51 protein-coding genes and 4 tRNA genes (1 of these 55 running past the window's edge) are annotated in these 57,671 nt (G+C 65.4%); 42 read left to right on the forward strand and 13 right to left on the reverse strand.

Annotation, left to right across the window (positions count from 1 at the left end; genetic code table 11):
- Nucleotides 1-134: 134 nt before the first annotated feature.
- The 4 genes from HMI58_RS08910 to HMI58_RS08925 all read right to left on the reverse strand — a co-directional run bounded on the left by HMI58_RS08910 (nt 135) and on the right by HMI58_RS08925 (nt 561).
- A tRNA-Gly gene (locus HMI58_RS08910) sits at nt 135-211 on the reverse strand.
- Between the two features lie 49 nt (nt 212-260).
- Nucleotides 261-332 (reverse strand) — tRNA-Val (locus tag HMI58_RS08915).
- A gap of 25 nt (nt 333-357) precedes the next feature.
- Nucleotides 358-431 (reverse strand) — tRNA-Cys (locus tag HMI58_RS08920).
- A gap of 56 nt (nt 432-487) precedes the next feature.
- Nucleotides 488-561 (reverse strand) — tRNA-Gly (locus tag HMI58_RS08925).
- 173 nt (nt 562-734) lie between these two features.
- Between HMI58_RS08925 and HMI58_RS08930 the strand changes: the two genes are divergently transcribed.
- The 5 genes from HMI58_RS08930 (at nt 735) to rpe (ending at nt 5,571) form a co-directional block, all read left to right on the forward strand.
- Entirely contained in the window at nt 735-1,613 is an 879-nt protein-coding gene (locus tag HMI58_RS08930) for a cytochrome (protein WP_171587107.1), read from the forward strand.
- 85 nt (nt 1,614-1,698) lie between these two features.
- Entirely contained in the window at nt 1,699-2,304 is a 606-nt protein-coding gene (gene def, locus HMI58_RS08935; protein ID WP_216607627.1) for a peptide deformylase, read from the forward strand.
- Nucleotides 2,301-3,245, forward strand: a complete 945-nt coding sequence (fmt, locus tag HMI58_RS08940) for a methionyl-tRNA formyltransferase (protein ID WP_171619139.1) — start codon at nt 2,301-2,303, stop codon at nt 3,243-3,245. Before def ends, fmt begins: the two co-directional genes overlap by 4 nt.
- A gap of 13 nt (nt 3,246-3,258) precedes the next feature.
- Nucleotides 3,259-4,830, forward strand: coding sequence for a transcription antitermination factor NusB (locus HMI58_RS08945; RefSeq protein WP_171619141.1), 1,572 nt, complete (start codon nt 3,259-3,261; stop codon nt 4,828-4,830).
- A 69-nt stretch (nt 4,831-4,899) separates the two neighbouring features.
- Complete coding sequence (gene rpe / locus HMI58_RS08950) at nt 4,900-5,571, forward strand: ribulose-phosphate 3-epimerase (RefSeq protein ID WP_171619143.1); 672 nt, start codon at nt 4,900-4,902, stop codon at nt 5,569-5,571.
- A gap of 42 nt (nt 5,572-5,613) precedes the next feature.
- Here rpe and HMI58_RS08955 read toward each other — a convergent pair whose 3' ends face one another.
- The gene (locus tag HMI58_RS08955) at nt 5,614-6,282 is read right to left on the reverse strand and encodes an acVLRF1 family peptidyl-tRNA hydrolase (RefSeq protein ID WP_171619145.1); all 669 of its coding nucleotides are present in this window, start codon (nt 6,280-6,282) and stop codon (nt 5,614-5,616) included.
- A gap of 109 nt (nt 6,283-6,391) precedes the next feature.
- Between HMI58_RS08955 and HMI58_RS08960 the strand changes: the two genes are divergently transcribed.
- The 14 genes from HMI58_RS08960 (at nt 6,392) to HMI58_RS09025 (ending at nt 19,616) form a co-directional block, all read left to right on the forward strand.
- A complete protein-coding gene (locus HMI58_RS08960) occupies nt 6,392-7,789 on the forward strand; it encodes a replication-associated recombination protein A (protein ID WP_171619147.1) in 1,398 nt (465 codons plus the stop codon).
- Nucleotides 7,790-8,086: 297 nt separating this feature from the next.
- Complete coding sequence (gene rpsD / locus HMI58_RS08965) at nt 8,087-8,713, forward strand: 30S ribosomal protein S4 (RefSeq protein WP_019482828.1); 627 nt, start codon at nt 8,087-8,089, stop codon at nt 8,711-8,713.
- Nucleotides 8,714-8,860: 147 nt separating this feature from the next.
- Complete coding sequence (locus HMI58_RS08970) at nt 8,861-9,235, forward strand: DUF948 domain-containing protein (protein ID WP_171587114.1); 375 nt, start codon at nt 8,861-8,863, stop codon at nt 9,233-9,235.
- Between the two features lie 19 nt (nt 9,236-9,254).
- Entirely contained in the window at nt 9,255-9,500 is a 246-nt protein-coding gene (locus tag HMI58_RS08975; protein WP_171587115.1) for a DUF6167 family protein, read from the forward strand.
- Between the two features lie 165 nt (nt 9,501-9,665).
- Nucleotides 9,666-12,344, forward strand: coding sequence for an alanine--tRNA ligase (gene alaS, locus HMI58_RS08980; protein WP_171619149.1), 2,679 nt, complete (start codon nt 9,666-9,668; stop codon nt 12,342-12,344).
- Between the two features lie 33 nt (nt 12,345-12,377).
- Nucleotides 12,378-12,968, forward strand: coding sequence for a Holliday junction resolvase RuvX (gene ruvX, locus HMI58_RS08985; protein WP_171619151.1), 591 nt, complete (start codon nt 12,378-12,380; stop codon nt 12,966-12,968).
- On the forward strand, nt 12,965-14,197 hold the full coding sequence (gene mltG, locus HMI58_RS08990; protein WP_171619153.1) for an endolytic transglycosylase MltG: 1,233 nt from the start codon (nt 12,965-12,967) through the stop codon (nt 14,195-14,197). Before ruvX ends, mltG begins: the two co-directional genes overlap by 4 nt.
- Nucleotides 14,198-15,112 (forward strand): shikimate dehydrogenase, encoded by a 915-nt coding sequence (locus HMI58_RS08995; RefSeq protein ID WP_171619155.1) that lies wholly within the window; start codon nt 14,198-14,200, stop codon nt 15,110-15,112.
- Between the two features lie 32 nt (nt 15,113-15,144).
- The gene (aroC, locus tag HMI58_RS09000; RefSeq protein ID WP_171619157.1) at nt 15,145-16,344 is read left to right on the forward strand and encodes a chorismate synthase; all 1,200 of its coding nucleotides are present in this window, start codon (nt 15,145-15,147) and stop codon (nt 16,342-16,344) included.
- Nucleotides 16,344-16,952, forward strand: coding sequence for a shikimate kinase (locus HMI58_RS09005; protein WP_171619159.1), 609 nt, complete (start codon nt 16,344-16,346; stop codon nt 16,950-16,952). Before aroC ends, HMI58_RS09005 begins: the two co-directional genes overlap by 1 nt.
- Nucleotides 16,942-18,033: a 3-dehydroquinate synthase gene (aroB, locus tag HMI58_RS09010; protein WP_171587122.1), complete on the forward strand. Its 1,092-nt coding sequence runs from the start codon at nt 16,942-16,944 to the stop codon at nt 18,031-18,033. The genes HMI58_RS09005 and aroB overlap by 11 nt, the downstream gene beginning before the upstream one ends.
- Nucleotides 18,034-18,168: 135 nt before the next feature.
- Entirely contained in the window at nt 18,169-18,732 is a 564-nt protein-coding gene (efp, locus tag HMI58_RS09015) for an elongation factor P (RefSeq protein ID WP_019482818.1), read from the forward strand.
- Nucleotides 18,729-19,139: a transcription antitermination factor NusB gene (nusB, locus tag HMI58_RS09020; protein ID WP_171587123.1), complete on the forward strand. Its 411-nt coding sequence runs from the start codon at nt 18,729-18,731 to the stop codon at nt 19,137-19,139. The genes efp and nusB overlap by 4 nt, the downstream gene beginning before the upstream one ends.
- Before the next feature lie 114 nt (nt 19,140-19,253).
- Nucleotides 19,254-19,616, forward strand: coding sequence for a nuclear transport factor 2 family protein (locus HMI58_RS09025; protein WP_171619161.1), 363 nt, complete (start codon nt 19,254-19,256; stop codon nt 19,614-19,616).
- A gap of 55 nt (nt 19,617-19,671) precedes the next feature.
- Here HMI58_RS09025 and HMI58_RS09030 read toward each other — a convergent pair whose 3' ends face one another.
- Nucleotides 19,672-20,844, reverse strand: a complete 1,173-nt coding sequence (locus HMI58_RS09030; RefSeq protein WP_171619163.1) for a PrsW family intramembrane metalloprotease — start codon at nt 20,842-20,844, stop codon at nt 19,672-19,674.
- A 144-nt stretch (nt 20,845-20,988) separates the two neighbouring features.
- Between HMI58_RS09030 and pyrR the strand changes: the two genes are divergently transcribed.
- The 13 genes from pyrR (at nt 20,989) to HMI58_RS09095 (ending at nt 36,141) form a co-directional block, all read left to right on the forward strand.
- On the forward strand, nt 20,989-21,588 hold the full coding sequence (gene pyrR, locus HMI58_RS09035) for a bifunctional pyr operon transcriptional regulator/uracil phosphoribosyltransferase PyrR (protein ID WP_171619232.1): 600 nt from the start codon (nt 20,989-20,991) through the stop codon (nt 21,586-21,588).
- Nucleotides 21,585-22,598, forward strand: coding sequence for an aspartate carbamoyltransferase catalytic subunit (locus HMI58_RS09040; protein ID WP_171587126.1), 1,014 nt, complete (start codon nt 21,585-21,587; stop codon nt 22,596-22,598). Before pyrR ends, HMI58_RS09040 begins: the two co-directional genes overlap by 4 nt.
- Complete coding sequence (locus HMI58_RS09045) at nt 22,595-23,932, forward strand: dihydroorotase (protein ID WP_171619165.1); 1,338 nt, start codon at nt 22,595-22,597, stop codon at nt 23,930-23,932. The genes HMI58_RS09040 and HMI58_RS09045 overlap by 4 nt, the downstream gene beginning before the upstream one ends.
- Complete coding sequence (locus HMI58_RS09050; protein ID WP_225668003.1) at nt 23,920-24,477, forward strand: hypothetical protein; 558 nt, start codon at nt 23,920-23,922, stop codon at nt 24,475-24,477. The genes HMI58_RS09045 and HMI58_RS09050 overlap by 13 nt, the downstream gene beginning before the upstream one ends.
- On the forward strand, nt 24,474-25,685 hold the full coding sequence (gene carA / locus HMI58_RS09055; RefSeq protein WP_171619167.1) for a glutamine-hydrolyzing carbamoyl-phosphate synthase small subunit: 1,212 nt from the start codon (nt 24,474-24,476) through the stop codon (nt 25,683-25,685). Before HMI58_RS09050 ends, carA begins: the two co-directional genes overlap by 4 nt.
- Entirely contained in the window at nt 25,686-29,000 is a 3,315-nt protein-coding gene (carB, locus tag HMI58_RS09060; protein WP_171619169.1) for a carbamoyl-phosphate synthase large subunit, read from the forward strand.
- Nucleotides 28,987-29,880 (forward strand): orotidine-5'-phosphate decarboxylase, encoded by an 894-nt coding sequence (gene pyrF / locus HMI58_RS09065; RefSeq protein ID WP_171619171.1) that lies wholly within the window; start codon nt 28,987-28,989, stop codon nt 29,878-29,880. Before carB ends, pyrF begins: the two co-directional genes overlap by 14 nt.
- Before the next feature lie 104 nt (nt 29,881-29,984).
- Nucleotides 29,985-30,314, forward strand: coding sequence for an integration host factor, actinobacterial type (gene mihF / locus HMI58_RS09070; RefSeq protein WP_171587131.1), 330 nt, complete (start codon nt 29,985-29,987; stop codon nt 30,312-30,314).
- A 37-nt stretch (nt 30,315-30,351) separates the two neighbouring features.
- On the forward strand, nt 30,352-30,921 hold the full coding sequence (gene gmk, locus HMI58_RS09075; RefSeq protein WP_171587132.1) for a guanylate kinase: 570 nt from the start codon (nt 30,352-30,354) through the stop codon (nt 30,919-30,921).
- Nucleotides 30,922-30,977: 56 nt separating this feature from the next.
- Nucleotides 30,978-31,241 carry a DNA-directed RNA polymerase subunit omega gene (gene rpoZ / locus HMI58_RS09080; RefSeq protein ID WP_019482806.1) on the forward strand — a complete coding sequence of 88 codons (264 nt, stop codon included), beginning with the start codon at nt 30,978-30,980 and terminating at the stop codon, nt 31,239-31,241.
- 49 nt (nt 31,242-31,290) lie between these two features.
- Complete coding sequence (gene coaBC, locus HMI58_RS09085) at nt 31,291-32,535, forward strand: bifunctional phosphopantothenoylcysteine decarboxylase/phosphopantothenate--cysteine ligase CoaBC (RefSeq protein ID WP_171619173.1); 1,245 nt, start codon at nt 31,291-31,293, stop codon at nt 32,533-32,535.
- 128 nt (nt 32,536-32,663) lie between these two features.
- On the forward strand, nt 32,664-33,878 hold the full coding sequence (metK, locus tag HMI58_RS09090; protein WP_171587134.1) for a methionine adenosyltransferase: 1,215 nt from the start codon (nt 32,664-32,666) through the stop codon (nt 33,876-33,878).
- Between the two features lie 115 nt (nt 33,879-33,993).
- A complete protein-coding gene (locus HMI58_RS09095; RefSeq protein WP_345890618.1) occupies nt 33,994-36,141 on the forward strand; it encodes a primosomal protein N' in 2,148 nt (715 codons plus the stop codon).
- A 31-nt stretch (nt 36,142-36,172) separates the two neighbouring features.
- On the opposite strand, the gene HMI58_RS09100 is transcribed toward HMI58_RS09095, so the two are convergent.
- The 4 genes from HMI58_RS09100 to HMI58_RS09115 are packed head-to-tail and all read right to left on the reverse strand — an operon-like array spanning nt 36,173 to nt 39,955.
- Nucleotides 36,173-37,282 (reverse strand): glycosyltransferase family 1 protein, encoded by a 1,110-nt coding sequence (locus HMI58_RS09100; RefSeq protein WP_171619175.1) that lies wholly within the window; start codon nt 37,280-37,282, stop codon nt 36,173-36,175.
- Nucleotides 37,279-38,151 carry an alpha/beta hydrolase gene (locus HMI58_RS09105; protein ID WP_318779174.1) on the reverse strand — a complete coding sequence of 291 codons (873 nt, stop codon included), beginning with the start codon at nt 38,149-38,151 and terminating at the stop codon, nt 37,279-37,281. The genes HMI58_RS09100 and HMI58_RS09105 overlap by 4 nt, the downstream gene beginning before the upstream one ends.
- A 21-nt stretch (nt 38,152-38,172) precedes the next feature.
- Nucleotides 38,173-39,009, reverse strand: a complete 837-nt coding sequence (locus HMI58_RS09110) for an aldo/keto reductase (protein ID WP_171619177.1) — start codon at nt 39,007-39,009, stop codon at nt 38,173-38,175.
- Nucleotides 39,010-39,037: 28 nt separating this feature from the next.
- Nucleotides 39,038-39,955 (reverse strand): sugar-binding domain-containing protein, encoded by a 918-nt coding sequence (locus HMI58_RS09115; RefSeq protein ID WP_171587148.1) that lies wholly within the window; start codon nt 39,953-39,955, stop codon nt 39,038-39,040.
- 282 nt (nt 39,956-40,237) lie between these two features.
- On the opposite strand from HMI58_RS09115, the gene HMI58_RS09120 reads away from it, so the two are divergent.
- From HMI58_RS09120 to HMI58_RS09135, 4 genes are all read left to right on the forward strand, one after another.
- Nucleotides 40,238-41,926 (forward strand): glycerol-3-phosphate dehydrogenase/oxidase, encoded by a 1,689-nt coding sequence (locus HMI58_RS09120; protein WP_171619238.1) that lies wholly within the window; start codon nt 40,238-40,240, stop codon nt 41,924-41,926.
- 132 nt (nt 41,927-42,058) lie between these two features.
- Nucleotides 42,059-42,805, forward strand: a complete 747-nt coding sequence (locus HMI58_RS09125) for an MIP/aquaporin family protein (protein WP_171619179.1) — start codon at nt 42,059-42,061, stop codon at nt 42,803-42,805.
- Between the two features lie 85 nt (nt 42,806-42,890).
- Nucleotides 42,891-44,405, forward strand: coding sequence for a glycerol kinase GlpK (glpK, locus tag HMI58_RS09130; protein ID WP_171619181.1), 1,515 nt, complete (start codon nt 42,891-42,893; stop codon nt 44,403-44,405).
- Nucleotides 44,406-44,579: 174 nt separating this feature from the next.
- Nucleotides 44,580-45,533, forward strand: coding sequence for a MerR family transcriptional regulator (locus HMI58_RS09135; RefSeq protein WP_171619183.1), 954 nt, complete (start codon nt 44,580-44,582; stop codon nt 45,531-45,533).
- Nucleotides 45,534-45,735: 202 nt separating this feature from the next.
- Here HMI58_RS09135 and HMI58_RS09140 read toward each other — a convergent pair whose 3' ends face one another.
- Nucleotides 45,736-47,154 carry an HNH endonuclease signature motif containing protein gene (locus HMI58_RS09140; RefSeq protein ID WP_225668005.1) on the reverse strand — a complete coding sequence of 473 codons (1,419 nt, stop codon included), beginning with the start codon at nt 47,152-47,154 and terminating at the stop codon, nt 45,736-45,738.
- 519 nt (nt 47,155-47,673) lie between these two features.
- Nucleotides 47,674-48,342: a lipoprotein gene (locus HMI58_RS09145; RefSeq protein ID WP_171619185.1), complete on the reverse strand. Its 669-nt coding sequence runs from the start codon at nt 48,340-48,342 to the stop codon at nt 47,674-47,676.
- Between the two features lie 550 nt (nt 48,343-48,892).
- Here HMI58_RS09145 and HMI58_RS09155 point away from each other — a divergent pair.
- From HMI58_RS09155 to HMI58_RS09165, 3 genes are read left to right on the forward strand one after another with little or no spacing between them, the layout of a single operon-like run.
- A complete protein-coding gene (locus HMI58_RS09155) occupies nt 48,893-50,944 on the forward strand; it encodes a hypothetical protein (protein WP_171619189.1) in 2,052 nt (683 codons plus the stop codon).
- Nucleotides 50,944-52,551, forward strand: coding sequence for a class I SAM-dependent DNA methyltransferase (locus tag HMI58_RS09160; RefSeq protein ID WP_171619191.1), 1,608 nt, complete (start codon nt 50,944-50,946; stop codon nt 52,549-52,551). Before HMI58_RS09155 ends, HMI58_RS09160 begins: the two co-directional genes overlap by 1 nt.
- Nucleotides 52,548-53,744, forward strand: coding sequence for a restriction endonuclease subunit S (locus HMI58_RS09165; protein WP_318779173.1), 1,197 nt, complete (start codon nt 52,548-52,550; stop codon nt 53,742-53,744). The genes HMI58_RS09160 and HMI58_RS09165 overlap by 4 nt, the downstream gene beginning before the upstream one ends.
- A 315-nt stretch (nt 53,745-54,059) precedes the next feature.
- Here HMI58_RS09165 and HMI58_RS09170 read toward each other — a convergent pair whose 3' ends face one another.
- Nucleotides 54,060-54,734, reverse strand: a complete 675-nt coding sequence (locus HMI58_RS09170) for a TetR/AcrR family transcriptional regulator (protein WP_171619195.1) — start codon at nt 54,732-54,734, stop codon at nt 54,060-54,062.
- Between the two features lie 123 nt (nt 54,735-54,857).
- Between HMI58_RS09170 and HMI58_RS09175 the strand changes: the two genes are divergently transcribed.
- From HMI58_RS09175 to HMI58_RS09185, 3 genes are all read left to right on the forward strand, one after another.
- Nucleotides 54,858-55,898 (forward strand): NAD(P)-dependent alcohol dehydrogenase, encoded by a 1,041-nt coding sequence (locus HMI58_RS09175; RefSeq protein WP_171619197.1) that lies wholly within the window; start codon nt 54,858-54,860, stop codon nt 55,896-55,898.
- Nucleotides 55,899-55,994: 96 nt separating this feature from the next.
- Nucleotides 55,995-56,492 carry a DUF6326 family protein gene (locus HMI58_RS09180; protein WP_171619199.1) on the forward strand — a complete coding sequence of 166 codons (498 nt, stop codon included), beginning with the start codon at nt 55,995-55,997 and terminating at the stop codon, nt 56,490-56,492.
- Between the two features lie 142 nt (nt 56,493-56,634).
- On the forward strand, nt 56,635-57,671 hold the 5' end (the start) of the coding sequence (locus HMI58_RS09185; RefSeq protein WP_171619201.1) for a type I restriction endonuclease subunit R. 2,152 nt of this gene lie beyond the right edge of the window; the window shows 1,037 of its 3,189 coding nt (coding positions 1-1,037); it begins with the start codon at nt 56,635-56,637; the stop codon falls past the right edge of the window.

The following is a 57,671-nucleotide window of genomic DNA, read 5'->3' on the forward strand; positions in this document are numbered from 1 at the left end:
ACACTGCAACTCCCGATTCCTCAAGGTGTTGCAACGACCACTTGAATCCGCCGATCGTCTAGACAGTCCCACTGACGAGGCGCGTTGGGTGGGATGCAGCACGCGTGCTGGCGGCGTGTGAACTGCGATGGAAGTGGAGCGGACGACGGGATTCGAACCCGCGACATCCACCTTGGCAAGGTGGTGCTCTAGCCAGCTGAGCTACGTCCGCGAAAAAGCGGTACCCGGTGATTCCGGAGAATCACGGGAACCGCTTGGAGTGGGCGATACTGGGATCGAACCAGTGACCTCTTCCGTGTCAGGGAAGCGCGCTACCGCTGCGCCAATCGCCCATCGAAATGGGTGCAAGCTCCGTACTGGAGGTGGGGACGGGATTCGAACCCGCGTATACGGCTTTGCAGGCCGCTGCCTCGCCTCTCGGCCACCCCACCGTACCTAGTAAAACCAGGACCGTCGAAAGGTGCTCCGACAGTTACAGTGACTTGCGAGCGGACGACGGGATTCGAACCCGCGACATCCACCTTGGCAAGGTGGTGCTCTAGCCAGCTGAGCTACGTCCGCATGTTGATTGTTGATTCACAACCGCGTGAAAATCCGTGGATTTACAGGGTTATTCGTCGTTTTCCAACGAGTAAAAACTCTATAGGAGGAAATGGGGTTCGTCCAATCCGGGTCCGGCGACGCCGGAATGTGGCCAAATATAGATTGTCAGTATCCGGTGTCAGACTGGATGTATGACTCAACCGCTGCTGGCTCATTCGACTGAGCACGGACGCATGTATTCCCGTTCGACCACCGACCGTCCGATCGTCCCGTCGATCACCACGGTCATCTCGCAGGCCACCACCTCTCTCGACGGCTGGATCGGCTACATGGCTGCGAACGCCGTCGCGAACGACCCGCGGGTACCCGCAGCTCTCGGCAACCCCTCGCAGCTGCGCACCGTGGTCAAGGACGCCTCCGTCGCCGCGGAACGCTACCGGGATGAGGCCGCCGACCGGGGCACCCGGGTGCACTACTACTGCGAACAGGTTGCCCTTCGGGACCTGGAGAAGCCCCACGACGTCGACGGCGCCCGGGCGGCCCTCGCGGAAAACGGCGAGGAGGCCTTCGCTGCCCGCTTCGATGAATGGTGGACCCTGTACCAGGTGCGGCCCATCGCTGCCGAACTCACCGTCTGGAACCATGAGGTCGGCTACGCCGGCACCCTTGATCTGCTCGCCGAGATCGGTGGCAGGCTATGCCTGATCGACTTCAAGACGAAGAACACCGACCGAGACGGGCAGGTGAAGCCCCTCGACGACAAGGTGGTGATGCAGCTCGTCGCCGGTATGAAGGCCCAGGAGTCACTGGTCGACGGCGAAGCCGGTACCTGGGAACCGTGGAAGTATGACCACGAACTGATCCTGCTGGGCGTAGCCATCGGCAAGACCGAGGTGCGCGCCATGCGCGCCAACCCGGAGGTTCTCAAGGAGCACTGGTTCCGCTTCTGCGCGTTGCGCCGGTCGTGGGAGGCCGGCCTGGATGCCGCCGCCGCCGGGCGGGCACTGCTCCCCATCGGTCCACCACCCGTCACGGCCGGTGGCGCCGTCGCCAGCGGATCTGCCCGCTAGGAACTCCCCGACTGGGGGTGCGGCCGGATTCCCGCCTAGAATTGCATCGCATCACACCATCCCCAACGTTAGGACCACTCACAGCATGGCCGTCTTGAGCATTCGGATCATCGGTGACCCGGTATTGAGAACCCCAGCTGCCGAGGTCACCCAGTTCGGCCCCGAGCTGGCCCGGTTGGTCGCCGACATGGTTCAGACCATGGACGACGTGCATGGTGCAGGTCTCGCGGCGCCCCAGGTGGGTGTGAGCCTGCGCGTCTTCACCTTCAGGATCGGTGACGCTTCGGGCTACGTCGTGAACCCGGTACTTGAGGTGGGCACCGAACTTGTGCCCGAAGAACCGGAAGGGTGCCTGTCCATCCCGGGACTTGGGTACCCAGTGCCACGTGTGAGTTGGGCCAGGGTCACCGGCGTCGACCTCAACGGAGAGCCGGTCGAGTATGAGGGAACCGGGATGCTCGCCCGCTGCTTCCAGCACGAGACCGATCACCTGAACGGCTCGCTGTACATTGACCGCCTGGTGGGGGAGCACCGTAAGGCAGCCATGCGCGCGATCCGGAGCTCCACTTACTCATCGGTGGCGGACCAGACCGCCCGTGAACGGGCGGAAACCATCGGCTCAAGTTTCGGGCTCGGCGCTGCCTCAACCCGGCAGGACGGCCAGCCCAGCGGCCGCGGATCCAGACGATGAGGGTCCTCTTCGCTGGGACGCCGGGTGTCGCGGTTCCGTCTCTCGACGCGCTCGTCGATGCCGGGTTCGACGTCGTCGGGGTGCTGACGCGCGAGGACGCCCCGCTGGGGCGCAAACGCATCTTGACGCCCAGCCCCGTAGCGGCGCGGGCGGCAGACCTGGGGTTACCCGTCATCCGCGCCAACCGGATCGACGACGCAGTGACCGAGCAGATCTCCGCCCTGGATACCGACGTGGCGGCAATCGTCGCGTACGGCGGACTGGTCCCGCAGCCGGCGCTGGACGTCCCGGTCCACGGCTGGATCAACCTGCATTTCTCACTGCTGCCCGCCTGGCGCGGAGCGGCCCCCGTCCAGCACGCGGTCATGGCCGGTGACGAAATCACCGGAGCCTCCACCTTCCGCCTTGAGGCGGGCCTCGACACGGGCCCCGTCTTCGGAACGATGACCGAGGCGGTCCGCCCCAGCGATACCAGTGGTGAACTCCTGGAGCGGCTCGCCCACAGCGGCGCAGTGCTGCTGGTGCAGACCCTTTCAGCTGTGGCGACCGGTCGGGCCGACGCAGTCCCGCAGCAGGGAGAGGTGAGCCTGGCGCCCAAACTCACCATTGATGACGCCCGGGTGGATTGGACCCAGCCAGCACTGGCGGTGCGGCGCCGTATCAACGGGGTCACCCCAGAACCGGGGGCCTGGACCCAGTTCGGCGACCAGCGGGTCAAGATCGGCCCGGTGTCGCCGTGGACCCCCGATCCGGAGCTGCCCCCTGCGGCGGTGGTTGACCTCGCACCCGGTGAAGTGGCGATGGACGGGACCTCGGTCCTGGTGGGAACCGGATCCTCGGCGGTAGTCCTGGGCGAGGTCCAGCCGGCGGGCAAGAAAATGATGCGAGCACAGGACTGGGCGCGCGGCGCCCTACAACAAGGAGAGCTGGTTTTTTCGTGACGAGGCACATCCCGTGAGCAATCCCGGCCAAGGCAACCCTGCAGGACAAGGCAAGAATTCAGGACAAGGCAAGAATTCCGGGCACGGCAAAGCCGGCGGGCCCGAGCGGCGCCGGAATGCGGCCGGACGGGAACGCAACCGTCCCGAACCGCGCGGATTCTCGAGCGCTGCGCCCTCGGAACGGACACGACGCGCTGACCCGGCGCGGCTGGTCGCTTTCGAGGTACTGCGCGCCGTCGAGGCCGACGACGCCTACGCCAACCTTGTGCTTCCCGTCAGCATCCGCAAGCACCGCCTCGACAAGCGCGATGCGGGTTTCGCCACCGAACTGGCCTATGGGGCGCTCCGTGGCCAGGGAACCTACGACGCCATCCTGGCGAAGTGCGTCGACCGGCCGCTGGACAAGCTTGATCCAGCCATTCTCGACGCCCTGCGGATCGGCACCCACCAGCTCCTCGCCATGCGAGTACCCGCCCACGCAGCCCTGGATCAGACAGTCGGTCTGGCCAGGGCCGTGATCGGCGCTGGCCCCTCCGCACTCATCAATGCGGTCCTGCGACGGGTATCGGCCAAGTCCCTCGAGGAATGGGTCGCTGAACTGACCGCCGGGCTGACGGACGCCACGAAGATCAGCTCCCTCACCCACAGCCACCCCGAATGGATTGTCCGCGCGCTCCGCGGTGCCCTCGTCGACCATGGCAGGGACGTTTCTGAAATCGAGACGCTCCTCGCCGCCAACAACGCTGCGCCGGTGGTCAACCTGCTCGCTCTCCCCGGACTGGGAAGCCTTGACGAAGCGTTTGACGCCGGAGCCATACCGGGCGAGCTCGCCGAAGACTCAGCGCTCTTCTCGGCAGGCGATGTGGGCCGGCTTGAAAGCATCAGGGTCGGCACCACCCGGGTACAGGACGCCGGCTCCCAGCTGGTCGCCCGGGCACTGGCTGCCGTGGCCCTCGACGCCAGCGCCCCCGTCGGCGGGCAGCGCCACGAACAGTGGCTCGACCTCTGCGCCGGGCCCGGTGGAAAGGCAGCCCTGCTCGGCGCCCTCGCGCAACAGGGCGGTCACACCCTCGTGGCGAACGAACCAGCCGAGCACCGCGCCCAGCTGGTCCGCCAGGCCCTGCGGCCGCTCGATCCATCCACCTGGACCGTGCGGGTGGGGGACGGACGGACAGTCGCCGATGACTTCCCGGACACCTTTGACCGGATCCTCGTCGACGCACCCTGCACCGGACTGGGGGCCCTCCGCCGGCGGCCGGAAGCCCGCTGGCGGCGGAAGCCGTCCGATATCGGCGGACTGGGGGCATTGCAGCGTGATCTGCTCGCGGCGGCCCTCACCGCAGTCCGGCCCGGCGGCGTGGTGGCCTACGTGACCTGCTCACCGCACCCCGCCGAGACCTCGGCAGTGGTCCAGGATTGCCTTCGGCGGCGCGACGACGTCGAATTGATCGACGCGGGGGAGGCACTCGACGGGGTCAGCCTGACCGGCTCGCTGTCTGCCGGTCACGAGAAGACCGCCCAGCTGTGGCCCCACGTCCACGGCACCGACGCGATGTTCCTCGCGCTGATCCGCCGTACCGCCTAGAACCGAGTGCCCCTGCCGATCGGGGTAGGTTGTGGGAAGACCACCGACACATCCGCTTCAAGGAGTTCCATGACCGCCTGCTGCATCAACCCGAGCATCCTGTCCGCCGACTTCGCCAACCTGCAGAGTGAGTTGGGGCGCATCGCCTCAGCGGACGCCGTGCATGTGGACGTGATGGACAACAGCTTTGTCCCCAACCTGACGCTGGGCCTGCCGGTGGTCACACGGATCCAGGAGGTCAGCACTCTCCCGCTCGACGTGCACCTGATGATTGACGACGCCGACCGCTGGGCTCCCGGTTACGCCGAACTGGGTGCCGCTTCGGTGACCTTCCACGCCGAGGCTGCAGCCGCCCCAATCCGGCTCGCCCGCGAGTTGCGCAGCATCGGCTCGAAGGCCGGGCTGGCGCTGCGCCCAGCGACGCCCGTGGAGCCGTACCTGGACCTGCTGGGCGAGGTGGACATGCTGCTGATCATGACTGTCGAACCGGGCTTTGGTGGACAGTCCTTCCTGGATGTCATGCTTCCCAAGATCCGCCGGGCAGCCGAGGCGGTCCGAGGGGCCAACCTTCCGGTCGCCATCCAGGTGGATGGGGGTATCACCGAGGACACCATTCTTCGCGCGGCCGAGGCCGGTGCAACAGTATTCGTCGCAGGGTCAGCGATCTACGGGGCGGACAACCCGGACGAGGCCGTCTCGCGGCTCCGCGAAGCGGCGCAACGCGCCTCCGACGCGCGGTAGTTCCCGGCCGCTCCGGCAGCCCCCCTCGTTGAGGGGGCTGCCTCAGGCGGAAGCCTCGGGGTCGCTGATCGTGATCCTGATGGAGCGGGCGTCCACCGCCGCCTGCTGGAGGATGTCCAGGCGTGGATCGGGGACCACCAGGAACCTCAACTGCGGCAGGGACTGGAACCGGCGCAACACGGGGTTGGCCAACGTTTCAGCCGCGAGCGTGCGGTCGCCGCCGAGCTGCAGGCTTCCGGGCGGGTGCTCACCAAACAGCCGTGCGGCGTGGGTTGCTGCAGCGTCGGCAAGCCCCGACGCCTGATTGGCCCGCCGCCGCGCGAACCGCTGTTGCGACCAACCGCCGGCAGCGGTCCGTGACTGGACGTACTTGGTACCGGTCTTCGAGACGATCAGCTTCCCCGCTTCGGCAACACCGGCCGCGTAACCACCCCGCCGGACCAGGAGCAGGCCGATGGGGTCTTCACTGGTCGCGGAGGCAATCAGCCCCGCTACCGACAGATTGACGCCGGACCCGGGGGCGGGGGCCTCCCGGGGCGGGTACAGTTCGGCCACGCAGCCGTTCGCCCCACGCAGCACCATACCCCCACGAGACAGGGTCTCGGCGTCATGCCCGGACGTGGACACCAACCCGCCGTTGCCCGCCGCGAACCGGTCCACCCAGCCGGGCAGCCGCTCCGGAGACACCAGCACCGTACGGGGTGATCCCACGTCTGACTCCGATCCGGCGTGACGCCGTTCTTCAGCTGGCTGGCTGTGGCCAGCGGTTGGCTGACGGCCGGTATCCCCGGCGTCAGTGCTTCACAGTAGCCTTGGCAGTGTGAATGATCTATTCAGTGCCGCCTACGGGTCTGACGACGACGATGACGACGCACCCGTCAGGAGCGCGACCAGCGCCGAACGTCACCGCAGCCCCCTCGCCGTGAGGATGCGCCCACGCTCCATCGATGAGGTAGTGGGCCAGCAACACCTGCTCGGTCCCGGATCCCCGTTGCGGACCCTTGCCGGCGACGCCGACCGCACGGGACCGGTCGGCCCGTCCTCAGTCATCCTGTGGGGCCCGCCGGGCACCGGCAAAACCACCCTCGCCCACGTGATCGCGCGCGGCCGCGGCAGGTCATTCGTCGAGCTGTCGGCCATCACCGCCGGGGTGAAGGATGTGCGCCGGGTGATGGATGAGGCGCTCACCGCCCGCGACCTGCACCGCACCACCACCGTCCTGTTCCTGGATGAGATCCACCGGTTCAACAAGGCGCAGCAGGACGCGTTGCTTCCTGGCGTCGAGAACCGCTGGGTGGTCCTGATTGCGGCCACCACCGAGAACCCCTCCTTCTCGGTGGTTTCCCCGCTGCTGTCCCGGTCCCTGCTCCAGACGCTCAAGCCCCTAACCGAGGCCGACATCGCCGACCTCCTGGGCCGCGCCGTTGAGGACCCCCGAGGACTCGACGGTTCGGTCAGGGTCAGCGACGGAGCGATGGAGCATTTGGTCCGACTGGCCGCTGGCGATGCCCGCCGGGGGCTGACCGCTCTGGAAGCCGCGGCAGGGGTCGCGCATTCGGCGTCGGAGGATCCGGCGGAACCAGTCATCGTGGAGCTGGAGCATGCGGAAAAGGCAGTCGATGTGGCAGCCCTGCGCTACGACCGCGCCGGGGACCAGCACTACGATGTGGCCAGCGCGTTCATCAAATCACTCAGGGGCTCCGACGTCGACGCTGCCCTCCACTACCTGGCCAAGATGCTGGAGGCGGGGGAGGACCCCCGCTTCGTCGCCCGGCGGCTGATGATCTCCGCGGCCGAGGACGTCGGCATGGCGGACCCTACGGCCCTGCAAACCGCGGTGGCGGCAGCCCAAGCGGTGGCGCTGATCGGGATGCCCGAGGGCAGGATCATCCTCGCCGAAGCGGTGGTGCACATCGCGACCGCGCCGAAATCCAATGCGTCCTACAACGGGATCAACGCAGCAGTGGCAGATGTCAGGGCCGGGCGCGGGCAGGGAATCCCCTCGCACCTGAGGGACGCCCACTATCCTGGCGCCAAACAGCTGGGGCATGGCAGCGGCTACGTCTACTCCCACGACGAGCCTCATGGCATCGCCGCCCAGCAGTATGCTCCCGATGACCTGGCGGGCCACGACTACTACCATCCCACCGACCGCGGCGCGGAGCGGGATATCGGTTCCCGGCTGGCAAGGCTTCGCCGCATCATCCGCGGCAAGTGACGGGCAGCCGTGGCGATTCAGCGGCCGGCCCGGCGCACTGCTAGGATTGACGGTTGACTGGCAAGTCGCGTTCTGCGCAACCCACCATTGAAGGTTTGATTCAATCAAGCGTGATCCGTTTCGGCGGATCCCTTCCGTGCAGGTTACGCAAACTGCGAACTGTAGTACCGGGAAGCGGCCACTCCCGGCTCTCCGCAAGTGGAGGCCAGCGACACTGAAAGTGCCAGCCGTCCAGTCGGGTGAGACCGACTGAACGACGGCTGAGCTGCTTTGCCGCAAAAATAATGGAAGGTATTCGTGGCTAACAACACACGTGCCCGCCGTAAGGTTCGCATTTCGCGTGCCCTCGGCATTGCTCTGACCCCCAAGGCTGAAAAGTATCTGGAACGCCGGCCGTACGCGCCCGGCCAGCATGGACGCGCCCGTCGCAAGCAGGACAGCGACTACGCTGTACGGTTGCGCGAAAAGCAGCGTCTGCGCGCCCAGTACGGCATCCGCGAAGCCCAGATGACCCGGGTCTTCGAAGAAGCCCGCCGCACCAAGGGGCTGACCGGTGAGAACCTGATCGAACTGCTCGAAATGCGTCTCGATGCCCTGGTGCTCCGCGCCGGCTTCGCCCGCACCAGCGCGCAGGCCCGTCAACTGGTTGTTCACCGTCACATCATGGTCGACGGTTCACGCGTTGACCGCCCGTCCTACCGCGTCGCCGAAGGACAGCTCATTCACGTACACCCACGCAGCGAGGTCCTCGACCCGCTGCAGGTTGCCGCCGCAGGCGCGCACCGCGATGTGCTGCCCGCAGTTCCCGGCTACCTGGAGGTCCAGCTGGACAAGCTCCAGGCTCGCCTGGTTCGCCGCCCCAAGCGCTCAGAGGTCCCCGTGACCTGTGAAGAGCAGCTCGTGGTGGAATACTACGCACGCTAGTTCCTTAGCTATTCCAGCAAGGACCTGAGCTCAAAGGCCCGCGGCACACGCCGCGGGCCTTTGAGTAGGTAAGGTACATAGGTAAGTTATTGCCGCCGGGCTGTCGAAGCCCAGGCGGCCTACCTGATTCTAAAGGAGACACGATCCATGTCTGGTGGAGATATCGCCGGTCTCATCGCGGCTGGAGTATTCGCCGTGCTGGTGGCATTGCTGGCTGTGCCGGTGTGGAAGCTCGGGAAAGTGTTCGATGAGCTTCGGACCACGATCCGGAGTGTGAGCAACGAAACCACGCCCCTGATCGAAGAAGTGACCAGCACGGTCACCACCACCCATCAGCAGCTGAAGAACGTCGACGGAATCACATCCAACGTCTCCGACGCGACAGCGAATCTCTCCGCCCTGTCGTCACTGGTTGCGGCAACGGTCGGCGCCCCGCTGATCAAGGTCGCCGCCTTCTCCTATGGTGTCCGTTCTGCCCTGGCATCACGCGGCAAGCCCGCGCCCCGCCGCCGAAGCCGCTGAGAAAACGATGAGGAAGTCAATGATCATGCGAGTCATCTGGATGGGTGCCGGCGTCGCGATCGGCGTCATCGCCGTCCGTAAGCTGTCCTCTGTCGCCGACAGCTACGGGCCAGCTGGCCTGAACCGGGCCATGGGCGAGGTCTCCGACAGCGTCGCCAGCTTTGCTGATGCCCTGCGGTCGGGGATGCAGGAGCGTGAGTCGGACCTCCGTGCCGCCCTCGGCATCAACCCCGCCGACGTCGCCCCGGAACGTCCCGGCCAGTAAGTTCGGCCGCGCCCGCCACAGGGCACCCCCGGAGAAGGCCGCCGACCCAGGTCACTGACCGGTCCGTCGTGCCACCCGACGAGGCACCCCGAGGAACCGGCATCCCGGGAACAAGGCTCCCTGGATCCCGCGCCCCAGAAAAGACCAAAAGGACTGATACTTTCCATGAAATCCCATGAGATTGCCCGCCGCTGGCTCGCGTACTTCGAAGGCAAGGGACACACGGTGGTGCCGTCGGCGTCGCTGGTGTCGACCGACCCGTCCCTGCTGTTCAACATTGCGGGAATGGTCCCCTTCATCCCCTACCTGACGGCGCGTGAAAAGGCGCCCTTCGACCGTGCCACCAGCATCCAGAAGTGCATCAGGACCGGCGACATCGAGGAGGTGGGCAAGACCGCCCGCCACGGGACGTTCTTCCAGATGTGCGGCAACTTCTCCTTCGGCGACTATTTCAAGGAAGGCGCCATCACGATGGCGTGGGAACTGTTGACCTCCCCGCTCGACGATGGCGGCTATGGTCTTGACCCCGACCGCCTCTGGGTCACCGTGTACAAGGACGACGACGAAGCTCTGGCCATCTGGCGGGACCAGGTTGGCGTCCCTGCAGAACGGATCCAGAAGCTCGGCGAGGCAGAGAACTACTGGAGCACCGGCCAGCCCGGACCCGGCGGTCCCTGCTCGGAAATCTTTTACGACCGGGGGCCCGAGTACGGCATCGCCGGCGGCCCGGCAACTGACTCACCGCGGTACATCGAAATCTGGAACCTCGTGTTCATGCAGTACCAGCTCTTCGCCGTGCGCAGCAAAGAGGACTTCGACATCGCCGGCGAATTGCCCGCAAAGAACATCGACACCGGTCTGGGACTGGAGCGCCTCGCGCTGGTCCTGCAGGGTGTCGAGAACATGTACGAGACCGACCAGGTCCGTCCCGTCCTGGACCGGGCGGCTGAACTCTCCGGCAAAACCTACACCAGCGCCGAGTCCGACACCGATCCGCACCACACCGACGACGTCCGGATGCGGGTTGTCGCCGACCACATCCGCTCCGCCCTGATGCTCATCTCCGACGGCGTCACCCCCTCCAACGAGGGCCGCGGCTACGTGCTCCGCCGGCTGATCCGCCGCGCCGTCCGTGCCATGCGGCTGCTCGGCGTCGAACGTGCCTGCCTGCCCGAACTCCTCCCCGCCTCCCGCGACGCCATGAAGGGCACCTACCCGGAGGTCGAGAACGACTTCGAGCGGATCAGCCGGATCGCCTACGCCGAAGAACGCGCTTTCCTACGCACCATCGCCTCCGGAACCGCCCGGCTCGAAGGCGCAGTCGAGGAGTCCAAGGCTGCAGGCCGGCCGCTCTCCGGTGAGGACGCGTTCGCCCTGCACGACACCTTCGGTTTCCCCATCGATCTGACCCTCGAAATGGCAGCAGAGGCAGGACTCGCAGTCGACGCCGACGGATTCCGTGCGCTGATGCTCGAGCAGCGGCAGCGCGCCCAGGCGGACGCCCGCGGGAAGAAAGCCGGCCAGGCCGACCTGTCGGTCTTCACCGAACTGCTGGCAGCCGGCCAGACAGTGTTCACCGGGTATGACGAGCTCACCACCGAATCGCTGATCACGGGCATCGTCAGTGACGGGGTTGCCGTGCCCGCCGCCAGCCAGGGAGCCGAGATCGACCTGATCCTGGACCAGACGCCGTTCTATGCGGAGGCCGGTGGCCAGGCCGCCGACGTCGGACTCATCACCGGCAACGGTTTCGTGGTCGAGGTCCTCGACGTCCAGCGCCCGGTCAAGGGCCTGAGCGTCCACCGTGCGGTCGTCCGGGAGGGCGAAGTCTCGGTCGGCGCCCCCGTGGTGGCGGCAGTCGACCGGCAGCGCCGGCACGCGGGGGAGCAGGCCCACTCGGGCACCCACATTGTGCATGCAGCACTGCACCAGATCCTCGGCCCAGAAGCCCTGCAGCGCGGCTCCTTCAACAAGGCAGGCTATCTGCGGTTCGACTTCTCCTGGGGCGAGGGCATCAGCGCCGCCGCCAAGTCGGAGATCGAAGAGGTTTCCAACATCGCGATCCGCAACAACCACACCGTCGAGACCAAGCTGATGAAGCTTGATGAGGCCAAAGCTCTCGGCGCGACCGCACTGTTCGGTGAAGCCTATGGCGACACCGTCCGGGTGGTCGAGATCGACGGGGACTGGTCACGGGAACTTTGTGGTGGCACCCACGTCGGGTCCACCTCGCTGATCGGGTCGCTCACGCTGCTCGGCGAACAGTCGGTCGGATCAGGCAACCGCCGGGTCGAGGCTCTGGTCGGTATGGATGCTTTCCGCCATTTGGCTGCCGAGCGCGCCCTGGTCACCGAGCTCTCCGAGATGCTCAAGGTGCCGTCGGTCCAGCTGCCCGAACGGCTCTCCGCCACCCTCGCGAAGCTCAAGACGGCCGAGAAGGAACTCGAACGGCTGCGCAAGGAGGCCCTCAGCGCCTCAGCGGCTGCCCTCGTCGGCAGCGCTGTCGACGTCGACGGCGTCCGTCTCCTCGCGCACGACGCCGGAACCATCGGAGGAGCCGATGACCTGCGGACCCTCGCGCTCGATCTCCGGAACCGGCTCGGGTCCGGTGCAGCAGTCGTCGCGACCGCAGGGGTGAGCAACGACCGTCCGCTGGTCCTGGTCGCCACCAACGAGGAGGCACGCGCCGCTGGCGTGAAGGCCGGAGCACTGGTCCGCGTCGCCGCCGGGATTCTCGGTGGCGGAGGCGGCGGCAAGGACGACGTCGCGCAGGGCGGCGGGTCCGATCCCGCCAAGGTGGCATCAGCCCTGACCGCGATCCGTGAAGCCGTCGCGGCCCGCTGAGCCAGCAGCCAAAGCGATGAGCGGGCACCGACGATGAGTGGGCACGGCACCGGCGGCGACTATCCGCGGGGCGTCAAGATCGGTGTTGACGTCGGGATGGTGCGGGTGGGGGTGGCGAGCAGCGACAGCGATTCGCTGCTCGCCACGCCGGTGAGGACCCTGAAACGGGATCTGAAGAAGAAGTCGGACCTGTTCATACTGATCCGGGAGATCATCGAGCGGGATGCCGTCCAGGTGTTTGTCGGGCTGCCGCGAAACCTCAGTGGTACCGAGTCGGCGTCGGCCGAGATGGCGCGCGGGTACGCCCAGGAGCTGGCCAACGCCATCGGCCGGGCCGGCCTGACAGCCAGTGTCCGGCTGATCGATGAACGGTTGAGCACCGTTTCGGCGCACCGGTCGCTCCGGCAAGCTGGCTTGAATACCCGCAACCACCGTAAGGTGGTAGATCAGGTGGCGGCTGTGGAAATTCTCCAGCACGCCATGGATATGCAAAGGTCACAAATGCGGGATGTGGGGGATCTGGTCGACGCACGTCGGCGAAACCATCCACAAGGGGATCCGCTGACCCCTACCAAGGAGCCAGTCATTACGGAGAACACCCGCGAAAGGAACCCGGAACTGTGAGCCACCACCACCCCCAGTTCCCGGCCGCCGACAGCGAGCCCGAGCGCCACGCCAACGACGGCGGGCATGACGACGCATACGACCACCACGACGAGCCCGTCGAACAGGTGGACCAGTTCTTCGAAGCCCCCACGGGCCACCATCGCCACCGGGCTGCCAAAGCCAAGCAGCGCCGACGTCGCCGCCGCACGGTGGTCATGCTGGTGGTCGTCCTCGGCTTCATCGGCGTGGTCGTCGCGGTCTCCCTGATGCTGCGCGACCTCCTGGGGCTAGACGACATCACCGACTATGCCGGACCCGGTGAAGGCAGCGTTGTCTTCACGGTCCCCGACGGCGCTGGCCCCCTCGCCATCGGCACGGGCCTTGAGGCCCAGGACATCGTCGCGGACGGGTCCGAGTTCGTTGCCGCCCTCCAGCAGGTGGCGGACGGGCGCGAGGTCCAGCCCGGCGAATACGAGTTGAGCTACCAGATGTCCTCCGAGGGCGCCGCGCTGGCCCTGCTCGACGTCGAAGCGAACCAGGTGCTCTACGCGGCCGTCGCGCAGGGTCTCCGACAGGGTGAGACTCTCGACATCCTCGCCGAATCGACAGGTGTCCCGCGGGAGGCCTTCGAGGAGCTGGCAGCAGACCCCACGCAGTTTGGTATCCCCGAGGTTGCTCCGAGCCTGGAAGGGTACCTGGCGCCGGGAGAATACCGGTTCGACATCGGCACCACTGCGGCGGAAATGATCCAGATCATGGTCGATAACAGCTTTGCCTTGCTCGAGGAAGCGGGCGTCACTGACCCGGCCGAGCAGTTCCGGATCCTCACCATCGCCAGCATTATCGAAGCCGAAGCCGGGGAAGCCGACTACGCAGCAGTGTCCGGATCGATCGAAAACCGCCTCCGGGAAGACAACACGGAAACCAACGGGCTGATCCAGTCCGATGCGACTGTCACCTACGGGCTGGACCGGCGGAGCTTCGACTTCACCGAAGAGGAACGCCAGGACGATTCCAACCCCTACAACACGTTCGCCAACCCGGGACTACCCATCGGACCCATCGGATCGCCCGGTGCGGAAGCCATTGATGCGGCAGTCAACCCCGCCGACGTCCCGTTCTACTACTGGGTGACCGTCGACCTGGACACCGGCGAGACCAAGTTCTCCGAGACCCTCGCCGAACACGCCGTCTACGTTGCCGAGTACCAGGCCTGGTGTGCCGACAACCCTGGCAGGTGCAGCTAGGTGACCCCGACGGCGCACTCCGCCGCCGGACCAGCCGCCCGCCCGCACAGTCTGCGGGCCGCAGTGATCGGATCACCGATTGGGCACTCCAGGTCACCAGCCCTGCACCGGGCCGCCTATGACCTGTTGGGCTTCGACTGCAGCTATGAGGCGGTCGACGTGACGCCGGAGGATCTCCCGGCATTTGTCGCCGGTGTCCGCAGTTCCGGAAACTGGCGGGGACTGTCGGTCACCATGCCCCACAAGACCGCGATGGTGGATCTGGTGGATTCAGTGACTTCCCTGGCGGGCGTGTTGGGAGTGCTGAACACGGTGACAGTTGACGCTTCGGGACCGGAGGCGGTCCTGACCGGGCATAACACTGACGTCGCGGGGATTGTTGGCGCCCTCCGGCACGGTGGGGTGCTCGAAGCACCCCGGTCAGCGGTGATCCTCGGTGGCGGCGGCACCGCTGCGGCGTCGCTGGCGGCCCTGCAGTTGCTCGGCGCCACCGGGGTCACAGTGTTCGTCAGGTCGCTCGGGCGGGCTGCTCCGCTGAGCGTCCTCGGCGAAACCCTGGGTCTTCAGGTGCAGCTGCGCGAATGGGACGGGGCTGCCGCAGGACTCCTGGCCGCCGACGTCGTCATCTCCACCCTGCCCCCGGGTGGCGCCGACGCGCTGGCTGGCAGTCTGGTCAACCTGCCCGTCCCCCGGGAGCACCACCCCCAGCCGGTCCTCCTGGACGTCGCCTACGACCCCTGGCCGAGCCCCCTTGCTGCGGCCTGGGAGGCTCGTGATGGTGCGATCGTGCCCGGACTGGAGATGCTGATCTACCAGGCGGTGGAGCAGGTCAGACTGTTCACGGGATCCGACTTTCGCGATCCAGCGCTGGTGTTAAAAGTCATGTGTGACGCAGTCGGAGCCCCCGCTCGCTGAAACAGCCACGTCACCGTGGCAGGATTGGAAGCATGTTGCGTTGGTTAACTGCCGGAGAATCCCACGGACCGGCACTGGTGGGAATTATTGAAGGAATGCCTGCAGGCGTGGAGATCACGAGCAGTGACATTCAAGCTGCGCTGGCGCGCAGGCGGCTTGGCTACGGCCGCGGCGCCAGGATGAAGTTTGAACAGGACCAGGTGAGCATCATCGGCGGCGTGCGCCATGGGCTCACCCAGGGTGGGCCAGTGGCCATCCAGGTGGGGAACACAGAGTGGCCCAAGTGGGACCAGATCATGTCCGCCGATCCGGTGGACGCAGGCGAACTCGCGGAGCTGGCCCGGAACGCGCCGCTCACCCGCCCCCGCCCCGGCCACGCCGACTTCACCGGAATGCAGAAGTACGGGTTCGACGAGGCGCGGCCCGTGCTCGAACGGGCCAGCGCCCGGGAGACAGCAGCCAGGGTCGCGCTCGGCGAGGTGGCCTCGCGCTTCCTGTCCGCGCTCGGAATCAGCCTGGTCAGCCACACGGTGGCGATCGCCTCGGTGGCCGTTCCCGAAGGCTCGCCTCTGCCCATCCCCTCCGACGTGATCGCCCTGGACCTGGATCCGCTGCGGTGCTTCGATCATGAGACCTCCCTGGCCATGGTGTCCGAGGTCGACGCCGCCCATAAGGAAGGCGAAACCCTGGGTGGCGTTGTCGAGGTGGTTGTCTACGGGCTGCCTCCGGGACTTGGCAGCTACGTGCACTGGGACCGGCGGCTCGACTCCCGGCTGGCGGCGGCGCTGATGGGCATCCAGGCGATCAAGGGTGTCGAGGTCGGCGACGGGTTCCTCACCGCGTCCCGGCGCGGGTCACGTGCCCACGACGAGATCGTCCGCGGTGACTCCGGCATGATCGAACGCGCCAGCAACCGTGCGGGCGGAATCGAGGGCGGCATGAGCATCGGTGACACCCTGCGGGTCAGGGCGGCCATGAAACCGATCGCCACCGTGCCGCGCGCCCTGCGCACCATCGACGTCAGCACCGGCGACGCCGCCCGCGCGCACCACCAGCGGTCAGACGTCTGCGCCGTGCCCGCCGCCGGCGTCGTCGCCGAAGCCATGGTGGCCCTGGTGATCGCCGAAGCAGTCACCGAAAAATTTGGTGGGGACTCGGTCGAGGAGACCGCCCGTAACCTCCAGTCGTACCTGGCGGCCATTCCCACCGCACTGAACTCGGCCGGGAACTAATGGAGCCACCAGTCCGGGGGCCGGTGGCCTTCATCGGGCTGATGGCGACCGGCAAGTCAGTGGTGGGTGCCCAGCTGGCGTCCCGCCTGGGCTGGTCGTTCATCGACACTGACCAGTTGATCGTCGCCCGTCACGGACGGATCAGCAGGATCTTCAGCCAGCAGGGTGAGCAGGCGTTCCGGCGGCTCGAGGCCAGGGTGGTCGCCGAGGTACTCGCGGAGGCCTCCGCTGAAACGGTGGTCTCCCTCGGCGGTGGCGCGGTCCTGGACGAAGGCACCCAGGCGCTGCTCGCTGGCGCACGGGTGGTTTTCCTCGACGCGGACCTGGCCACCGTCCGTCGCCGGATCACCCGGGACAGGAGCCGGCCCCTCCTTGCCGGCGACCCGGTCGAGGCGTGGACCCGGATGGACCGTGAGCGTCGACCGGTGTACGAACGCCTGGCCGACATCGTCCTGGACACCCGCGGCCACAGCATCGACCAGCTCGTCACCGAGCTCAGCACACAACTTCAGAATCCACACGACAAGCTTCACAACCGCAAGCTTCACAACCGCAAGCTTCACAACAGCGAGCTTTACAACAATGAGGGGGACAGTCATGGCGAATGAGCCGACCGTCATCAAGGTCACCGGGACCACCACCGCCGAGAACTACGACGTCGTCATTGGACACGGACTGCTGGAGCGGCTTCCAGCAGTGCTGGGTGAACGGGTTCGCCGGGTCCTGGTGATCCACCCCAGGGCGCTGCGCAGCACCGGCGACACCGTCAGGGCCGAACTTGCCGATGCCGGGTTCACCGCAGTGACCGCCGAGATCCCCGACGCCGAAGAAGGCAAGCACATTCAGGTGGCTGCCTTCTGCTGGCAGGTACTCGGCCAGAACGACTTCACCCGCTCCGACGCGGTAGTGGCAGTCGGTGGCGGCGCGGTTACTGACCTCGCCGGTTTTGTCGCCGCAACCTGGTTGCGCGGCGTCAAGGTGGTCCACCTGCCGACCAGCCTCCTCGGCATGGTCGACGCCGCCGTGGGCGGGAAAACCGGGATCAACACTGCCGAGGGCAAGAACCTGGTGGGGGCGTTCCACCCGCCCGCCGCCGTCCTAGCGGACCTCGACACGCTGCAGACCCTGCCGCGCAACGAACTTCTCACCGGCATGGCCGAGGTGGTGAAGTGCGGTTTCATCGCCGACCCGAAGATTCTCGACCTGATCGAAGCCGACCCGGCAGCGGTGTCCGACGGCGGATCCGCAACGGTCCGCGAGCTGATCGAACGGTCGGTCGCGGTGAAGGCCGACTTCGTCTCCGGGGACCTGAAAGACCACGGCCGACGCGAGTACCTCAACTACGGGCACACCCTCGGGCATTCAATCGAACTGGCCGAACGGTACTCCTGGCGGCACGGCGCCGCCGTCTCGGTGGGTCTGGTGTTCGCCGCTGAGCTCTCCCGTATGGTCGGCCGGCTCGGCGACGAGGCAGCTGACCGTCACCGCAGCGTCCTGGAGTCTTTGGAGCTTCCGGTCACCTACCGCAAGGACCGCTGGGCTGCCCTGCTCGACGGTATGCGCCGGGACAAGAAGTCGCGCGGGGACCTCCTGCGGTTCGTCGTGCTCGACGACGTCGCGCGGCCCAGCATGCTGGAGGTGCCGGACACGTCGCTCCTGTTCGCGGCCTACCAGGAGATTGCTTCCTAACCAGCCGTCGCGGCACCGCCGCAGCCGCGGGCTGTCCCACAAGGTAGAATGAGCTCTGGACTTTTCCCACCCCACTGCATGTGGCCCCGGATCCTTACTGCCCGGGGAACGATGTGTTCGAACGAAAGAGACCCTGTGGCTACCACAAACGACATCAAAAACGGCACGGTGCTGAAGCTTGAAGGCAACCTGTGGAACGTTCTCGAGTTCCAGCACGTCAAGCCCGGCAAGGGCGGCGCCTTCGTCCGCACCAAGCTGCGCAACATCCTCTCGGGCAAGGTGGTCGACAAGACCTTCAACGCCGGCCTGAAGATCGAGACCGCCACAGTGGACCGCCGCGACTACCAGTACCTGTACAAGGACGGCGAGGACTTCGTGTTCATGGACACGTCGGACTACGACCAGCTCACCGTGCCCGGAAAGACCGTCGGCCAGGCCGAAAACTTCATGCTCGAGAGCCTCATGGTCACCATCGCCATGCATGAGGGATCAGCCCTTTACGTCGAACTGCCGCCGTCGGTGGTCCTTGAGGTCACCTACACGGAGCCGGGCCTGCAGGGCGACCGCTCCACCGGTGGCACCAAGCCAGCCACAGTCGAAACCGGCTACGACATCCAGGTTCCCCTGTTCCTGGAGACCGGCACCAAGGTCAAGGTCGACACCCGCACCGGAGACTACCTGGGACGCGTCAACGAGTGAGTGCCCGCAGTAAAGCCCGCCGCAGGGCACTCGATATCCTTTTCGAAGCTGAACAGCGTGCCGTTTCACCCCTCGAAGCCTTGAAGGCCCGACGGGAAAAGACCGACACGATCGTGGCCCCCTACTCGGTGGATATCATCGAGGGAGTCATGACCCAGGGCGAGCAGATCGATGAGTTTCTCGGTACCTACTCGCAGGGCTGGACTCTTGACCGGATGCCGGCAGTGGATCGGATGATCCTCCGTATCGGTGCCTGGGAACTGCTCTACAACTCTGACGTGCCCGACGGCGTCGCGGTCAGCGAGGCTGTGGAACTGGCGAAAATGCTCTCCACCGACGAGTCGCCGGCCTTCATCAATGGCCTCCTCGGTCGCCTTCAGCAACTGAAGCCAACGCTCCTCGCCTAGACGCGTCCCTGCCTGTTTTCCGCTCCCTGCCAGGCGGGTTTCGGCATGGCCCTGCCCGGCAATGAGTAATAACATTAGTTATTATTATCGGAATCACTGGCAGGGAGTTATGTGATGAAGACGAGAAGTGGATTCGGGATGGACACCCTTCGCCAGGGTGTCGAAGGACGTGATGCGACCCTGCTGGCGTCGCTCTACGCGGAGAACGCCGAGGTCACCGAAGTGGACAACGACCATCCGCCGGCGCGGCCCCGCACCTTCATCGGCGGGGAGCAGATTGCGGAGCACCTCCGCGACGTGTGCTCCCGCGAGATGACCCACCGGCTAGAAAATCCGATGGTGAGCGGGAACCGGTTGACCTTCACTGAGGCCTGCCGCTACGACGACGGCACCGAGGTTTTGTCGATTGCCACCGCCGAGCTTGACGACCGGGGCAAGATTGTCCGCCAGCTGGCAGTCACCGCCTGGGGCAGCTGAGGAGGCTTTCCGGCGGTTGCCCCCTCAGGCCCGGGCTGCGCGCCCACCGATCCTCTCAGGCGTTGGTGTGACGGCGGGCCGCGGTGAACAGTTCGTTCCGTAGCCGGGTGACGTCGGCCAACAGCAGTTGTTCGCGGGAGAGGTTCAGTTGCCGGTCGTGGCCAGCGACAATGCGCTGGCGGGTGAACGCCAGCCGGGTGGCCGAGCGGATGAACGCCTTCATGGTCTGCTGACGGCCAAAGCGCCGCGCCCAGCCGAGCGCCTGTGAGCGCCCGCCGGGGGTAGCCAGCATCTGCACCTCCTGGCCGGTGAACCACCCGGCCGCAGCGTAACCGCCCAGCCGTTTCTCGGTCAGTCGCCGTTCGGCACGCCGGAGTGCCATGATGCTGGCGAGGGCAGCGAGGAACAGGGGCAGCTGGATCAGGAAATAGAACTCGAAGAAATCGGTGAACAGCACCAGCAGGCCACCGTTCCACAGCATGTGCCCGGCGATCGCGGGAACCAGACCTAGGAGGAACGCTGGGAAAATGTAGCGTCTGCCGCTACGGGCCACCGCCAAGCCGATTACGGCCCCGAGGGCAGCGGTGAACATCACGTGGGCGAACGGGGAGAACAGTCCCCGGATCACGAACACTGACACGAGGCCGCCCAGCCCGCCGCCATCCAGCGCGGCTGCGCCGAAGTACAGAATGTTCTCGCTGAAGGCAAAGCCCGCTCCCACCATCCCGGCGTACACAATCCCGTCGACCGGCCCGTCGAAGTGGCTGCGCCGGGAGAACACCAGAATCAGCACGCCCAGGCCCTTGGCAATCTCTTCCACGAGGGGTGCCTGCAGCACCGGACCAATCACGTCCGACGGGGTGGACGCCAGCGCCAGGGACAGCAGTTCAGTCACATAGGTGCCCAACACGAGGGCAGCCACCACCGAGATTCCGGCCCCCCACAGGAACGCGAACCAGAGCGCGCCCCGCGGTTCGGGGTCCCACCGGTCGATCCACATCAGCCCCGCCACGCAGATGGACAGCGGGATCAGCGCAAGAATCCCGCACAAGATCAGGGCGACGCCGCCGAGGGTGGTGCTCAGGAACCAGGCGAGCACCACCAGGACCAACGCGGCTACCGCTACGAGGAGGACATTGACGACGCCGGGCCCCCGACGCACCCCCTGTTCCCAGACCGGGTGGAGGGGCTGCGAGGATTCCCAGGGTGGCGGGGCGGCGATGTTCATCCTCAAACAATAGATCGTCGTGGCAGGGGCGTCACAGAAAGGATCGGCACCCAGGGCGCGGCGCCCGCTGTGATAGTTTTGACAGCGCAACCAACCTTTAAGTTCCGTCCTGTGAGGCGGGGAAGGAGGAAGCGTCAAATGAACATGCCTGCACCTCAGTCTGAGAGTGTCCTCTCGCGTGTCGTTCTCGCCGAAGCCGATATTGACCGTGCGCTCACCCGCATTGCCCACGAAATCCTCGAGGCCAACAAGGGGACCGCCGACCTGGTGCTGCTGGGCATCCCACGCCGCGGGTACCCCCTCGCCCAGCGTCTGGCCCGAAAGATCGCTGCCGCCGAGAACCAGGCCACCGGCTCGTTGCTCGATCCCGCCGGCATCGTTGGGCAGCTCGACGTGACCATGTTCCGGGACGACCTTCGCCACCACCCGACCCGCCCGCCGCTGCGGACCCAGCTGCCGCCGTCGGGCATCGACAACAAGGTTGTAGTGCTCGTCGACGACGTCCTGTACTCCGGGCGGACCATCCGTGCCGCACTCGACGCCCTCGTGGACCTGGGACGGCCACGGGCCGTCCGGTTGGCCGTCCTGGTGGACCGCGGGCACCGTGAACTTCCCATCAGGGCCGACCACGTGGGAAAGAACCTTCCCACCTCTTCCGTCGAGAAGGTCCGCGTTCACCTCGCCGAAATCGACGCGGTGAACGGCCAGCCGGTCAACGAGGTTGTCATCGAGGGCCCCGCATGAGGCACCTGCTGTCCACCCGCGACCTGTCCCGGCTGGACGCCATCCGGATCCTCGACGTCGCCGAGGAAATGGCTGCAGTAGGGGAGCGGGAGATCAAAAAACTGCCCACCCTCCGCGGACGCACGGTGGTGAACCTGTTCTTCGAGGACTCCACCCGGACCAGGATCTCTTTCGAAGCGGCAGCGAAACGCCTGTCCGCTGACGTCATCACCTTCGCGGTGAAGGGGTCGTCCGTGTCCAAGGGCGAGTCGCTGAAGGATACCGCGCAGACCCTTGAGGCCATGTCCGCCGACGCTGTGGTCATCAGGCACTGGGCCTCCGGCGCGCCCGCCCGGCTGGCGACATCGGACTGGATCGACGCTGCGGTGATCAACGCAGGGGACGGGATGCACGAACACCCCACCCAGGCACTGCTGGACGCCTTCACCCTGCGCCGCCACTGGGCGAAGATCAACGGCATCCCCTCCCACGGGTCCGACCTGTCGGGGATGGCGGTCACCATCGTCGGCGACGTGCTGCACTCCCGGGTGGCGCGGTCCAACCTGTGGCTCCTGGTGACGCTCGGCGCGACGGTGACGCTGGTGGCGCCGCCCACTCTCGTCCCGGTCGGCGCAGAACACTGGCCCTGCCGAATCACCTACGACCTGGACGAAGCCCTCGCCGCCGGCCCCGACGCGGTGATGATGCTCCGGCTCCAGGCCGAACGGATGAATGCCGCGTTCTTCCCCTCCACCCGCGAATACTCACGCCGCTGGGGATTCGACGACGCCCGGCTGGCGGCGCTCGACACCCACGGGCTCAATGACACCGTCATCATGCACCCCGGGCCAATGAACCGCGGCCTTGAGATCTCCGCGGCAGCAGCCGACTCGTCCCGCTCGACCGTACTGGCGCAGGTGCGCAACGGCGTCTCAGTCCGGATGGCCGCGCTGTACCTGCTGCTCGCGGGCGAGGACCAGACGGGTCCCGCTCCGGCACTTCCCACCCCCACCCAGGAGAACCACCGATGAACGCACCAGCACGCTACCTCATCCGCGGCGCAGCACTGCTCGGCCAGGAACGCGCCGACCTGCTGATCGCAGACGGAGTGATCGCCGGTGTCGGACCGGGCCTCACGGCTGCCGGGGCAACGGTGATCGACGCCGACGGCCTCGTCGCGCTGCCCGGCCTGGTGGACCTGCACACCCACCTCCGCGAACCCGGCCGGGAGGACGCCGAAACCGTCGAAACCGGTACCCGCGCCGCAGCGAGGGGCGGCTTCACAGCGGTCCACGCCATGGCCAACAGCACCCCCGTCGCGGATACCGCGGGCGTGGTGGAACAGGTCTACAGCCTGGGCCGCCGGGCCGGCTGGGTCGAGGTCCGCCCGGTGGGCGCCGTCACCGTAGGACTCGGCGGCACCCAGCTCGCCGAACTCGGTGCGATGGCCGACTCGCGGGCCGGTGTCCGGGTGTTTTCCGACGACGGCGTCTGCGTCAGCGACCCCGTTCTGATGCGCCGCGCGCTGGAGTACGTCAAGGCGTTCGACGGCGTGATCGCCCAGCATGCCCAGGAACCCCGGCTCACCGAGGGAGCCCAGATGAACGAGGGCGCAGTGTCGGCGGTACTCGGCCTGACCGGCTGGCCCGCCGTCGCCGAGGAAAGCATCATTGCCCGGGATGTCCTCCTGGCGCACCACGTGCAGTCCCGGCTTCACGTCTGCCACGTCTCAACCGCCGGATCAGTGGAGATCATCCGCTGGGCCAAGGCCCGCGGTATCAGGGTCACCGCCGAGGTCACCCCGCACCACCTGCTCCTCACCGATGACCTGGTGCGCACCTACAACCCTGTCTACAAGGTGAACCCGCCCCTGCGCACCGGCGAAGACGTGCAGGCCCTCAGGGAGGCGCTGGCCGACGGCACCATCGATATTGTCGGCACCGACCACGCACCGCACCCGTCCGAACACAAGGACTGCGAATGGGCGCAGGCAGCCATGGGCATGACCGGGCTGGAAACCGCCCTCTCGGTGGTCCAGCACACCATGATCAACACCGGCCTGATGGACTGGAAAGGTTTCGCCCGCGTCACCTCTCACACCCCGGCGACGATCGGGCGCCTGGACCGGCAGGGCCGACCGCTGGCCGAAGGTGAGGCAGCTAACGTAACACTCGTTGATCCGGAGGCACGCTGGGTGGTCGATCCGGATAAAATGGCCACCATGGGCCGCAACAGCCCATTTGCCGGCACTGAGCTACCCGGAGCCGTCCACGCCACGTTCTTCAGGGGTCACCCAACCGTGCTGGACGGCCGCCTGAACACCCCGCACCCAACAGCAGCTGAGGAATCCACATGGACTGGCTAATGCCCGTCGCCCTCTCCACGGGCATCATCGCCGCCGCCATCGCCCTCGGGGTCCTGGGGTGGCGCGGCCGCCTTGCACGGCAGCGGGACGTCCCCGCCCCGCCCGAGGCGCCCGAGGAGCTCAGCGACCCGGCGTATGTCGCCAACGGCCAGTACGTCGTCACGACGACGGCGGGGGATTGGCTTGACCGGATCGCCGTCCACGGCCTGGGCGTGAAGTCCAACGCGACTGCCAGCGTCCACGAGGAGGGCATCATGATGGTCCGCAGCGGTGCGCGCGACCTGTTTATCAGGCGTGCCGACCTCAGGAGCGTCAGGCTGGACCGCGGGATGGCCGGCAAGTTCGTGGAGAAGGACGGCCTGGTGGTCTTCACCTGGGCCCTCAACGGGACGCCCGTCGACACTGGCTTCCGCACCCGCCAGGCCCAGGACCGCAACGGGTTACTGGACGCCGCCGCTGCCCTCGCCCCCGCCAGCACCCAGCCCTCGCCCAACACCCACACACCCCCGGCACAGCGTCAAAACCCCATGAAGGACACACAGTGACAGAATCCAGCCAGCCAGCAACCGAGAGCGCTGCAGTACTGATCCTCGAGGACGGCCGCACCTTCCGCGGCCGCAGCTACGGGGCGCAGGGCACTGCGCTGGGCGAAGCTGTCTTCGCCACCGGCATGACCGGCTACCAGGAGACCATCACCGACCCGTCCTACGCCCGCCAACTGGTGGTCCAGACGGCACCCCATATCGGCAACACCGGGGTGAACAACGACGACGCCGAGTCCCGCCGGATCTGGGTCGCCGGCTACATCGTGCGCGACGCCGCGCGCCGCCCCTCCAACTGGCGGTCCGAGCAGAGCCTCGACGGGCAACTCCGGGACCAGGGGATCATCGGGATCCAGGGCGTCGATACCCGCGCCGTGACCCGGCACCTCCGTGAACGCGGTGCGATGAAGGCTGGAATCTTCTCTGGTCCGGCAGCCGCCGGGTCCGACGCCGAGCTGCTGGCGCAGGTCTTCGGCCAGGAATCGATGAAGGGTGCCCGGCTCGCCGAGGAGGTCAGCGCCACAGAACGCTACGTGGTGGAACCGTCCGACAACGGCTGGGAGGGTGAGCCACTGTTCACCGTCGCCGCCCTGGACCTGGGAATCAAGTCGATGACCCCCAGGCACTTCGCTCAGCGCGGGGTCCGCACGGTGGTCCTTCCCGCCAACTCCACCTTCGCGGAGGTGGCACGGGAATCACCCGATGGGGTGTTCATGTCCAACGGACCGGGCGACCCGGCAACCGCCGACCCCCAGGTCACCCTGCTGCGGGAGGTGCTCGACGCGCGGATTCCGTTCTTCGGCATCTGCTTCGGCAACCAGATCCTGGGCCGCGCGCTCGGATTTGGCACCTACAAGCTCCGTTACGGCCACCGCGGTATCAACCAGCCGGTCCTGGACCGGCGCACCGGCAAGGTGGAGATCACCTCACAGAACCACGGGTTCGCCGTCGACGCACCCCTCGACGGCCCCACCCAGGCCCCCGAAGCCCGGTTCGGGCGGGTCGAGGTCAGCCATGTCAGCCTCAACGACGACGTCGTCGAGGGCCTGGCCTGCCTTGACCTGCCCGCTTTCTCCGTCCAGTACCACCCGGAAGCGGCAGCCGGACCCCATGATTCGGCGTACCTGTTCGACCGGTTTATCCAGTTGATGACCGACACCCGGTCCGGTCACCAGCTGAGCAGCGACGCAAACGACAAGGAAGAAAACTAGATGCCACGCAGAACCGACCTCAAAAGCGTCATGGTCATCGGCTCCGGGCCGATCGTCATCGGCCAGGCCGCCGAATTCGATTACTCGGGAACGCAGGCGCTGCGCGTGCTGAAGGAGGAGGGCCTGCGGGTCATCCTGGTCAACTCCAATCCGGCCACCATCATGACCGACCCCGAGTTCGCCGACGCCACCTATGTTGAGCCGATCACCCCCGAGGTGGTCGCCAAGATCATCGAGAAGGAGCGCCCCGACGCACTCCTTCCCACCCTCGGTGGGCAGACCGCCCTGAACGCCGCCATCGCCCTGGACAAGAACGGTGTCCTGGAGAAGTACGGGGTGGAACTGATCGGTGCCAACATCGCTGCCATCGAGCTGGGGGAGGACCGCGAGAAGTTCAAGGGAGTTGTAGCCCGCTGCGGCGCCGAATCGGCCCGGTCCATGATCATCCACTCCATCGACGGTGCCCTTGAGGCGGCAGCCGACCTCGGCTACCCGATGGTGGTCCGCCCCTCCTTCACCATGGGTGGGCTCGGCTCGGGTCTTGCCTACAACGAAAAGGACCTGCGCCGTATTGTCGGCCAGGGTCTCCAGTACAGTCCCACCACCGAGGTCCTCCTCGAGGAGAGCATCCTCGGCTGGAAAGAGTACGAACTCGAGATGATGCGGGACAAGAACGACAACGTGGTGGTGGTCTGCTCCATCGAGAACCTCGACCCGGTGGGTGTGCACACTGGAGACTCGATCACGGTTGCCCCGGCCATGACCCTCACTGACCGCGAGTACCAGCGGTTGCGTGACATCTCGATCGCCATCATCCGGGAGGTGGGGGTCGACACCGGCGGTTGCAACATCCAGTTCGCCATCGAGCCCGACACCGGCCGCATCGTCGTCATCGAAATGAACCCGCGCGTCTCCCGGTCCTCGGCACTGGCCTCCAAGGCCACCGGCTTCGCGATCGCAAAGATCGCCACCAAGCTCTCCCTCGGCTACACCCTCGACGAGATCCCGAACGACATCACCCAGAAGACCCCCGCCTCGTTCGAGCCGACCCTCGACTACGTGGTGGTCAAGGTGCCCCGGTTCGCGTTCGAGAAGTTCCCCGCGGCTGACCCCACCCTGACCACCACCATGAAGTCGGTGGGCGAGGCGATGGCCATCGGCCGCAACTTCACTGAAGCCCTCCAGAAGGCACTGCGCTCCCTGGAGCAGAAGGGCTCACAGCTGTCCTTCGACACGTCGGTCGATATCGATGTGCCGGCCCTCATCACCGCTGCCAAGCGGCCCACCACCGAGCGCCTCGCCCAGGTGCAGCAGGCACTGCTGGGCGGTGGCACGATCGATGAGCTCTACCAGGCGACCGGCATCGACCCGTGGTACCTGGACCAGCTGGTGCTGCTCAACGAGGTGGCCGCGACCGTCCGGGAGGCGCCAGCGCTCACCGAGGAGATGCTGCGGCTGGCCAAACGGCACGGCTTCTCCGACGAGCAGATCGGCGCGCTGACCCACACCCCCGAAGCTGTGGTGCGGGGAGTCCGCCACGCCCTTGGCGTGCGCCCGGTCTACAAGACCGTCGACACCTGTGCCGCAGAGTTCGCCGCCTACACCCCGTACCACTACTCGTCCTACGACGAGGAGGACGAGGTGGGCCCGCACGCGAAGCCGTCGATCATCATCCTGGGCTCCGGCCCGAACCGGATCGGTCAGGGCATCGAGTTCGACTACTCGTGTGTCCACGCGTCCATGGCGTTGCGCGAGGCCGGCTACGAAACGGTGATGGTCAACTGCAACCCCGAAACGGTGTCCACCGACTACGACATCTCCACCCGCCTGTACTTCGAACCGCTCACCCTTGAGGACGTCCTTGAGGTGATCGCAGCCGAGGACCGCACCGGCGGCGTGATGGGGGTCTTCGTGCAGCTCGGTGGGCAGACTCCGCTGAAACTCGCTCAGGAACTGGCCGACGCCGGTATCCCGATCCTCGGCACATCACCCGAGGCGATCGACCTGGCCGAACACCGGGGTGCGTTCAGCCGGGTCCTCGACGCGGCAGGGCTGATCTCGCCGAAGAACGGCACCGCCGTGTCCTTCGAGGACTCCAAAAAGATCGCCGACGAGATCGGCTACCCGGTCCTCGTCCGGCCGTCCTACGTCCTGGGCGGCCGCGGAATGGAGATCGTCTACGACGAGGCCAACCTTTCCCGCTACATCGCCAACGCCACCGAAATCACCGAGGCCCACCCGGTCCTGATCGACCGGTTCCTTGAGGACGCCATCGAGATCGACGTCGACGCCCTCTACGACGGCACCGACATGTACCTCGGCGGCATCATGGAACACATTGAGGAGGCTGGCATCCACTCCGGAGACTCGGCGTGCGTCCTGCCGCCTATCACCCTGGGCGCCGACATCCTGCAGCGCGTCCGCGAGGCGACCTTGGCGATCGCCGACGGCGTAGGGGTCCGCGGGCTCATCAACATCCAGTTCGCGCTGGCTTCGGATGTGCTGTACGTACTGGAAGCCAACCCGCGTGCCTCCCGTACCGTGCCCTTCGTGTCGAAGGCGACCGGGGTGCAGCTTGCCAAGGCAGCCGCCCTGATCGGGACCGGGGTGTCCATCGCGGCCCTCCGCGCCGAGCATGGGCTCCTCCCAGCGACCGGCGACGGTGGGGACCTGCCCCTGGACGCACCGGTGTCCGTGAAGGAAGCGGTCCTGCCGTTCAGCCGGTTCCGCACCCCCGACGGCACCGTCGTCGACTCGCTGCTTGGCCCCGAAATGCGCTCAACGGGCGAGGTGATGGGAATCGACAAGTACTTCGACACCGCGTTCGCGAAAAGCCAGTCAGCGGCCAACGCTGCCCTTCCCACCGAGGGCCGGGTATTCGTGTCGGTGGCCAACCGGGACAAACGCTCGATCATCATGCCGGTCAAGCGGCTCGTCGATCTTGGCTTCGAGATCCTGTCCACCGGCGGCACCGCCGACGTGTTGCGCCGCAACGGCATCCAGGCCACCACCGTGCGCAAGATCGCCGAGGGAACCGGTGAGCACGGCGAAGGCACAGTGGTGGACCTGATCACCGACGGCACCATCGACATGATCATCAACACCCCCTCGGGCGGCCAGGCCCGTGGCGACGGTTACGAGATCCGGGCGGCCGCTACCTCGTACGGGCTCCCGGTCATCACGACCGTCCCCGAGTTCGGCGCTGCCGTCCAGGCGATTGAGGCCATGCGCTCCTACGAGTGGTCGGTGACCAGCCTCCAGGAACACGCCGCCAACCTGCAGGCGGCAACCGAAGCCCGCAATGCCGCTCGCTAGGCCCTCGTTCGGGGTCCGGCTTGCCGCCCGCATGCAGGACCGCGGCGGCCTGTGTGTGGGAATCGACCCGCACCCGGCGCTGCTGCGCGACTGGGGGCTGGCCGACGACGCCGCTGGCTGCGAACGCTTCGCCCTGACGGTGCTGGAGGCCGTCGGCGGAACAGCCGCCATCCTCAAGCCCCAGGTGGCGCTGTTCGAACGGCACGGTTCTGCCGGGATGGCGGCTCTGGAGCGGCTGCTGGCTGATGCTGCTGACCAGGGGGTGCTGACCATCGCTGACGCGAAGCGCGGCGATATCGGTTCCACCATGGCCGCCTACGCGGATGCCTGGCTTCGGGACGGGTCGGCCCTGGCGGCCGACGCTGTCACACTCAACCCCTACCTGGGGTTCGAATCCCTGCGTCCCGCACTGGATCTCGCGGCCGCGACCGGCCGCGGTGTGTTTGTGCTGGCACTGACGTCCAACCCGGAGGGCGCGTCCATCCAGCACGCTCACGTGACCGACCGGACCGGCGGGTCTGGGGCCGACGGATCAACCAGCAGCCACACCAGCGGCCAGGCGGTGGCCCGGCTGATCGCCGACGCCGCCGCCCGGGAGAACCGCGACGCCGTCGGGCTCGGATCGGTGGGCCTGGTGGTCGGAGCAACGGCTGGTGCGGCCGTGCGCACCCTGGGCCTGGACCTGGCGGAGCTGAACGGCCCCATCCTTGCTCCCGGCATCGGCGCCCAGGGCGCCGGCCGTAAGGAAATCGCCGATACGTTCGGCTCGGCACTTCCGCTCGTACTCGGGAGCGCGAGCCGCAGCATCCTGCGGGCCGGACCTGACAGCAGCAAGCTTCGGACGGCCGCGGAACAGGCGCTGGCGGAACTGCGCAATTGATTTTGTGCCGCCTCAACAGATAGGTTCAGTGGAAGCCCATTCCACAAGAAATGCATCTACCCGAGCGTCCAGCGCGGCACGGTGCCAACTGCAGGGGAGCACTTGTGAGCTTGAAGCCGCTATCGGACTCCGAACGGACTCAGGCGCGCGAGAAGGCTACTGCGGCCCGTGCGGTCAGGGCAGATCTGAAGGTGAAGCTGAAATCGGGGGAAACTACGGTCAGCGACGTCGTCAACGGTATGTCGATGGATCCCGCGGTGGGCCGGCTGAAGGTGCTGGACCTGCTGAAGGCGTTGCCGGGCGTAGGGGATGTGCGCGCGGCAGGCATCATGAACGACGTCGGCATCGCCGCGACCCGCCGTGTGCGGGGGCTGGGTGTGCACCAGCGCCAGGCATTGATCGAACATCTAGCAAAGCAGGACCCTTCGCCCTGATCGGGGCAAGGCAGCAGACCTGTAAGTAAGGAACCACGTGTCGCAGCCTCGGCTGACAGTACTCGCCGGGCCAACGGCCGTCGGTAAGGGAACCGTATCCACCTACATCCGCGACAACTACCCGCAGGTCTGGCTGTCCGTCTCAGCCACCACCAGGCCACCGCGGCCGGGCGAGGTGGATGGAGTCCACTACTTCTTCGTGAGCAACGAGGAGTTCGACGACCTGGTAGCCACCGGCCAGATGCTCGAGTGGGCGCTGGTCCATGGCCGCAACCGCTACGGCACCCTCCGGCGGACCGTCGACGCGGCGATGGCCGACGGGAAATCCGTGCTGCTCGAGATTGACCTGCAGGGAGCCCGGCAGGTCAAGGAGTCAATGCCCGAGGCTAATTTCGTGTTCCTGACACCGCCCAGCTGGGACGAGATGGTGCGCCGTTTGGTCGGCCGGGGGACCGAAACTGAGCAGGAACAGCAGCAACGGCTGGAAACCGCTAAACTAGAACTTGCCGCTGAGCCTGAATTCGACCACACGGTGGTCAATGACAGTGTTCAGCGCGCAGCGGACGAGCTTGTATCACTGATGGGACTTAGCCCTCAGGCACGTTAGCGCGTGACCTGGTAGCCGCTGTCCCACCAACAATCTGAACCATTTACGGAGTATTTGTGTCAACACAGCCTGAAGGCATCATCAACCCGCCGATCGACTCCCTGCTGGAGGCTTCGGACTCGAAGTATGCCCTGGTGATCTACGGTGCCAAGCGCGCCCGGCAGATCAACGCATACTACTCCCAGCTGCACGAGGGCCTGTTCGAGTACGTTGGCCCCCTGGTCGACACCCGCCTGAACGAGAAGCCGCTCTCGATCGCCCTGCGCGAGATCAACGAGGGCATGCTCGTCGCCACCCCGGTCGAATCAACCGAGCAGTAGTTTCTGCTGTTCTTGTGATTGCAGCCGAGCCTAACCGAACGCTGAGCAAGTGCGCGTAGTTCTGGGAGTCGGGGGAGGGATCGCCGCCTACAAGGTGGCTTCCCTCCTCCGACTCTTTACTGAGGCGGGGCACAACGTCACAGTCATTCCGACGGACGCGGCAACCCGGTTTGTCGGGACCGCCACCTGGGAGGCTCTTTCCGGGAACCCGGTCAGCAACAGCGTGTTCGACGACGTCGACAAGGTCAACCACGTGCGTCTTGGCCAGCAGGCCGACCTGGTGGTCATTGCCCCTGCCACTGCGGACCTGATTGCGCGGGCCGCCGCCGGGATGGCCAACGACCTTTTGACCGGGACCCTGCTGATGGCCCGCTGCCCGGTCCTGATGGCACCCGCCATGCACACCGAGATGTGGAACCACCCCGCGACCGTCGCCAACATTGCGACCCTCCGCAGCAGGGGCACGCTGGTGCTCGATCCCGCGTCGGGACGGTTGACCGGCACCGACTCCGGCGCTGGCAGGCTACCCGAACCCGCCGACATCTTTGCCGCCGCGATGGCGGCTTACGAGGGCGCCAATCAGGACAGGTCCTCCTCGGGTACGGCACAAGGCTCACTCGCCGGACGGCACCTGGTGATCACCGCTGGTGGCACCCGCGAACCCATCGACCCGGTCCGCTATCTCGGTAACCGCTCGTCGGGCAAGCAGGGGATGGCACTGGCCGCGGCCGCCCTCGCGGAGGGCGCGACCGTCGAATTGATCGTCGCCCATGTGGAGGTCCCCGCCCCCGACGGCGTCGAGCTGGTCACGGTCGAAACTGCCGAGCAGCTCAGGACCGCGACACTGCGCGCGGCGAAACAGGCTGACGCGCTCATCATGGCCGCTGCGGTAGCCGACTTCCGGCCAGCCGAGCAGGTCCTCACCAAGATCAAGAAACGCGCCGACGGCGTCGACCCCGTGATCACCCTGGTGCGCAATCCCGACATTCTCCGGGAAGCCGTTGAGCAGCGTGGCGCCGCGGGAACCGGGCCGGTCATTGTGGGATTCGCGGCCGAAACCGGCGACGCGACGTCGGACCCGTTGGACCACGCCCGCCAGAAGCTGGCCCGGAAGGGCTGCGACCTGCTGGTGCTCAACCAGGTGGGTGACGGCAAGGTGTTTGGGCTCGATGACACTGTCGCAACCATCCTCGATGCCCGCGGCGCCGAACCAGTTGAGGTTGCCGGTACCAAAACCGACGTCGCCGCCGCAGTGGTGGCCCGGGTGGCAGCCGCGCTGGCGGGCCGAGGCTAACCAGGCTCTGGTTCGCCGGCCTGTGCGTTTAGACCCCAGTTGTAGTTCTTTGGTAAGCCCAGCCCATCAGTCACACAGTCCGTCACACAAGCCGCAAATCTGTCGGTCGAACCAAGTAGAGTGATCAAGTGAATTCAGCCAATCCCGTTCGCAGCGATCTGCGCCTGTTTACCTCGGAATCCGTCACCGAAGGCCACCCCGACAAGATCTGCGACCAGATCAGCGACGCCATCCTCGACGCGATGCTGGAGAAGGACCCGAAGTCCCGGGTCGCCGTCGAGACCCTCGTGACCACTGGGCTGGTGCACGTCGCCGGGGAGGTCACCACCGAGGCGTACGTCGAAATCCCCGAACTGGTCCGCCAGACGCTCCTGAACATTGGCTACGACTCATCCGCCAACGGGTTCGACGGCGCACGCTGCGGCGTCTCGGTCTCCATCGGGCAGCAGTCGCCCGAAATTGCCAGCGGAGTGTTCAACTCGTTGGAGAACCGCCAGGGAACCAGCGCGGACCCTTACGACGCGCAGGGCGCCGGTGACCAGGGCATCATGTTCGGCTACGCAAGCGACGAGACAGCTGTGCTGATGCCCACCCCCATCTGGCTGGCCCACCGGCTCTCCGAGCGCCTGACCACCGTCCGGAAGGACGGCACCCTTGACTACCTCCGGCCAGACGGCAAAACCCAGGTAACCATCGGGTACGACGGCGATGTGCCAGTTTCAGTGGACTCGGTGGTGGTCTCCTCCCAGCATGCGCAGGGCGTCAACCTCGATCAGTTGCGCGCCGACCTGGCGACCCACGTGATCGATCCCGTGCTGGCGGCATCCGAGCTGGACATCAGCAATGTGCGCCACATCCTGAACCCGGGGGGCGACTTCGTCATCGGCGGCCCGGTGGGCGACGCGGGCCTGACCGGACGCAAGATCATTGTCGACACCTACGGGGGAATGGCCCGGCACGGCGGCGGCGCCTTCAGCGGCAAGGACCCGTCCAAGGTTGACCGCTCGGCGGCCTATGCCATGCGCTGGGTCGCGAAGAATGTGGTCGCGGCTGGCCTGGCCAAGCGCGCCGAGATCCAGATCGCCTACGCAATCGGGATGGCGCAGCCCGTGGGCATCTACGTGGAGACCTTCGGCACGGAGACAGTTGACCCAGCCGCGATCGGCGCCGCGATCCGCGAGGTCTTCGACCTGCGTCCGCTCGGCATCATCAACGCACTGGACCTGCTGCGGCCCATTTACCAGAAGACCGCAGCGCACGGGCACTTCGGCCGTGAAGACGTCGGCTTCAACTGGGAACTGACCGACCGTGTGGACAAGCTGCGGAGCTATTTCAACGCCTAGCACGCGCCCGCCCGGCAACGGCAACGGGGACACTTCCGGCGGACGCGCACCCCAGCAGTCTCCCGGCACCGACCCGCGCTTATCGACCGCGGGGATCTCCGGCGATCAGGGCGCGGTGCAGCTGTCCCTGCTGCAGGGATTCCCGGCGGCACCACGGGCAGCCGGCGCGCCGGTGCCCGCCGGAAAGCTGCCGGTGGCGCAGGTCCTGCTGGATTCCCCGCTGCCCCACCTGGACCGGGTGTTCGACTATGAAGTTCCCGAGGAGCTGGCTGAGTCTGCCCAGCCCGGGGTTCGGGTCAAGGTGCGTTTCAGCGGCCGGGAGTTCACCGGTTTCATCGTCGCCCGGGCGGCGACCACCGACAGCACCACCCGGCTTCTGACCCTGGGCAAGGTTCTCTCCACCCAGCCGGTCCTCACCCCTGAGGTGCTGGCCCTCAGCCGTGCCGTCGCCGCGCGGTACGCCGGGACCGTCAGCGATATCCTCAGGGTCGCCATCCCGCCGCGGATGGCGCGGGTAGACGCGGCCTTCGATGAGACAGACGAAGTGGACAGTGCCACACCGGACAGTGCCTCATCGGGCAGTGCGGCGGAAGTCGGCGCCAAGGATTCGAACGATCCAGAAAGACACCCCGCCCCGCTGCTGACCCGCTATGCCAACGGCGCCAGCTTCCTCAGACATGTGGCCGCCGGGCATAACCCCCGGGCGGTCCTGACCAGCCTGGGAGGCTACGGAGCGCGGGACTGGCCAGCGGAAATCGCTGAGGCGGTCGCCACCGTCTGGCATGCAGGCCGGGGCGCCGTCGTCGTCGTGCCCGACCAGCGGGACCTGGCCCGGGTCGAGGCCGCCCTGGCGCGGCGGCTGGGCACCGACAACCTGGTGCGCCTTACCGCCGAGGACGGGCCGACGCCGCGGTACCGCAACTTCCTGAAACTCCTGCACGGGCAGGTACGGGTGGCGGTCGGCACCCGGTCGGCGGCCTATGCTCCGGTGCAGGACCTGGGACTCGTGTGCATCTGGGATGACGGGGATGACCTGCACCAGGAACAGCGGGCGCCCTACCAGCATGCCCGCGAAGTACTGCTGCTCAGGGCGGAGCTTCAGGGCTGCGCGGCGCTGCTCGCGTCCGGATCGCAGAGCACGGAGGCGCACCGGCTGGTGGCTACCGGCTGGGCGCAATCGATTGCCGCGGACCGCGCCGAGGTCCGCCGCAGCAGCCCACGGGTGATCCACACCGGGGACGAGTTCCAGACTGCCCGCGATCCGCTGGCGGCGCGCGCCCGGATCCCGCATGCGGCGTGGAAGGCTGCCTCCGACGGGCTGGCCCGGGGGCCAGTGTTGCTGCAGGTGGCGCGGACCGGATTCTCACCGGCCCTCGCCTGTGAGGACTGCCGTGAACCGGCCCGCTGCACCGTGTGTACCGGACCACTGGCCCAGACCGGGCGGGGTGGTGCTCCCGGGTGCCGCTGGTGTGGCCGGCCTGACCCGCGGTGGACGTGCGCCAACTGCGGAAGCCACCGGTTGCGTGCCACAGTGGCTGGTGCCACCCGGACCGCCGAGGAACTGGGGAGGGCCTTTCCCGGGGCGACGGTCTACTCTTCAGCCGGAGAGCACATCCTGGACACGGTGCCCGACCGTCCCGCCGTCGTCGTCGCCACGCCGGGGGCTGAACCGCTTGCCCCGAACGGCTATGCGGCGGTAATCCTTCTGGACGGGTCGGCAATGCTGTCCCGGGAATCCCTGCGGGCGGGGGAGGACACCCTGCGGCGCTGGTTCACCGCGTCGCTGCTGGCGCGCCCCGCGAACGATGGCGGCCTGGTGGTCATCACCGCCGATGATTCAACAGCAGTGGGTCATCTGGTCCGCTGGGATCCACAGGGCGCCGCCGGGCGGGAGCTTTCCACCCGGACCGACCTGGGCTTGCCGCCGGCCGTCCGGTTCGCTGCCCTGACCGGGTCCCGTGAGGCCCTGGCTGCGTTTACTGCCGATCTCGATCCGGCCCTGTTCCTCCGCACGGTGGGCCCCATGCCGGTTGCACCCCAGTCGGGCCGCGCCCCGGGGGGACGGCAGGCCGGACCACCGGGGCGCCGCGACGCGGCCGACACCCAGATCTCCAGCGCGGACCAGCACCGGCTGCTGCTGTTCTTCAGCTACCGCAGTGCGCCGGCGGCGACCGCCTGGCTGAAATCCCGCAAGGCAGCACTCTCGGCGAAGGGGACGTCCGAACCGGTCCACATCCGCTGTGATGCAGCGGACCTGATATAGCGCAGCCGGGTCGCAGATTCGTCGCTGGCCGTCACCGGCGCCGGAGCAATCGGCCGAGGCCTCGGCGCCCGGCGTGTTCGACGGTGGCGATGGCGGCTGCCTCCAGCAGCTGGTCAGCGGAGCGGTCCCAGGAGTAGGTGCCTGCCTGCGCCTTGCCGGCGCGGGAGGCGGCATCCCACCGGTCGGGTGCGGCGAGTGATTTCACCGCTGCGGTGAACGCCGAGGGGTCGTCGGGGTCCACGTACAGCGCGGCATCGCCGCCGACCTCCCTGAAGATCGGTGTGTCGGCGGCAATCACTGGGGTTCCGGCCGCCATCGCCTCGATCACCGGCAGCCCGTACCCTTCGGCGCGGGACAGGGTCACCAGCGCCGCCGCCGAGCGGAGCAGCTCCTGGTACTGCCCGTCGGTCACACCGTTGTGGAAGACGACGCGTTGCCCCGGCGGGACAAGCCGAACGAGCTCCGCCCTCCGGTCAGCGGTGATCCGGCTGAGCAGGTGCAGCGTATACCCGTCGAGACCATTCATGCCCGCCACAATGGTCTCGACGTTCTTGTAGGGCATGAACGACCCCATGTAGAGCAAGTCTTTGCTGGGCGGGACTCCCTCGGGGCGGACCTCCGTGTCTTTCTGGGGCGCATTGCTGACGAGCCGGACCGGACGTCTGGTCAGCCGGTGCTCCTTCATCAGCTCCCGGGTGGTCTCCGAGATGGTGGCGACGACGTCGGCCCGGTTCAACAGGAGGCGTTGCGGCCAGTAGGCCAGGTGGTAGAGCCGCCACAGGGCGCGGACCGGCAGGGGCAGGAATCCGGGTGGCTGGGGGTTCTGGTAATAGATCAGGTCATGCAGGGTGAGTACCAGCGGGTACTGCCGTCCCCAGCTCCCCATGGTCTGCATCGGGCAGATGACGACGTCGGGGTTCAACCGGTTGATCGTCGAGGCCACGAACAGTTCCCGGGGCGAGAGCGGCGAAGTGATTAGGACGTGGGGGACAGCGGGCAGCAGGTCGAGCTGCCGGGGGTCAGAAATCAGCATCGCCACGTCGGCCCGCTCCGCGACGGCGGCAATGAGGCTGGCCCCGTAGCGGCTGATTCCGTCGTGCTGGTCCAGCCGGGTGAACCGGGCGTCGAACAGGATCCTCATGCGGGTGTCCCTTCCAGGAAACTCTCGATCAGGCGGGCCGCTTCGTGGGGGGTCTCATAGTGCACCAGGTGGCCCACCCCGTCGATGATCTCCAGACGGGAATGTGGGATCAGGCTGGCAAGTGCACGCTGACCTTTCACTGAACCCAGGTCATCCTTCTCGGCGGCAACCAGCAGGACGGGCATCGTGAGCCGCGCCGCATTGTCCCTGACCGTGCCTGTAATTGATGCCTGGAACGCTTCGAGCAGCACCCGGCGGCTGGCGTACTTGCTGAAGTAGCTCAAGTGCTGGCCGTGAATGTACTTCCGGAGTGTTCGGTCCCTGGTTTTCGCCATCAGTGAGCTCATTCCCAACACGATGAGCCGGTTGCCGAGGAGCGCCAGGCCCAACCGCTCAGGGAGTGCAGCCCCTACCCGGTAGTACAGGGCAGCCGCCATGGAGGCGAGCCGGTTGGAACCTTCCAGCGCAGGCTCGCAGATGGGATTGATCAGGATCAGGGCGGCAACCGCCGCCGGGTTGTCAGCAGCCCACCGCGACGCGACGATTGAGCCGAAGGAGTGGCCGAGCAGTACCGTGTCGGAGCCCAACCCGAGCTCCGCCAGGCTGAACCCGACAAACCGTGCGTACGCGTCGACGTCGTGCACACCCTCCAGGGCCTCGGATTGGCCGAAGCCGGGAAGGTCGGGCACCACAATCCGATGCGTGGGCAGCTCCTCGATGATGCGGAGCAACCCGTGATGGTCCCCCCTGAAACCATGCACCATGAAGATGGCCGGCGCTGTGCCGCCGCCTTCCAGTGCCGGGAACATCCAGTAGCGCTGAGCTGCTCCAAGATACGGCAGGGTCACCACGGAGGCCTGCCGGCTCACGGTTATCGGTGACGGCACCAGCTAGTTCACCCGGTCCGGGTGGGAACCGAACCTGGTGTCCCGCTCGAGCCCGCCGATGTCCGCGAGTTGTCCGGGAGTGAGGTCGAAACCGAAGATGTCGAGGTTGCCGGCGATCCTGGCTCGCGTGCTCGCCTTGGGGATGACCAGGTTGCCGGATTGCACGTGCCAGCGCAGGACCACCTGGGCTGGTGTCCGGTCGAGGTCGGATGCGATCTCACCGATCACCGGGTCGGCCAGAATGGCTCCCCGACCCAGCGGGCTCCACGCCTGGGTGCGGATGCCGTGGGTGTCGTGGAACTGCCGCAGCTCATGCTGTTGCAGGTAGGGGTGCAGCTCGATCTGGTTTACGGCCGGAATTACCCCCGTCTCCGCCAACAGTCGTTCCAGGTGGGTCACCTGAAAGTTCGACACCCCGATGGCCCGCACCCGCCCGTCGTGGTAGAGCTGTTCCAGCGCGCGGAAGGTGTCAACGTACTGGTCCTTGTCGGGGCAGGGCCAGTGGATCAGGTAGAGGTCGACGTCGTCCAGCCCCAGCGCCTGCTGGGAGGCGTCAAAGGCGCGCAGCGTCGCATCGTAGCCGTGGCTGTCGTTCCAGAGCTTGGTGGTGACAAAGACGTCGTCGCGTTCCAGCCAGCCGGCGTTGACGGCATCGGTCACGGCCCGGCCCACTCCCGCTTCATTGCCATACATGGCTGCGGTGTCGATAGTGCGGTACCCCACCTCGAGGGCCTGGGAGCAGAGATCCGCAGTGGTCTCAGGCGGCACCTTGTACACACCGTAACCAACCTGGTCGATCTGTACCCCGTTGTTGAGAGCGATTTTCGGTGCCTTATGCATACCTCGACAATACCGAAGGCGCTCTGGCTCAGCGGGACCCGCCATGCACCAGGCGGCGCGCCGACCCCTCGTCGAGGATGAGGTCAGTGGCGAGGCCAGCGGCTAGGGCCCCGCGCAGCCCGTTGATCTTGGTTTCCCCCGACACCACGCAGATACGCCGGCGCACCTGCCGGAGGAGATCCAGTTCGGGGCCGGTGCTGCGCTGGTTGAGGAGGAGGTCGCTGTGGGTGCCGTCGGCGCGGAAGAACATGGTCGCGACGTCGCCCACCACCTGGTGCTCCTCCAACGCCCGCAGGTCGTCGTCGTCCAGGTAGCCCCCGGAGTAGACGTGGCTGGGGATGTTGGCGTCGATGGACCCGACGCCGAAAATGGCCATGGTCATCCGCCGCTGCAGGTCGAGAATGCGCAGGACGCTGCGTTCGGCCCACATGGCCGTCTTGGTTTCGGCGTGGTCGAAGAAGGCCGGGACGGGGAACTGTTCCACTCGGGCGCCATAGGCCTGGCCGAAACGGCGCAGGATCTCGCTGGCATAGGTGATTCCGGTGGTCTGGGTGTTGCCAGCACCGTTCAGCTGGACGATGGTGCTGTCGTGAGTTACCTTCCGGGTCAGATGATGGCTGACCGCGCTCAGGGTGGACCCCCAGGCGACGCCGATGATGGCGTTCGAATCGACCAGCGGCCCGATGGTCCGTGCCGCCTGGATCGCCACCCGGTCCAGTACCTCGGAGTCGCTGACGATGTCGGTGACGGGAACCACGTGGGCTTCCACACCGAACTGCCGCCGGATCTGTTGCTCCAGGGACGGTGCCCGCTGCAATGGGTTGTTGACCTGGATCTGGACCAGCCCCGTGTCCCGGGCCATCGACAGCAGCCGGGAAACGGTCGACCGGGACGTCCGCAGCTCCCGTGCAATGGCGTTCATGGTGAGGTCCTGCAGGTAGTACATCTGGGCCGCCCGCAGCGCGTCGCCGCTCCGTGAACGCTTGAAGTCCTCAGCGGAAGATTGTGCAACGGGGTCGGGCCTTTCAGCCTCGGGTCGAACGTTCATAGCCAAATCCTCCGTCACTTCTGCACGTATGTGCAACACCATTGACTATTATTCCCAGCATTTCAAGAATAGGTGGAACGGCTGCGGATCCAATGCAGCGTGCAAACTGTTGAGGAGAATGTTTTGGCTGAGTCCGCTACCGGCAAAGGTGCCACAAGCACACCCGCTGAGCGAGCAGGGGTGACACGTCTCAGGGAGACCCCCCGGGCTTCTGTCCTCATTATTGGTGGCGGCATCAACGGCGTAGGAACCTTCAGGGACCTCGCACTGCAGGGCGTCGACGTCGCGCTCGTGGAGCGGGGAGACTACTGCCAGGGCGCGTCGGGTGCGTCGTCCCACATGATTCACGGCGGTATCCGGTACCTCGAGAACGGCGAGTTCCGGTTGGTCCGGGAATCAGTGGTTGAGCGCAATGCCCTGCTGAAGACCGCCCCCCACTACGTCAAGCCCCTCCAGACCACCATCCCGATTTTCAGTACCTTCTCGGGCATCCTCGCCGCTCCGGTGCGGTTCCTCACCCATCGCCAGGGCCAGCCCCGCGAGCGAGGCGCGTTCCTCATTAAAGCCGGTTTGACCATGTACGACTGGTTCTCCCGCGACGGCGGAGCCGTGCCGCGCCATACCTTCGCCGGTCGCAAGAAGTCCCTCGCGCAGCTGCCCGATCTTCGGCCCGACGTCCGTTACACAGCCACCTACTTTGACGCGTCAGTGCACAACCCCGAGCGCATGACGCTTGACGTGCTCCGTGACGGGCTCGCCGCAAACGCCGAAGCCCGGGCGATCAACTACGTCAGCGCTATCGGACGTGACGGCGATTCGGTCCTCCTCCGGGATGAACTCACCGGCGAAGAATTCACCTTCGCAGCCGACGTCGTCGTGAACGCTACCGGCGCATGGGTGGACGGTACCAACGATGCCCTGGGCGAACGCAGCACCTTCATGGGTGGCACCAAGGGCTCCCACGTTGTGCTCGACCACCCGGAACTGCTCGCCGCCTGCGCGGGCCGCGAGATCTTCTTCGAACACACCGACGGCCGGATCGTCCTGGTCTACCCGATCGGCGACCGGGTGCTCGTGGGCACCACCGACATCGACACCGATGTGGACGAGCCCGCCGTGTGCACCCCCGAAGAGGTTGACTACTTCATCGAACTGATCGGCCACGTGTTCCCTGCGATCACCGTCAAGCACGATCACGTCGTCTACAGTTTCTCCGGCGTCCGCCCGCTCCCACGTCACGACGACACCCAGCCCGGCTTCGTGTCACGCGATTACAGGATCGAGAAGCGCCAGGACAGCACCGGCACCAAGCCGGTCACCACGCTAAGTCTCGTCGGGGGCAAGTGGACCACCTTCCGCGCACTCTCCGAGCACATGACCAACGACGTCCTTGAAGTCCTTGGGAAGCGGCGGACGACGACGACGGCGGGGCTCGCCATCGGCGGCGGAAAGGGATTCCCCCGGACGCCGTCCGCTGAGAAAGCCTGGGTGAGCGCCCATGTGGAGCCGGGACTTTCAGCCGAGCGCGCCGAGGTGCTGCTGACCCGTTACGGCACCCGCGCCGTCGACGTCATCGAGTACCTGCGTGCGGGCCAGGACCGTTCGTTCTCCTCGACCCAGGAGCTGAGCGAGCGGGAGCTGGAGTACATGGTCGAGCACGAGCAGGTGGGGCACCTGGCTGATGTGCTGATCCGCCGGACGTCAATCGCCTTCCGCGGACTGGTGACCACAGAGCTGCTCCAGGAACTTGCTGAGACGCTGGCTCCGCTGCTCGGGTGGAGCAGCGAGAAAGTGTCGGCTGAGGTAGAACTGGCTGAACAGGTGCTGCTGAAGTGGCACAACGTTCAGGTCGAAGATTTGGTGGCGTAGCCGCTGTCAGGCACGTAACCATTGCCGCTCCCGGAGCGGATGCAGGACCAACGGCAGCTGTTGCCGGGGGGAGCAAGAGAGCCTCAGCCGAGGGCTGGGTTCGATAAAAATGAATAATTAAAGGAGTCAAAGATGTCTCTGGAAGCATTCGTTGCCGAAATGTTCGGCACCATGCTGCTGTTGCTGCTGGGTACAGGTGTCGTTGCCAACGTCGCCCTGGCCGGTACCAAGGGCAATAATGGCGGATTCTTGATGGTGAACTTCGGTTGGGGGCTCGGCGTCTTCGCCGGTGTCTATGTTGCTGCGCTCTCCGGCGCACACCTGAACCCGGCCGTTACGGTGGGTCTGTTGGTCAACTCAGATGTTGCAACGCTCGGCCCCGATATCGACAAGACCTTCATGAACGTACTGCTGTACTTCGCTGCCCAGTTGATTGGTGCCATGCTCGGTGCCTTCCTCTGCTGGCTGTCCTACAAGCAGCACTTCGATGCTGAGCCCGACCCCGCCAACAAGCTGGGCGTGTTCTCCACCGGGCCGGCCATCCGTTCCAACGCCTGGAACCTGATCACCGAGATCATCGGCACCTTCGTCCTGGTGTTCGTGGTCATTTCGTTCGCCGGGACGCCGTCGGGCCTCGGCCCACTGGCCGTCGCTCTGCTCGTTGTGGGTATCGGTGCATCCCTTGGTGGTCCTACCGGCTACGCCATCAACCCAGCGCGTGACCTCGGTCCCCGGATCGTCCACGCCCTGCTGCCCATCAAGGGCAAGGGTGGCAGCGACTGGGGTTACTCCTGGGTGCCAGTGGTCGGCCCCCTGATCGGTGGTGTTCTTGGCGGCCTGGTCGCCATGCTGGTCACCTTTCCCGCAGTCACCGGCTAGCAGTTAGTTTCACCCCGGCGGGCGCGGTCCTTGACTGCGCATGCCGGCACTATTCACGACGGAAATACTCAAAGAGGAGCACTACATGTCGAAGTACGTAATCGCGATCGATCAGGGCACCACCTCCAGCCGGGCCATTGTCTTCGATCACAGTGGGGACATCGTGTCCTCCGGCCAGAAGGAACATGAGCAGATCTTCCCCAAGGCGGGCTGGGTTGAGCATGACCCGATCGAAATCTGGAACAACACCCGTGAGGTCATTGGCAACGCCCTGTCGAAGGCGAACCTGACGCGGCACGATATTTCCGCGGTCGGCATCACCAACCAGCGCGAGACCGCAGTGGTCTGGGACAAGACCACGGGCCAGCCCGTCTACAACGCCATCGTCTGGCAGGACACGCGGACCCAGTCCATCGTCGACGAACTCGCGTCTGATGGGGGAGTGGAGCGGTTCAAGCAGAAGGTCGGCCTGCCGCTGGCCACCTACTTCTCGGGCACCAAGATCAAATGGATCCTGGACAACGTTGACGGGGCACGGGCGAAGGCTGAGGCCGGCGACCTGATCTTCGGCAACACCGACTCGTGGGTCACCTGGAACCTCACTGGCGGCACCGACGGTGGCGTGCACATCACCGACGTCACCAACGCATCGCGGACCATGTTCATGGATCTCGAGACCCTGTCCTGGGACGACGGAATCCTTGAGGCCTTCGGGGTACCCCGCTCAATGATGCCGGAGATCAAGTCCTCGTCCGAGGTTTACGGCACCGTCCACACCTCGCAGCTGCTGCGTGAGGTGCCGGTGGCGGGCATCCTTGGTGATCAGCAGGCGGCCACCTTCGGCCAGGCCGCGTTCGAGAAGGGTGGTGCCAAGAATACGTATGGCACCGGCAACTTCATGATCGTCAACACCGGCGAGGAGATCGTCCACTCCAAGAACGGCCTTCTGACGACTGTCTGCTACAAGCTCGGGGACGCGAAGGCCGTCTACGCCCTCGAGGGTTCGATTGCTGTCACCGGGTCACTGATCCAGTGGCTGCGCGACAACCTGGGCATCATCAAGTCAGCACCTGAGGTGGAGCAGCTCGCAGAGACCGTCGAAGACAACGGCGGCGTCTACATCGTGCCGGCGTTCTCCGGCCTTTTTGCCCCGTACTGGCGTGGCGAAGCCCGCGGTGCCATCGTGGGCCTCACCCGCTTCGTCAACAAGGGTCACATCGCCCGTGCCGCGCTTGAGGCAACCGCATTCCAGACCCGCGAGGTGCTGGACGCGGCGAACGCAGACTCGGGTGTGGACATGGAGGACCTGCGGGTCGACGGCGGCATGGTCGCCAACGATGCGCTCATGCAGTTCCAGTCCGACATCCTCGGCATCCCGGTGATCCGCCCCAAGGTCACCGAGACCACTGCCCTTGGCGCGGCCTATGCAGCCGGTCTGGCGGTCGGGTTCTGGAAGGACACCGACGAGCTGGCCACCAACTGGGCCGAGGACAAGCGCTGGACCCCTTCGATGGACGAAGGAGAGCGGGACCGCCAGTTGCGCCTCTGGAAGAAGGCTGTCACCCGGACGTTCGACTGGGTTGACGAGGATGTGAAGTAACTTCACCTGTCTTTGTTCGACAAGTAACTGCAGCACCAGCAGGGGTGGCAACTATCCGGGAGAATGGTTGCCACCCCTGCTGCGTGTTCGGGATAAGGGCCTGGAGTTGCAGCTCCCGTAGCGTTATGTGGTTCGGTGGAATCACATCCCGCTCCTCCACGGAAGGTCCTGCTCATGGTCTCGTCCCTCATTCCCCCTCGTCAGGTGAAGATCGGTGACGCTGCGTCCTTCGTCGGCGTTACACCGCGGGCGATCCGTCACTATCACGCGATCGGTCTGCTGCCGGAACCCGAGCGGGGCAGTGACGACCGCCGCCGCTACGGCTACGAAGAGATGATCCAGCTGTTGTGGATCCGCAAGATGGCTGACGCCGGAATTGCCCTGGACGACATCCGTGATGCGTTTGCTGGGACGACTGCTGTTGACACAGCTGCCAGCCAGGCTACTGGTGGGGCAGACTGCGACCACGGTGTAGCGGGCATTCTGGAACGGTTGGAGACGACTCTCATCGCCCAGGAAGCTGAACTGCAGCGGCAGCGGGCTGCCGTGCAGCGCATGCGATCCCGGGGCAGCAGAATGGGTCTGCTCTCCGACTTTGTTGCCACCCGACTTGAGAATTTGCCAGAGGGCTCGCTGCGCCAGGCCGACTTGGATAACGTGCTGGTCATCGAGCGAATCTTCGGTCCCCTTGGTGCGGCAGTGAACGCTAGCCGATACATTGCCCTGGCCACCCACCCTGGTCTGCGCGAAGAGTCCGACTGCGTTGATGCCGCAGAGGAGACCCTTGATGACACCGTCGCCGTCGATGACCCTCGCGTGGAAGAAGTAGCTGTCCAGCGGCATGCCTTCGAACAGAAGCTGAACACAGTCATCGATGATTCCGGTCTGACCGAAGAGGACAACGCGCTCTTCGATTCCTGGGATGCGTTGCATTCCCTCCCCTCTGATCAGGGGGAGGAGAGGGTCGACCTTGATGCTGAAACGGGGCGAAAGTCAATGAGCACAGGTGACGCCATCAGAAAGATGCCCTACGACTGGTCTCCGGCGCGACTGCGCTGCATGGAACTAACGCTGGAGATGTCGGCCCAGGAGCCACCGGCTGTCGTAGACAGGGCGAGGCCCTCGTAGAGGGTGGCGTAGTGATATGGCACAGTATCCCGAGCCGGGCGCCTGTTCGGATCTTTTACGGGTCGGTCGAGAGTGAAAGCAGAACCGCGGGCGGGGTCGGTCCAAGTGCGGATCCGGTGAGACGCGGGCGTACATAGCGGCAGCGGAGTAGCTGGCCATGAACTTCCCCGCAAACTCCAGCACAGAATCCTTGACCAACGCACTAGAAGGGTGGTGGGTCGTCTTTTGGTGCCGGTGGTGGGTCTGGTCGGGTGAGGTAGGTTTCGCCGGCGGGTGAGATCGCGATGATCATTCCGGGTTCGGGTTGTCGGTAGTGCCAGTAGCCCTCGGATTTGAGCTTGTGATGCCGTTTACACAGCGCGGCCAGATTCGAATAGCTGGTTTTCCCGCCGTGAGACCAGGGTGTGGTGTGGTCGAGTTCGCAGAACACCGCCAACCGGTTACACCCCGGATGCCGACACGTCCGATCCCGCACCCTGACCGCATCCTGCAGGTCCTTCGGAACCCGATACGTAGTGGCATCAGCACCCAGCCTCGCCCCCGTGAACGGGTGGGTAAGGATCCTTGTGAACGATGGCGCATGCCCGGCGAGCTTCCGGGCGGTGTCGGGGTCAATCGGCCCGTACCCTTCGAGTTCACCCGGAGCGTCCCCGCCGAGGAGGGTCATCACGGGGACGGTGACGAATACCTTGGCCTGCACCCCCCAGAAGGCACCTGCACCACCGCGGCTGGACGACCCATCCGATGCTTCCGGGCTATCAGGGCCTTCGGTCCCATCCGATTCGATCATCCCGCGCGTCTCGCTGGTACTGTCGGCGGTAGCGTCACCGGCGGTTCGGCTGTCGGTGGAGGGATCGCCAGCGGTGGGTTCTACAGTGCTGGGATCTACGGTGGTGGGCCTTTCTCGGTCTGTCATATGCCCCGTGACACCGGCGCTCGTGAGGACATCGGCGAGGACGTCGGCTCGTAGCTGGGTGAGGGTTCGGGGTTCGTCGGGGCCTTGGAGGTGGCGGGCGGCGGTGTCGACCCGGTGGAAAATCCCGGCAGCCTGATCCACGGGTAGGTAGGCTTCGAGCCAGGCCATCCCGTCATAGCTGGGGGTCAGGAACACCCCGCGTTCCTTCACCGCCCTCTTACGCCGGATGGTGATCGATTCGGGGTGGAGTTCTTCGCGGAGCCGGTTCGCTTGCTGACGGAACTTCGCCACCGTCGTCAGCGACGCCATCCCGATCAGCCGGCCCTCAAAGTCCGCAGTGACTGCTGGATCAGTGTCGGGGATGCTGGTGGCTTCCTCGACCACAGCCCACGCATGCCGCTTACTGAGCTTCCCGGCCTCCAACGCCTCCAAAGTCGCAGGGCAGTACCGGGTGAGCAGGGTGCTGTGCTCGACGAGGAACCCAGCCGTCCGTTCCGGTATGTGCAGGGCTGCACTGATCTCCGACGCGGTGACGGTTTTCTCGTACCCCCAGTCCCTCGGATCGTGGCGGGTGAGCTCGGTTTGCAGGGCAAGGGCCCGGGTCACGACTTTCGCTTCCTGAGCGTCCAACCACGACCTAGCTTCGTCGATGTCTTTCAGAGCGTCCAACACCTGGCAGGCGTCCAAACCACCCACCGCCGCCATTTGTAGCTGCCCAGTCAGTGCTGGAGGTTCACTACTGGAACGCACCCGCACATTAGGGTCATCCCCGAAGTAATAGGAGGCCCACGCTTCAGAGAACAACCACTCCGAATCAGACCCCGACTCCGAATCCGGAGAATCTGCTTCGTTCGGATCAGCGTCGTCCTCAGGGTCCGTGTTGGTCGGGTCAGTCGTGTGCTCCGGCGGCTCAACGACCGGGGCTTTCCACACCGACTCAACACCCAACGGACCAGCCAGCCCATACCTAGAAGAAGCGTCCGTAGAAGTATCCGCGGCGGCTTCCGCGCCAGATCCGGGAGGAGTCTCCGGTCCGGTAGAAGAAGCTTCGCTGCTTTCCATACCTCTATTCGATCACCCGCCACTGACAAAATTAGGGGCAGAACGGGGCTGCTCAGAAATCTTTTTCTACTAATTTTTCGAGGCGTAACAGAACCAGCATTACCGGTACTCGACCCAAGAAGTTTGAGATACGACCCGAAGCCTGCTCCGTTGAAGTCAGGTCTAGGGGATGACCCATTCCCAAGCGTCTTCGCCAAGATAGGACAGCACAAGTGTTCCTTCGAGGGCTGGCACATCGAGGAGGACTGTTCCGGAAGCCGTCTCTCCGGGGCCGATTGACTGCGGCAGTATGGCTGTTTCGGGTAGGCACCCGTAAGAGTTTCCGTACAACATGCCGTTGAACGTCGTTCCGTCTGCCTGAATGAGCTTCCATGTGCCCGCGTCAGCGTAGAAGCTGCCGCTGAACTCATCTTTAAGTTCGGGTTGGGTGATGACGTCCATTTGAATAGCAAGGTAGTGGCCGTTGGCCGCCGGTTGGGCGTATTCTTCTGTGCATTCTGCGGGGGCGATTGAAGTCACGGTGAAGTCGATGACGTTAGTGCTGCGATCTTCGGAGTTGAAGATGCCTGCAGGTTCCCCAATGTCTTTCACCAGATTCCCGCGAACGCTTGTCTCAGCCTCAGCCTCAGCCTCAGGCTCCTCAGCCTCCTCAGGTTCAGGGGTCGGTGAAGGCGATGGCGACGCCACATCATCTGACGGTGAAGCTGAAGGCGCCGCGGCAGCCGCGGTTGTCGCCAACGCGCCTTGCGCCCGGTCGCTATCTGTCACCGCACTTGAACATCCGCTCAGGGCAAGAAGTGCAACCGCATAAACTACCAAGCTCTTTTTCACTGACAATCCTTCTAAAGAAAGTGTTGATGGGGGAATGAACGGTTGGAAGCGGCCCCCACGCCGCTTCCAACCAGACTATGGTGTGCTCAGTACTGAGGGAGGCTTAGGAGATTATTGGTCTCCCGTCCGTCGCTGACAGTGGTGATGTACTTGATACCCAGACCGCTAGTCCTCACGACTACGGCGGCCTGGGCGCCGTTGGTGCTATGGCTGCAGTAGGTCTCCGTACCAGCCGTAATCTGCTGCACGATCTTCGTCCTGGAGGATTCGGACAGAGAGCCGGTAGGGGTATCCGAGTGGTTGACCCGTGAGATGTGCTCGCTTCTTGTGCCCGGGCTATCCAGATGAATCTGGCGAATATACTTCACGTCAGTCCTTTCATAGGTGGATTCTGCTTGTGGAAATGAACGCTACGGCCGCTCCCGCATCTAGAGGCAAATGGGCGTGATAACCCCCGTTATCAACGTTGAACCTGAACCACGACAGGCAACGGGTAGGGTCAGAACGTTGAACCGCGGATATAGCGGATAGAAAAGGAGGCGTGCCGAACATGACCAAAGCCGATATGTCCCTCGCCGATGTGGCCCGGCTGGCCCAGGTTGCCCGACCGGTGGTCTCCATGTGGCGGCGTCGTTATCGTGACGCCGATCTTCCTTTCCCAGCGCCAACCAACAGCCCGCCGAGCCAACCGGCATTCGACGCCGCTGAAATTGGTCGATGGCTCCACGACACCGGTCGCGGCAACAACCCCTCCGCACTCCTTGACGCCGACGCCTTTCGTTCGGGCATAGTTGCCGACCCTGCGGAGACTGATGCGTTGACGGCCCTTCTGTGCCTTAAGGTTCTCAGCGGAAGGCGACTGAGCGGACTGTCCGCCGTCGAACTGCTGGATTTAGCTGACGACTACGACCCGGATAACCACAGCCTCTATCGCGAAATGGAAGCGACCGGCGACAAGCTTGCCATCCTCGCAGCGACCGCAGAGGCGCTGGCCGACGCAGTCTACAGCCCGGCGGCGGCCTTCGACCTGCTCCTCACGTCCCAGAGGAGGCTCGGGCTGAAGGGTGCAGAGATCCACCAAGATGCCATCAGTTTGGTGGCTGCCGCGGCAGTCGCGTTGCTCAATCGGCACGATGGATCAATGCTGGTTGTGGATCACTCGCCAGGGAGCAGCGACACTCTCCTGAAGCTGAGCGAGGGTGACGGAACGGCGCGGTGCGTCCTCGCTTGGGAGGGGTTCGACTCGGCAGCATCTCGGCGTGGTTTGCGTCGTCTCCTTACTCATGGCCTGGCGTTTGAGGCAGCGGATGACGACGCCGGCCCCGTGGGCGAGCAGGATTCAGCACTGCACCTGGCCCAGTTTCCTCACGCCGAGAACCAGGACCCGGACGACGTCGCGATCCTGAACGCCGTCGACGGGATCTGTCTGTGGCTCACCGATGATGACCGCGCCGTGGCACTCGGTCCCGCAAGCGCGCTCTGTGATGCGTTGGGTATGGACGGCGCAGCAGGGGAGAGCGAAGCTATCCGGTCAGCCATTTTGCGCACGGGGCGGCTGCGCGCCGTCGTCCGCTTACCTCAAGGTTTCATTACCTCGAAGCCCCGCCAGGCGATGGCCCTTTGGGTACTCGGCCCCGCGCACGCTGAGGTGGCATTGGCCGATCGGTGGACGATGGTGTCTGACCTCTCCGGAACCTCACTGTCCACCACGGACATCGAAGATCTGATCAGCGATCTCGCCGCGGCAATGGGCAACCAGCGATCGGTGGAGAAGCATTCATTTCGGTTCGCGCGGCTCGTGAGGACGTCGTCGTTGCTCGCGGCACGCGGCTCACTGGTTCGGGTTCGGCCACTTCCACGCAACAGGACCGCTCAACCAGCTGACGCGGTGCTAGACATCGAAAATCTCCTGTCATCACTCCAACAGCCGCAAACCGTTCGGGGTCTGGATATGCGGGTAATCCCAACGCCGACCCCGGAGAGCCCGATGGAGAGGTTTCTCGGAGACCTGGCCGATGCCGGCGCGGTCGCCTACCTCCCCGGGAATCGGATCGATGCGGCGGACCTTCACGCTGGTGACCCGAATGCGCCCGGTGCCATCACAGTGATCACCGCCGGGTCGCTCCTCGACGGGGATCCTCCAGCGGTGATGGATCGGTTCAGGTTCGCTGCACACTACCCGGCCGGCCGACTCACAGAGCCGGGCGACGTCGTCTTCTGCACGGGGCCGCGGCCCGTCGCTCTGGTGGATCCCGACGGCGCAGCCGTCGTCGCGTACCCGGCCCGCATCCTCCGGATTGTTGATGGAGGATCACCCCGTAGAGGTCAGCCGGGACTGGTAGCGAGGCTGCTCGCCGAAGACATCAACAACCAGGCGCCGACAGCACGGAGGTGGAGGTCGTGGACTGTCCGCGCGGTCGACGTCGACCAGCGGGATCTTCTCAGGCGCACGCTCGACGCCGTCGAACAGGAGCGGCTCGCCGCGCTCCAACGCGTCAATCAACTCGACCAACTCGCTACGCTGATCATGGACGGCGTAGCCAGCAACACCGTGACCCTCGGCGAAAACACCCCCGCCGCCCCGATGGAAGGAACGCCCTAGTGCCCCCGAAAGTAAAGGTAGACGCCCTGCCGTCCACCATGAAGGAACTCAAGGACACCCTGTGGAAGGCCGCGGACAAGCTGCGCGGCTCCATGGACGCGTCCCAGTACAAGGATGTGATCCTGGGCCTGGTGTTCCTGAAGTACGTTTCGGACGCGTTCGACGAACGCCGGGAGCAGATCCGGGTTGAACTTGCCGCTGACGGGTTCGGCGACGAGCAGATCGCGCAGATGATCGACGACGTCGACGAGTACACTGGGCGAGGCGTGTTCTGGGTGCCCACGCAGTCTCGCTGGACCTATCTGGCGCAAAACGCCAAGGGGACGCAGGCAGCAGCCGGCGAAGCGGCCAAGACCATTGGCGAGCTGATCGACGACGCGATGGACGCCGTGATGGGCGCCAACCCGTCTCTTGCGGCAACACTGCCGCGGATCTTCAACCGTGACAACATCGACCAGCGCCGTCTCGGTGAACTGCTGGACCTCTTCAACTCCGCGCGGTTCACCGGACAGGGCGCTAAGAAGGCCCGCGACCTCCTTGGCGAGGTCTACGAGTACTTCCTGGAGAAATTCGCGAAGGCCGAGGGTAAGCGGGGCGGAGAATTTTACACGCCGGCCGATGTAGTCCGCGTCCTGGTCGAGGTGCTGGAGCCCGATCACGGGCGCGTCTATGACCCGTGCTGTGGGTCGGGCGGCATGTTTGTGCAGACGGAGAAGTTCCTTGAGTCGCACAACAAGGAGGGTTCGAGCATCTCCGTCTACGGTCAGGAGCTGAACGAGCGCACCTGGCGGATGGCGAAGATGAACCTTGCCATCCATGGGCTGAACGGGAATCTGGCCAGCCGCTGGGGCGACACGTTTGCGCGTGACCAGCACCCGGATCTGCAGGCCGACTTCATCATGGCGAACCCGCCCTTCAACATCAAGGACTGGGCGCGTTCCGAGAGCGACCCTCGCTGGAAGTACGGTGTCCCGCCGGTGGGCAACGCCAACTACGCGTGGATCCAGCACATTATCTCGAAGCTCGCCCCGGGTGGCAGCGCTGGGGTGGTGATGGCCAATGGGTCCATGTCGTCGAACTCTGGCGGCGAGGGTGATATCCGTGCGCAGCTGGTGGAGGCCGACCTGGTCGCCTGCATGGTCGCTCTACCCACTCAGCTGTTCCGCAGCACCGGCATCCCGGTGTGCCTGTGGTTCTTCGCTAAGAACAAGTCGTCGGGAGCCGTCGACCGGTCGGGTGAGGTGCTGTTCATCGACGCGCGGAACCTGGGCTACATGGTGGACCGGGCGGAGCGCGCACTCGCGGATGAGGACATCGCAAGGATTGCCGAGACCTATCACGCGTGGTGCGGGTCAGCATCGGCGCAGGGGTCGGGCATCGAGTACGACGACGTCGGAGGGTTCTGTAAGTCGGTGCCACTGGCAGAGATCAAGGCGGCTGACTACGCACTGACGCCCGGCAGGTATGTCGGTGCGGCGGATGTCGAAGACGACGGCGAGCCGATTGAGGAGAAGATCGCCCGGCTATCAGCTGAGTTATTAGATCAGTTTGCTGAGTCAGAGCGACTGGCCGCGGTCGTGCGGGAGCAGTTGGGGCGGGTCTTGTGAGAAGCGCTCGAGTAAGCGATTTGGTCGCTAAGGGACTGCTAAGAGTTGAAGACGGAAATCACGGCAATGATCGACCTCGTCCGCATGAGTTTGTTCCTTCGGGTACTTCGTTCATTCGAGCAGCAGACATGACCAGCGGGTTCGTTGATTTTACAAATGCTGGCCAGATCAATCCGGAGGCCAGGGCCCGCATCCGAAAGGGCATAGGGGCTCCAGGGGACGTAATTCTTTCTCACAAAGGTACGGTCGGAAAGGTCGCAGTAGCTCCCGTCGATTCTCCAGAATTCGTCTGCTCTCCTCAAACTACTTTTTGGCGCAGCCTAGATGAATCCGAGATAAGCCAGGGCTTTTTACGTTACGTCCTTATATCTGAACATTTTGCACGCCAGCTTGACTTGTTGAAGGGCCAGACAGATATGGCTCCTTATGTGAGCTTGACCGGTCAAAGATCAATGACCTTAGATCTTCCTGATATTGCCCGACAGCGTGCAATCGTGGAAGTGCTGGGGGCTCTCGATGACAAGATCGCCGCCAACGCCAAACTCATAGACGTGGCTAAGGACCTCGCTGTTCTCTCGCTGGCCCGCTATGAACCAACGGTTTCCCTCGGAAAAGTTGTCAAACAGCACAAGGCTACGATCAACCCGTCACTAATGACTGCTAACGAAGTGGCGCATTTCAGCCTTCCGGCGTTCGACGTTGGCCAAACTGCTGAAGTTACCCGGCCAATCGATATCAAAAGTTCAAAATTTGAGGTTAGACAGCCCTGTGTGCTGATTTCGAAGCTCAATCCGCGTTTCCCCAGGGTTTGGAACGTAGCGGAGGTTCCAGCAATTCCGGGTCTGGCATCTACCGAGTTCCTCGTCCTTGAACCTTCGTATTCATCGACCACGTTCCTGTGGGCGGAGCTGTTGCAGCCTTCATTCGGTGCAACTCTGGAATCGAAGGTTGCCGGTACGTCAGGCAGCCATCAGCGAGTCAGGCCAGCTGACCTCTTGGAAACACTCGTGGTAGACCCTAGGGAGGTCGAACCGGAGCTTCAAGGGAAGATCACGAGTGTCGGACTACTCGCAGTCCAGTCTCGTGCAGAGAACGAGACGCTTGTTGCCAGCCGTGACGCCCTGCTACCGCAGCTCATGTCCGGCAAACTACGGGTCAGAGAAGCCGAATTGCTGGTCGAAGAGCTGGTCTAAAGCTGACGGTGCCGCTGAATAGATCCAAAACGAAATTTACTTATCCAGTGGAGGGCATCGGCGGCGACGACCATAAGCGACTGGTTAGGAATGGATTCCGGCGAGGAGGGAGCTTCCTTCCGACCAACTCTCGTAGACACCCGCGTTTGAAGGGCTGGCACTCGCGCCGGTCTTACTCCGCGGGGTTGGCTGGAGCCTTGACCTGGTCGAAGCTCGCGGTGAGTTAGGCAGCAGCGAGTACTTCGAGCCCACGACAAGCCGGCGGTTATGGATCGGACCCGGGGTGCAGGGCGCGGGCGGCGTCTGCAAACGTCGCTACGCGGACGCTCTCAGGGGCTCGAGAGCGGCCAGGGCGAGGTCGAGGCCGAAGATGAACTCCTCCGCGGGGTCGTAGCCGGCAGCGACAAGCGCCGCGGCGGACTCGTTGAGGTAGGGGAACTCGCCTGGAGGAAGCTGGGGCAGATAGACGTCCTCGGCCATGTCCGCGAACTCATCGGCTGTATCGAACGGCAGGTTGGCTTCCTGCAGGGCATACCCGTAGACCAGGCTGTCGAGCAACCAGTTGGCGTGCGTCGCCATCAGAACCGAGAAGCCGGCCCTCCGCAGGCAGGCGGTGACCGCCTCGCGGTGGCGGAGGTGCGCCGCCCCCGGTGCTGTCCGCGAGTCCAGCAGGCCAATCGCCCACGGGTGGCGCGCGAGAACCTGACGGGCGGATATCGAACGCCGTCGCATCGCCGACTGCCAGTCGGTCTCCTCGGGAGGTAGCTCAATCTCCTCGAACACGACGTCGATCATCGCGTCCAGCAACTGTTCCTTGCTCGCCACATAGTGGTAGAGCGACATCGCGCCCGCTCCAAGCTCGCGAGCCAGCCGGCGCATGCTCAGCCCTTCAACCCCCTCGCGGTCGGCGAGTCGGATCGCTTCGATCACCACCCGCTGCTTGGTCAGCCCCGCGTCTGACGTGACCTGGCGTTGTTCCTTAGCGGACACGGGATTCCTCGCTCTCACAAAATGCTTGACATTGGTACAGCGTACGTTCACACTCTATCGTACAACGTACGTCGTACGGTGTACGGGCAGCGAAGGTCGTTGTTCGGACGCAAGGAGGCTTCCGTGGAAAACGAACAGCGATCGAATGCCGAAGCACCCCTGACGCCGGGGGTAAATACGGGCGGGACAGCGACGATGCGAGCTGCCGTCCAACACCGCTACGGTCCGCCCTCCGTTATCGAGGTGTCCAACGTCGGGCTGCCGCTACCTTGGCGAGGCGAGGCGCTCGTCCAGGTGGGCGCGGCCTCGGTACACCCTGGCGACTACTTCGTCATGACCGGCGAGCCATACATGGTGCGCCTGGTGTACGGGCTTCGCCGGCCGCGCCACGGCATCCCTGGCATGGACCTCGCCGGCGTGGTGGCAGCAGTCGGGAAGGATGTTACCGCCCTCCGCTCCGGCGACGAGGTCTTCGGCTGGAGCACCGCTGGAGCACTCGCGGAGTACGCCAGCGTTCCGACGGACAACCTCGTGCCCGTGCCTGCCAACCTGTCGGTCGTGGACGCGGCAGCGGTGGCCACCTCGGCGATGACGGCGTTGCAGGCATTGCGCAAGATCGCGAATGTTCGACCGGGCCAGACGGTGCTGGTCACGGGCGCGTCAGGCGGCGTGGGCTCCTTCGCTGTACAGATCGCCAAGGCGTTTGGTGCCGAGGTCACGGGTGTGTGCAGCACCCGCAACGTCGACCTGGTCCGGTCACTCGGTGCCGACCACGTCATTGACTACACGAGGACCGACTTCACCCGCACCGGTAAGCGCTACGACGTCATCCTCGACAACGTGGAAGCCCAGCCACTGGCGGCTGTCCGTCAAGCGCTGACGCCCACCGGCACCCTGATCCCCAACAGCGGACGCGGCGGCCGCTGGTTCGGCCCCCTCGGTCGGATCGTCAAAGCGCGTGTGCTGTCCGGATTCACCCGTCAGCAGCTGAAGCCCTTCATGTCGGTTGGAAAGCGCCAGGACCTGCTCACCCTGGCCGAGCTGCTCACGGCCGGGCAGGTCAGGTCCGTCATCGACCGCACCTACCCGCTGGACGAAGCGGCCGACGCCCTCCGCTATGTCGGAGCTGGCCACACCCGAGGGAAGGTCGTGATCACCGTCTGACGACCGGACAGATGAGAACGACCCAACCCATGCGAATGCACGCCCAGACCTGCCGCCACTCCGGCGGACGGACCGCTCCCAACGAAAGAAAAGCCAATGCCCATCCGAACGAAAACCCCGAAACTGCTCGAAAATCCGCGAATCCCCGTGCAGGTCAAGCTCGCGGCCGCCTGGACCAGCTTCATGCTCCTCGTCATCTACATCGACTACTTCCACCTCTACCAGCCCGGCGAAATTGACGTAATACGGGGTGGCGAGATCTTCGTCTTCGACATCACCGGGACCTTGATGTCCATTTTCTTCGTGATCATAGCGATTCCGAGTCTGATGGTGCTGCTCTCGATGACGGCGCCCGCCCGGGCGAACCGGGTCACCAACCTCGTCGTTGCGTTGCTGTTCATCCCCCTCTCCATCTTCAACGCGGCAGGCGCGACCTGGGACTGGGCCTTTTACTACGGCCTCACCATCGGAGTTGAGCTGCTGATCCTGGCCTTCATCCTGCGCTCCGCCTGGACCTGGCTCCGCACCGCACCGTCGGCGACCATACCGACCAGCCCGGACCGTGAAGCCGTTCGCGCCCAGCAGGAAGGATGAACCCAAGTGGACCTACCCGGCGGTAGGGCATTCAACGGCCTCTACCGCCGGGGCAGGAACGCCGAACCGCCTGTGTCACAAGGTCGAACCGATGCAACACCTAGACTGAAGCCAGTGATCGGCAACACACTGGGGGAATAGCATGACAGCAGTGACAGGTCTCAGCGAAGCGCTCTGGGAGGGCCTCGCCATGGAACAGCTGGCCGAACTCGGCTGGCGACCAGGTACCGGCGAGTCCATCGCACCCGGATCGGGGGAGCGCGACACCTGGGATGACCTGCTCATCCGCCCCCGGTTGCTCGCGGCGCTGCGGAAGTTCAACCCCACCGTGCCGCAGCAGTACCTGCAGCAGGCCGTCGCCGAGATCACCGCCCCCAAGTCGACCGATGCCATCACCGAAAATCACCGCATCCACACCTATCTGACCGACGGCTTCCGCGGCATCAGCTACATCGACACCGACGGTACCGAACACAATCCCACCCTCCGCGTCTTGAGTGCCGTCGCCGACGACAACGACTGGCTCGCTGTTAACCAGGTCACCCTCCGCCAGGGAGACTACAAACGTCGCTTCGACGTTGTGCTCTACTGCAACGGCATGCCGGTCAGCGTGATCGAACTCAAGAGGGCCGGGAGCCGCTCGGCCGATGTACCCGCAGCGCACGCCCAGCTGCAGACCTACCTGCGCGAGTTCCCGCTTGCCTTCCGCTTCTGCGTCTTCACCCTCGCCTCCGACGGGATCCTCGCCAAGTACGGCACGCCGTTCACCCCGTTGAACCACTTCTCGCCGTGGAATGTCGACGACGACGGCGAACCCGTGGTGCGTGACGCCGTCGTCGAAGGCGAGCCGGTCACCGAACTGGATCTGGCCCTGGACGGCCTCTACAGTCTTGAGCGGTTCGTCCAGCTGACCCGCAGTTTCACCGCGTTCGACGAAGGTTCGGACGGGCTGGCCAAGCGCATCGCGAAGCCTCACCAGTACTTCGCGGTCTCCAAGGCTGTGGGCAGCACCGTCACAGCGGTTGCCAGTAACGGCAAGGCCGGCGTCGTCTGGCACACCCAGGGCTCGGGCAAGTCCATGGAAATGGAGCTCTACACCAACCAAGTCACCCGCCACCCCAAGCTCCTCAATCCCACCATCGTGGTGATCACCGACCGCAACGAGCTTGACGGCCAGCT

Source organism: Arthrobacter sp. 147(2020) (assembly GCF_013116715.1).
Classification (GTDB): domain Bacteria; phylum Actinomycetota; class Actinomycetes; order Actinomycetales; family Micrococcaceae; genus Arthrobacter_D.

What these genes read in the sequence shown, in the direction of transcription:
- HMI58_RS08930 (WP_171587107.1), top strand. Translation starts at nt 735, where the DNA reads ATGACTCAACCGCTGCTGGCTCATTCGACTGAGCACGGACGCATGTAT.
- def (WP_216607627.1), top strand. Translation starts at nt 1,699, where the DNA reads ATGGCCGTCTTGAGCATTCGGATCATCGGTGACCCGGTATTGAGAACC.
- fmt (WP_171619139.1), top strand. Translation starts at nt 2,301, where the DNA reads ATGAGGGTCCTCTTCGCTGGGACGCCGGGTGTCGCGGTTCCGTCTCTC.
- rpe (WP_171619143.1), top strand. Translation starts at nt 4,900, where the DNA reads ATGACCGCCTGCTGCATCAACCCGAGCATCCTGTCCGCCGACTTCGCC.
- HMI58_RS08970 (WP_171587114.1), top strand. Translation starts at nt 8,861, where the DNA reads ATGTCTGGTGGAGATATCGCCGGTCTCATCGCGGCTGGAGTATTCGCC.
- HMI58_RS08975 (WP_171587115.1), top strand. Translation starts at nt 9,255, where the DNA reads ATGATCATGCGAGTCATCTGGATGGGTGCCGGCGTCGCGATCGGCGTC.
- alaS (WP_171619149.1), top strand. Translation starts at nt 9,666, where the DNA reads ATGAAATCCCATGAGATTGCCCGCCGCTGGCTCGCGTACTTCGAAGGC.
- ruvX (WP_171619151.1), top strand. Translation starts at nt 12,378, where the DNA reads ATGAGTGGGCACGGCACCGGCGGCGACTATCCGCGGGGCGTCAAGATC.
- aroC (WP_171619157.1), top strand. Translation starts at nt 15,145, where the DNA reads ATGTTGCGTTGGTTAACTGCCGGAGAATCCCACGGACCGGCACTGGTG.
- HMI58_RS09005 (WP_171619159.1), top strand. Translation starts at nt 16,344, where the DNA reads ATGGAGCCACCAGTCCGGGGGCCGGTGGCCTTCATCGGGCTGATGGCG.
- aroB (WP_171587122.1), top strand. Translation starts at nt 16,942, where the DNA reads ATGGCGAATGAGCCGACCGTCATCAAGGTCACCGGGACCACCACCGCC.
- HMI58_RS09025 (WP_171619161.1), top strand. Translation starts at nt 19,254, where the DNA reads ATGAAGACGAGAAGTGGATTCGGGATGGACACCCTTCGCCAGGGTGTC.
- HMI58_RS09030 (WP_171619163.1), bottom strand. Translation starts at nt 20,844, where the DNA reads ATGAACATCGCCGCCCCGCCACCCTGGGAATCCTCGCAGCCCCTCCAC.
- pyrR (WP_171619232.1), top strand. Translation starts at nt 20,989, where the DNA reads ATGCCTGCACCTCAGTCTGAGAGTGTCCTCTCGCGTGTCGTTCTCGCC.
- HMI58_RS09040 (WP_171587126.1), top strand. Translation starts at nt 21,585, where the DNA reads ATGAGGCACCTGCTGTCCACCCGCGACCTGTCCCGGCTGGACGCCATC.
- HMI58_RS09045 (WP_171619165.1), top strand. Translation starts at nt 22,595, where the DNA reads ATGAACGCACCAGCACGCTACCTCATCCGCGGCGCAGCACTGCTCGGC.
- HMI58_RS09050 (WP_225668003.1), top strand. Translation starts at nt 23,920, where the DNA reads ATGGACTGGCTAATGCCCGTCGCCCTCTCCACGGGCATCATCGCCGCC.
- carB (WP_171619169.1), top strand. Translation starts at nt 25,686, where the DNA reads ATGCCACGCAGAACCGACCTCAAAAGCGTCATGGTCATCGGCTCCGGG.
- pyrF (WP_171619171.1), top strand. Translation starts at nt 28,987, where the DNA reads ATGCCGCTCGCTAGGCCCTCGTTCGGGGTCCGGCTTGCCGCCCGCATG.
- HMI58_RS09100 (WP_171619175.1), bottom strand. Translation starts at nt 37,282, where the DNA reads ATGAGGATCCTGTTCGACGCCCGGTTCACCCGGCTGGACCAGCACGAC.
- HMI58_RS09110 (WP_171619177.1), bottom strand. Translation starts at nt 39,009, where the DNA reads ATGCATAAGGCACCGAAAATCGCTCTCAACAACGGGGTACAGATCGAC.
- HMI58_RS09115 (WP_171587148.1), bottom strand. Translation starts at nt 39,955, where the DNA reads ATGTACTACCTGCAGGACCTCACCATGAACGCCATTGCACGGGAGCTG.
- HMI58_RS09125 (WP_171619179.1), top strand. Translation starts at nt 42,059, where the DNA reads ATGTCTCTGGAAGCATTCGTTGCCGAAATGTTCGGCACCATGCTGCTG.
- glpK (WP_171619181.1), top strand. Translation starts at nt 42,891, where the DNA reads ATGTCGAAGTACGTAATCGCGATCGATCAGGGCACCACCTCCAGCCGG.
- HMI58_RS09135 (WP_171619183.1), top strand. Translation starts at nt 44,580, where the DNA reads ATGGTCTCGTCCCTCATTCCCCCTCGTCAGGTGAAGATCGGTGACGCT.
- HMI58_RS09140 (WP_225668005.1), bottom strand. Translation starts at nt 47,154, where the DNA reads ATGGCGGCGGTGGGTGGTTTGGACGCCTGCCAGGTGTTGGACGCTCTG.
- HMI58_RS09155 (WP_171619189.1), top strand. Translation starts at nt 48,893, where the DNA reads ATGACCAAAGCCGATATGTCCCTCGCCGATGTGGCCCGGCTGGCCCAG.
- HMI58_RS09180 (WP_171619199.1), top strand. Translation starts at nt 55,995, where the DNA reads ATGCCCATCCGAACGAAAACCCCGAAACTGCTCGAAAATCCGCGAATC.